A 57,671-nucleotide genomic window follows, 5' to 3' on the forward strand; every position below is an offset into this window, starting at 1 on the left:
CTTGTTGGGCGTCATGGCGGAGCGCTGCGGCAACTGCATCTGGTGGCGGTGGCGGCAGGCATCGTGCGCAACGTCGTCGCCGATGCGAAGCACTACGTGTTGCGGCATGGCCGCCCCGCGTTGCACAGCCCCGCGCCTTCCGCGCGCGAGGATGCCTTCATCCAGCAGGTAATCGGCGATCTGGGCGCGCACAGCCATACGATCGATGCGCTCGTGCGCGATAACGCACGCGTGCTCGACCGCTCGGCGCGGGCAATCCGCGAGGGCGCCGCCGATGCGCCCGAGCTCGTGCTGGAGGGCGCACTCGCGACTGCACGCACTCAGCTGGTGGTCAGCAAGCTCGCGCTTTACGCGGCGGAGCGCATGTTCGAGGCGGGCGGCGCGTCGGCGACGTCGCGCGCGCACAACTACGACCGGCACTGGCGCAATCTGCGCACGATTTTCAACCACAACCCGCTGTTGCATAAGGCTCGCGTGATCGGCGATTACGAGCTGAACGGCGTGACGACGCATCTGACGGAAGGACGTGTGTTCTAGCCAACGCCGAGTGGGGCATATCAATCCGCGATTCTCCTGGTGGCGAGATAGCGCCGCCAGCCTGCCAAGCAGTCTGGTTGCACATTTTTTGAGGAAACCTGCGCAATGAGCCGAGACCTTCTGATCCTGCTGGAACCGGGATTCACCGACCCGCATCATCCCGGCGAACGCTTTATCTGTCCGCATGGCGCGCCGATCGAAGGGCTGCTTGCGAGCGACCCCGCGCGCGTAGGACGGCTCGACGTGCTGCGCGTGCCATTCGAGCGGCCTCGCAAGGCCGTGATCGAAGCGCTCGATGAAGCGCATCAGGGGCTGCCCGCGCTCGTGTTCGGCGACGAACAGCCCGCGCCCGCCGATGCGGACTCGCTCGGGGAGCGGCGCTTCGTCACCGACCCGCGCCGCATCCTCGACCTGCTTGCCGAGCGGCACGGTTTTCCGAAAGTCCACTGATCCAACGCGAGGTCATCGCCGATGAGTCGTCTTCCGGCACGCGCCGCGCGGCGCCGCCTGCATCTGAACGTCAACATTCTGCACTCGGGTTTCGTGCCCTCGGCATGGCGGCTTGACGAGGCCGAGCCACGCGCGTTCGTCGATGCGGATCACTACGTGCGCGTCGCGCGGATCGCCGAGGCGGGCAAGCTCGACGCGGTATTCCTCGCCGACAATGCAGCGATCGTCGACCAGATCGACTTCCGCCCCATCACCGCGCTTGAACCGACGGTGCTGCTCGCCAGCATCGCGGCGGCGACGACGCACATCGGCGTGATCGGCACTGCGTCGACCAGCTACAACGAGCCGTACAACATCGCCCGGCGCTTTGCGACGCTCGATCACGTCAGCAACGGCCGCGCCGGCTGGAACGTCGTGACCACCGCCGACCTGCCATCGGCGCGCAATTTCGGCCGCGACGCGGTACCAAACCATGCGCAACGCTACGAGCGGGCCGCCGAATTCACAGAGGTGGTCAAGGCGCTATGGGATAGCTGGGAGGACGACGCGTTCGTCGGCGACAAAGCCGGCGGCCGTTTCGTCGACGTTGCAAAAGTGCATGCGATCGCGCATCGCGGCCGCTACTTCGACGTACAAGGGCCGCTGAACCTGCCGCGCTCCCCGCAAGGGCATCCTGTGGTGGTGCAGGCGGGGGCGTCGGCAGATGGCCGGGAGCTGGCAGCCCGTCATGCAGAAGCGGTCTTTTCCGCGTCGCAATCATTCGAGGAATCGGCGGCTTACCGGCGCGATCTGAACGAGCGGGCAGCCGCCTATGGCCGCCCGCCCGTCAAGGTGCTCGCCGGTCTGACGACGATCATCGGCGCGACTCACAGCGAAGCATTGCGCCGGCGCGATGAACTCGTCGAGCAGATTCCGTGGCGCTACAGCCTGAACCGCCTCGCGGGTACGCTAGGCATCGACGTAGAGCGTCTGACGCTCGACGCGCCGTTGCCCGACGATCTCGCGCTGCCCGGCGGCGGCAACGGAAACCACACGTTCTTTCACGCGACGCTCGCCGAGGCGCGCCGTCATGGCCACACCGTACGAGAGCTGATCCGTGCGCTGGCGGGCGGCACCGGTCACCGGGTGATCGTCGGCACGCCAGAGCAGATCGCGGACGACATCGAGCTCTGGTTCGACGGCGGCGCGGCCGACGGCTTCAACCTGATGCCCGATGCGCTGCCCGGCGGGTTACGAGATTTCGTCGATGGGGTCGTGCCGATCCTGCAGCAGCGCGGCATCTTTCGTAGCGAATACGAGGGCACGACGCTGCGCGAGCACCTCGGACTGGACCGTCCACCGAACCCGCAACGCTGGCGCGACAGCGCATAGGCTGCGCCACCGTACCGCCAGATCAACGACTCGCACAGATCATGAGCCAACGCAAAGGACATCTGCGCCTCGGCGCGTTTCTCTATCCGACCGGACATCACATCGCCGCGTGGCGTCATCCTGACGCGCGCGCGGATGCCGGCCGCGACCTTCGCCACTACGTGTAGCTTGCCCAGGCAGCGGAAGCCGCGAAGTTCGATCTGATTTTTCTCGCCGACGGCTCGGGCACGCGCGGCGACAATGTCGATTTCCTGAGTCGCACCGCGCATAGCTATGTGGCCCAGTTCGAGCCGATCACGCTGCTCTCGGCACTGGCCGGGTTGACCGAACGTATCGGCCTCGTCGGCACCGCTTCGACGACCTTCAACGAGCCGTATCACATCGCGCGCAAGTTTGCGTCGCTCGATCACATCAGCGCGGGGCGCGCAGGATGGAATCTGGTCACGTCGTCGAGCGCGCACGAGGCGAAGAACTTCGGCTTCGACGAACATCTCGCGCATGCGCGGCGCTACGAGCGCGCCGTCGAATTCGCGGAAGTGGTCGACGGACTGTGGGACAGCTGGGACGACGACGCGTTCGTGCGCGACAAGACAGCGGGACGCTACTTCGATCCCGCGAAACGCCATGTGCTCGATCATCGCGGCGAGTTCTTCAACGTGCGCGGACCGCTGAACGTCGAACGCTCGCCGCAGGGTCGGCCCGTCGTCGTGCAGGCCGGGTCGTCGGAAGCGGGCAAGGCGCTCGCGGCGCGCACCGCGGAAGTCATATTTACCGCGCAACAGACGCTCGAAGACGCGGTCGCGTTCTACGCGGACGTCAAGGGCCGCCTCGCGCAATACGGTCGCGAGCCCGACGACCTGAAGATCATGCCGGGCGTGATGCCAATCGTCGGCGAGACCGAGCGCGAGGCGCGCGAAAAGTTCGATGCGCTGCAGGCACTGATCGACCCCGCGGTCGGTCTTGCGCTGGTGTCCACGCTGAGCGGCGGCTTCGATCTGTCGGGCTATCCGCTCGACGGGCCGATCCCCGAACTACCCGAAACCAACGCGAGCAAGAGCCGCCAGTCGCTGACCCTCGAACTGGCGCGGCGCGAGAACCTGACGATCCGCGAGCTTTATCTGCGCGTGGCTGGCGCACGCGGGCACTGGCAACTGGTCGGCACGCCGCAGCAGATAGCTGATGCGCTCGAGGAACGTTTCGTCAACTACGGCGCAGACGGCTACAACGTGATGCCGGCGTTGCTTCCCAACAGTCTCGACGACTTCATCCGGCTCGTGCTGCCGGAATTGCGGCGCAGAGGCCTGTTTCGCCACGAATACGAAGGCCGCACGTTGCGCGAGCATCTCGGCTTGCGACAGCCGGTGTCGCGCTACCAGCGTGAAGCCGTGACGGATTGAATCAGGATCGGGGCAGGGCACACGAAGCGATTGCGGCCTGCCCCCTCAAAACAACGCGCCGCGCATCGACGGTCGCGATGCGCGGCGCGTTGCGCCGACGCCTCACGGCGTCAGCAGGCTCGAGCAGTTCGATTAGTAGTCGAAGCCGGGACCGCCGGCTCCAGGTCCCGCCGGCGACGCAGCCGGTGCCGCATCTTTCGGCGCTTCGTGCACGGTGGCGTCGGTCGTCAACAGCAGGCTCGCCACGGAGGCGGCATTCTGCAGGGCCGTACGCGTGACTTTCGTCGGATCGACCACGCCGGTTTCGACGAGGTCGCCGTATTCGCCCGTGGCGGCGTTGTAGCCGTAATTGCCGCTGCCTTCGGCCACCCTGGCGACGATCACGCTCGGTTCCTCGCCCGCATTGGCGACGATCTGACGCAACGGTTCTTCGAGCGCGCGACGCACGATGTTGATGCCGGCGTTCTGATCCGCGTTCGCGCCCTGAAGTGCGGCGATCGCCTGCTTCACTCGAATCAGCGCGACACCGCCGCCCGGCACGATGCCTTCTTCGACAGCGGCGCGTGTCGCGTGCAACGCATCATCGACGCGGTCTTTTTTCTCCTTCACCTCGATTTCCGTCGCGCCGCCCACCTTGATGACGGCGACGCCGCCCGCGAGCTTCGCCACGCGTTCCTGCAGCTTTTCACGGTCGTAATCCGAGGTTGCTTCCGCGATCTGCGCGCGAATCTGCTTGACGCGAGCTTCGATGCTGGCCTTCTCTCCGGCGCCGTCGATAACCGTGGTGTTTTCTTTGCCGACCTCGATGCGCGCGGCCTCGCCGAGTTCGGCGAGCGTCGCTTTCTCGAGCGTCAAACCGGTTTCCTCAGCGATGACCTGGCCGCCGGTGAGGATCGCGATGTCTTCGAGCAGCGCCTTGCGCCGATCGCCGAAGCCTGGCGCCTTCACCGCGACCGTCTTCAGAATGCCGCGAATATTGTTCACGACGAGCGTCGCGAGTGCTTCGCCTTCGACGTCTTCCGCGATGATCAGAAGCGGCCGGCCGGACTTTGCGACCTGTTCCAGTATCGGCAGCAGATCGCGAATGTTCGCGATCTTCTTGTCGTGCAGAAGCACGAATGGTTGTTCGAGTGCGGCGAGCTGCCGGTCCTGGTTGTTGATGAAGTAGGGCGACAGATACCCTCGGTCGAACTGCAGGCCTTCCACGACGTCGAGTTCGTCCGCGAGCGACTTGCCGTCTTCGACGGTGATCACGCCTTCCTTGCCGACCCGGTCGATCGCTTCGGCGATGCGCTGGCCGATCGATTCTTCACCGTTCGCCGAGATCGTCGCAACCTGGGCGATCTCCTTGCTGGTGGTCGTGGGCTTGCTGATCTTCTTCAGTTCGTCGACGGCCGCGGCGACGGCCTTGTCGATGCCGCGCTTCAGATCGAGAGGATTGAGGCCCGCCGCGACGTATTTCTGGCCTTCGCGCACGATCGCCTGTGCGAGCACGGTCGCGGTGGTCGTGCCGTCGCCCGCGGCGTCGCTGGTCTTGGACGCGACTTCCTTGACGAGCTGCGCGCCGATGTTTTGCACCTTGTCGGCCAGCTCGATTTCCTTCGCGACGGACACGCCGTCCTTCGTCACGACCGGGCTGCCGAAACTGCGTTCGAGCACGACGTTGCGGCCCTTCGGCCCGAGCGTCACTTTCACCGCATTTGCGAGCAGGTTGACGCCTTCAACCAGTTTGGAACGCGCGTTGTCGCTGAAAGCGACTTCTTTGGCTGCCATGTTTGCTTTCTCCTCAAATTTGAACGACTGCGACGATATCTTCCTCGCGCAGCACCAGCAGTTCGTCGCCGTCGACCTTTACCGCCTGGCCTGAGTACTTGCCGAACAGCACGCGATCGCCGACCTGCAGGTCCGGTTCGACACGCTTGCCATCGTCACCGCGGCGGCCGGGACCGACAGCGAGGATCTCGCCCTGGTCGGGCTTTTCCGCGGCGCTGTCGGGGATCACGATGCCAGACGCGGTGCGGGTCTCCTGACCGAGACGCTTGACGATCACTCGATCATGTAAAGGACGTAGGCTCATCTGTTATTTCCTTCCTGATAGGTAGCTGTTGACAATGCGCTCCACGGCGCCAGATTCAGGACGGTAAGTCGGCGCCAGCGCAAATCCAACCAATGTTTGCGCATATGAAAAGCACTCGAGGAAGGAAATCGATTCGTCCGTACGCAGCGCATCAGGCATAAAGCGCCTGCATACGGCGGACTTTGACCGTCGCTGCTGTCGGTCTGCAAATTGAAATCGAGTTGCCGCCAGGCAGCGTCAGCGCGGCCGCATTACACTGGCGCGACCTGTTCCCGATTGAGGTCGATTCATGTCACGTCAGCTTCGCCTCGGCGCCTTCATGCGCCCCACGACGATCCACACCGGTGCATGGCGCTATCCTGGCGCCTATCCTGATGCCAACTTCAATTTTGGGCATCTGAAGCGTTTTGCGCAGACGCTCGAGCGTGGCCGCTTCGATGCGTTCTTCATGGCCGACCACCTCGCGGTGCTCAACATGCCGCTCGACGCCCTCAGGCACAGCCACACGGTCACCTCGTTCGAGCCGCTCACGCTGCTGCCCGCGCTCGCGGCGGTCACCGAGCGGCTGGGTCTCGTCGCGACCGCGTCCACGACCTTCGACGCGCCGTACCACGTTGCAAGGCGGTTCGCCTCGCTCGACCATATCAGCGGTGGCCGCGCTGGATGGAATCTCGTGACGACATCGAATCCAGACGCGGCGCTCAATTTCGGCCTCGACGAGCACGTCGAACACGACGAGCGCTACCGGCGCGCGCGCGAGTTCTTCGACGTGGTCACAGGTCTGTGGGATAGCTGGGCCGACGACGCTTTTATCCGCGACACGGCGAGCGGAACATTCTTCGACCCGCAAAAGCTGCACGTGCTGAACTACAAAAGCGCGAACTTCTCGGTGCGCGGTCCGTTGAATATTGCCCGGCCGATTCAGGGCTGGCCCGTGATCGTGCAGGCGGGCTCATCGGAGGCGGGACGGCAGATTGCCGCGGAAACGGCCGAAGTCGTGTTCACCGCGCAAACCACGCTGGCCGACGGGAAGCGTTTCTACGCCGACGTAAAAAGCCGCATGGAGAAACTCGGCCGCTCGCGCGATCACATGAAGATTTTGCCGGCGGCTTTCGTCGTGGTGGGCGATACGCTCGAAGAGGCGCGCGAAACGCGTGAGCGGCTCGATACATTCGTCCACTACGAGAGCGGCATCGCTTCGTTGTCGATCGCGTTGGGGCATGATGTATCCGGTCTCGATCCGGACGGCCCGTTGCCGGAAATTCCCGAGACCAACGCAAGCCGTACCGCGCGGCAACGAGTCGTGGAATGGGCGCAGCGCGATGGATTGACAATCCGTCAGCTCGCGCAGCGCATCGGCGGATACTCCGGGCTGGAGATGATCGGCACCGCCCGGATGATCGCAGATCAGATGGAGCAGTGGTTGCTGGAAGAAGGCTCCGACGGATTCAACGTGATGTTCTCGCATCTTCCGGCCGGCCTCGACGACTTCGTCGACAAAGTCATTCCCGAGTTGCAGAAGCGGGGGCTGTTCCGGCGCGAGTACGAAGGCAAGACCCTGCGCGAGAATCTTGGGCTGCCACGACCTGCGAACCGGTTCTTTGCCTCATAAGGCGAATCGCGCGGGGCCGCATCGGCAGGCGGCCCGCGCGAATGTGCGTGCCGCTACCTGGCCGCCAGTGCGGGCTTGCTGCCAAGCAGCGCCCACTGTCCGTTCTCGACGACGAGATTGACGCTTATTACACCGATCACGCGTCGAGTCGCCGGATCGAACGTCGCCTTGCCGAAGACGACGCTCGGCACGTCATGCAACTTCGCGAGCGCATCACGCACGCCATGGCGATCGAGTCCGCCGGTGCGCAACGCGTAAGCGGCAATGATCGTGGCGTCGTAGGCGAACGCATTGAACGCGTCGGGCTCGTGATGATATTTCGCCTGGAAGTCGCGAACAAAGCGCTGGACTTCAGGGCTCCGGTCACCGGGGAAAAAGCTCGTGTTGGTGGTCACGCCGTTTACGGCATCGCCGCCGAGTTCCATGAATTTCGGCGAGTACACCGAACTCGCCGCGACGATCGGCAGCGTGATGCCGCCCGTGCGGGCCTGACGCACGATCTGCGCGCCGTCCGAGTAGTACGAAATCAGCACGAGCGCGTCAGGCTTGGTATCGCGCACGCGCAGCAGCGTCGCGCGAAAGTCCTTATCGGTGGGCTGGTAACCTTCGGTCGCGATTACCTGCGCCCCCCGTGCGGCTGCTGCCTTCACGAACACGTCCTTGCTCGCGCGGCCCCAGTCGGTGTTCTGGAACAGCACGGCGACTCGCCTGAAGCCCTGCTTGACGGCCAGATCCGCGAGCAGCGGTTGCGCATCCGCCTGGCTGACCGACGGACTCCAGATGAAGTCGCCGCCTTTCGTGAAGTCCGGGTGCGAGTTGGTAAAGCCCAACTGGACGAGGCCCGCGCGTTGATAGATCGGCGAGGCCGCCATCGAAGCGGGGCTCGAAAAGTCGCCGAGTTCGATCAGGATGCGCTTGTCGTCGACGAACTTCTGCGCAATCGCGACCGCCTGGCGCGGATCGCTCTGGCTGTCTTCGAACACGTACTGCAGCGGATGGCCGTCAATGCCGCCGTCGTGGTTGATTTCATCGAGCGCGAGGTCGAAGCCGGCTTTCCACTGTGCGCCGTATTGCGCGTTCGGACCCGTCAGCGGTCCGCTGACGCCGAAGAAAACCGGCTCGCCGCTGGCAGGCGCCGCAGAAGAAACGGCGGAAAGCGAGAAAACGATTACCGCGCCGGCGAGCGTGAAAAGTCGCCGGTGCAGCGCGGAGAAACGCGAGGCATACATGACGGATTCTCTCGTAGTGAGTGGGACTGCAAGTCTCTAACGCATCGCATCGTGCGGCAACGAAGCGATTGTCATATTCATTCGCTGGGGACCGCACTACTGCGAAGTCGACGCGGCGGCCCCGGTCAAGCCGGAAACACCGGTTCGCCCAGCGTCAGCATCAAGCGGTTGGCCCAGGCAAAGATCGCAATCGCGTGGCTGAGATCGAGAATCTGCGCATCGTCGAGCCCCGCGCGGCGAAGCGCATCGAGCGATTCCGGCGTGAGCGCCTGCGGCTGCAACGTGAGATCGATCGCGTAGCGCACGATGGCGCGCTCGCGTTCGGTCGTACCCGCCGTTTCAGGCGCGGCGAAGATCTGCTGGATGACGTCCTCGCGCTTCGCGAGTTGCTGGAAACGCTGCGCATGCACCGACGCGCAATACACGCATCCGTTCACACGCGAGACCACCGTGCTCGCGAGCTCGCGCTCCGCTCGCGACAATCCGCCCGGCGCATACATGATGCTGTTGAACGCGCCTGATCGTTGCCGCAGGATTTCCGCTTGGTGGACCAGCAACAGGTAGTAATCGGAAGTCTTCGCTTGCGGGTGGCTCGCTTCGAGTACCGCGGTCTGCTCGGGGGATGCCTGTTCGAGCGCGACTGTATCGAGCCATGCGGACCAGCCGAGGGTCTGCGTCGTAAAGCCGTGATCGGAACTCATGCTCGTGCCTCCAATGCGCGCAACGCGGCGACCACCCGCACCTGGTACGTGACGAACGCGACGAGCTGCGATAGCGCGACGATGGCGCGCGTCGTGAGGCCGGCAGCCTGCAGTGTTGCGAGCGCCGGCTTTCCGGTCGCGGCGGGACGCAGCGTCAAGGCTTCCGTGTGACGCAGGATCGCGACGAGCCGCTGGTCCGTCGTTGCCATCGACGCGGCGGGAACCGCGCGCTGTGCGGCGATTGCATCGAGAAGCGACCTCGTGGTTTCAGTTTGCGCGTCAGCCGCGGCCGCCAGTGTCAGCAGACGCTCGCGATATGCGAGTGCCGTCTGCTCCGAATTCGACAACAGCGCCGCATACCACGCCGCAAAGAGGCGTTCGCGAAGCGTCAGATCGGCGACATCGGTCGAGAAGAGCGCGTCGTGGCTGCCTTGCGTATAACGCGTCGCGTCGCCGCGAAACGCGCGCAGAGCCGCGGTCGCGCCGTCGGGCGCCAATCCCGCGAGTTGCGCGACGAAGTCATCGGCTATGGTGGCGGCCGATAGGGAATCAGCGGATGAAGACATCAGATGTGGGTCCATTAGAGGGCAGCGTTGTCGGCGGCCACCGTGCCGGCAGTGGCATCGGCGTCGTCCCATTCGTCTCCCGCGAGTTCCGCGGTGTCGAAGGCTTGCAGCGCCGCGTAGTGCGTATCGCGGTCGGCGTCGAACAGCATTGCGGCGATCGCGCGCGCGAGCCGCTGCGCGCCGTCGCTGATCGCGGGGATGTCGCCGGCGACCTTGCCGTGCGTCAGACTGGCTGCGTGATTGAAGCAGTGGATGCGCGCGAGCGCCGGGCAGGCCCCGGGAACGCGTTCCTGGAAGGCGAAGTTGCGGTCGAGGTCCGGCGAGCTGGCGAGTTCTTCGTTCGGCAATTCCGCCGCCGGTGTAAAGCGGTCGCGCCAGCGGCGCACGTGCGGCGCAATGGGCGCAAACTCGTCGCGCGTGTCGATTTCCGAGTGAAAGCCGGTCGCGAAGATCAGGTAGTCGAGGGTGTATTGACCTCGGGGCGTGTCGACGACGATCGTGTCGCCTTCGTGGCGCAACCCCGTCAGCGGACTCGCCAGGTGCAGGCGCGCCTGCGCGTGAGCGGCGACCCGCAGCACGCTGTCGCGCGGCGGTGGAGCCTGCGTTTGCGCCGAATAGTGCAGGAAGCGCCACTTCCAGGCGTCGGGCAGATTCGCGAACCCGTGAACGAGACCGGGACTACCGATGCCGGTCAGCTTGTTGATACGGGGCAGCGCGGCGCGCCGCACGAATAGATCGACTCGCCCGGCCCCCGCCTCGAGAGCGCTCGCGGCGTTGTCGAACGCGGATGCGCTCGCGCCGACCACACCGACTCGTTTGCCGCGCAGCGCGGCAAAGTCGATCGGGTCCGACGAGTGCGCGCGCAAGTGCCGCGGAATGTCGCGGGCCACGTCGGGAACGTACGGGCCGCCAAGTCCTTCACGGCCGGTCGCGAGCACGACATGACGAGCAAGCACGGTTTCGCGCCGCGCGTCTTTGCGGTCGTTGACCGCTCCGCGCAACAGCACGAGTTCGATCAGACCGTCGCTGCGCGTCTGCAGTTTCTCTACGCGCGTGTCATTGGAGACCGGCAGATCGAGCACGCGCCGATACCAGCGCAGGTAGTCCATCCATTGCACGCGTGGAATCTTGTAGAGCGCGTGCCATTGTTCGCGGCCGAACTGGGCCTCGTACCACGCGCGAAAGGTCAACGCGGGCAAGCGCAGTGCGGGCCCCGTCAGTTGCTTGGGCGAGCGCAGCGTCTGCATTCGCGCGTAGGTGATCCACGGTCCTTCCTGACCGGCCGGCGCCTGATCGAAGAGCCGCTGATTGTCGATGCCGAGCTGGCGCAATTCGGCGCTCGCGGTCAGCCCGGCCATGCCGGCGCCGATGATGGCCACATCGAGCACACGTTGGCCGGCCGATGTCCGCGCGGGCACCCACGAAGGCGCGGGAAGCTCGAGCCAGGCGAGATCCTCGCGAAGCCGCGCTTCGAGCGCGTTCAGTCCGGCAGCGGCGTGGAAAGGAGTCGTTGCGCTCATGCAGTGGTCCCGATGTCGCGGTGAGTGAAAGTGGGCGATTGGGCGGCGGTTTGCGCTCCATCCGCCTGGTCGTGGGCAACCAGCGCGCCATGCCGTGACGCTGCGTGACGCATGGCTCCGGGCAGCAGCCCGTGCGATACCTCCGCGAGCGCATCGATCATTGCGTTGACGTCGTCGCTGCGGGGACGGCCGGAAAGCGTGACGACACCATACAGAAACGGAATAGGCACATCGAGCGCTTTGACCTCGACGTCCGCGACGCGCATGCCGAACGCGGTCACCGGATCAACGATGGCGACGCCGAGCTGCTGTTGCGCGGCCATCATCGCATTGAGCGACGCATTCGTTTCGAGTGCAACGTGAAGCGCGACGCCGGCCTCGTCGAATGCGCGATCGATGCGGCTGCGCAGCCGATAACGGTTCGCCAGCGTGGCGACCGGCTTGCCCGCGAGCCACGCGAGTCGCAGCACGGCCTCGTGCGCGAGCGGATCGTTTCGGTGCAGCACCGCGACGCAGGGCGCCTCGATGATGTAGTGCACGTCGAGCGCCGCATGATCGAGCGGCAATGTCGCGATGCCGATGTCGGCCGAACGTGACAGCAACGCCTCGACGACCTGCTCGGCGGACGCACTGCGCAATTGCGTGTCGACCCGTGTGCCTGCCTGCGCGAGCTTTGAGATTGCACGTGGCGCCAATGTCGCGGCGAGCGCGGGTGTCGCAACGACGCGCAATGGCATGGTCTCGTCGCGGCCGATCGCCCGCGCGCTGGCCTCGATAGCGGCCAGGCCGATCAGTGAGCGCTCGACTTCGCCATAAAGCCGGAACGCGCGGCTCGTCGGCGTGACGCGAGGTCCTTTACGGTCGAACAACGCGTAGCCGATCTCCTGTTCGAGATCCTGGATTGTTCTCGTGACGCCGGGTTGCGAGCGGCCGAGCATACGAGCGGCCCCGGTCATACTGCCCGTCGACATGACTGCGGAGAACGCTTCGAGTTGATGCAACTCCATGCAATGCCTCATCCATGTGATGGGTGCATTTTATGAGCGCTTGAATGCGCAATTCTTATAATAAATTCCGCTATGTAATTGATGAAAACGACGAATCGCCGACGCCTATGTACTCAATAGCGGTCGGTTGACTACGATCATCGATCGCGGAAAAGTGCCTGAAACAAGGAGTTTTTTGTAATCCGATCCTGTACCGAGGGCGCTTCTAAAGTGCTTCGGCATTCGTCGTCAAAAGCTTTGCCAATGGAATGGAATAAGCTTCGTCGCGTATCTTCGTTGGCCCGCGTCCGCGCGACATGGTTACATGGCCTCACTCAATTCGAATGCGTGAGACCTGTATGGCGATTCTGTGGAACAACAAGCGTGGCGCGATCCGCTCACTGCTTCACCTGGCCGGCGCGCTGGCGCTGGCAACCTGCGGCGTGATGCCCGTGGCGCACGCGGCCGATCCTTACTGGGTCGGCGTGACCGGACCGCTGAGCGGCCAGGATGCGCAGTACGGCGAGCAATGGAAGCGCGGCTTCGATCTCGCGCTCGATCAGATCAACGGCAACGGCGGCATCAACGGCCATCCGCTCAGCTATCAGTTCGAGGACAGCCGCAGCGATCCGCGTCAGGCCGTAGCCATCGCACAGAAGTTCGCCGACGACAAGCGCATCCTGCTGGAACTGGGGGATCTGTCGAGCGGTGCGTCGATGGCCGCGTCGCCGGTGTATCAGCGCGCGGGTCTCGTGCAGTTCGGCTTTACGAATTCGCATCCCGACTTCACGAAAGGCGGCGACTATATGTGGAGTACCGCGATCAGCCAGGCCGAGGAACAGCCGCTGCTCGCGCACTATGTGACCAAAGGACTCGGCTTCAGGAAGATCGCCGTGCTCTATCTGAACACGGACTGGGGTCGCACCAGCAAGGACATCTTCGCAAAGGCCGCGAGCGCGGACGGCGCGCAGGTCGTCGCGGCCGAAGCGTATCAACCGAACGAGAAGGATTTTCGCGCGACGCTCACGCGCGTGCGAAGCGAACAGCCCGACTCAATCGTGCTGATCTCCTACTATTCCGACGGTGCCCAGATCGTTCGCCAGGCGCGAGCGGCCGGTGTGAGCACGCCGATCGCGGCGGTCGGCTCGGTGTATTCACCCAAATTCATCGATCTTGGCGGCCCTGCGGTGAACGGCGTCTACACCGAGTCGAACTTCTTCCCCGGCGATCCGCGTCCTGAAGTACAAAGCTTCGTGCAGCGCTACCGCGCCAGATACGGCGCCGATCCGGACACCTTTGCCGCGCGCGCCTACGACGCGATGATCCTGTCGGGCGAAGTGATTCGCCGCTACGGCGCGGATCGCGCGGCCGTGCGCGACGGCTTTGCGAAGATCAGCGATGTACCGAGCGTGATCTTCGGCAAGTTCAGGTTCGATCCGCAGACGCGCCGCGTGGCAGGCGCGAAGAATCTCGAACTCGTCGTGAAGGACGGCAAATTCGCTCTGTGGGATGGGGCGAGCGCCGTGCATACGCCATGACCGCCTGGTTCGACTACACGGTCAACGGCCTGATCGTCGGCAATATCTATGCGCTGCTCGCGGTCGGCCTCGCGCTGATCTTTGGCGTATCGCATCTGATCAATTTCGCTCACGGCTCGGTGTATATGGTGGGCGGCTTCATCGGCTGGCTATGTCTGACGCGGCTCGGCTTGCCGCTACCCGTGGCGCTGCTCGCGACGGTCGCGGGCTGCGCGCTGCTCGGCATCCTGATCGAACGGCTTGGCCTCAGGCCGCTGCAAGGCGCGGCCCGTATTGCGCCGCTGCTCGCCACCATAGGTATCAGCTTCGTGCTCGACCAGCTCGCGCAGATCGTGTTCGGGCCCGATCCACGTCCTGTGCCGAGTTCGCTGCCCGACTGGACGCTATCGCTTGGCGGGGCCGCCATCGGCTCGCTCGATCTGCTGATTGCGGCAATCGGCATCGGCGCGGCGGGCATGCTTTACCTGTTCCTGCGCTTCACGCGGCTCGGCTGGGCGGTGCGCGCGACCGCGCAGGATCGCGATGCCGCGCAGCAGATGGGTGTCAATGTGAATGCCGTGAATCAGGCCGTGTTTGCGATCGCCTGCGGGCTCGGCGGCCTGAGCGGCTTGCTCGTCGGCATGTACTACAACAGCATCGATCCGGCGATGGGCTTTCAGGCGACGTTGAAGGGCGTCGTCGCCTTGCTGATCGGCGGCCTGGGGAACGTGCCCGGCGCGATTGCCGGCAGCTTGCTGCTCGGTCTGGTCGAGAGCTATGGGGTCGCGTTGTTCGGCACCAGCTATCGCGACCTCTTCGCGTTCGTGCTGCTGCTGGTGTTTCTCGTTTGGCGGCCAAATGGTCTCTTCAGCGCCAGCCGCCGGTTGCCGCCTGAGCCGCTGACCGGCACGTTTCTGTCGAACCGCCGCGCGCTGCACGTTGCTCGTCGCACGATCGTGGCACTGGTGGCGTTCGCCTTCGTGCTGCCGCTCGTCGTGCCGTCGTCGTACGTGCTGCAGACGCTGACCAACGGCTGGATCTATGGGCTGTTGGCGCTCAGTCTGACGCTCGTCGCGGGCACGGTCGGGCAGATTTCATTAGGGCATGCGGCGCTGCTGCTGATCGGCGCTTATGCGTCGGCGCTGCTGTCCGTCAATCTGGGCTGGTCGCCGGCTTTGACGATTCCGCTCGCCGGCCTCATCACCGCGGCGATTGGCACGGTGCTGATTTACCCGTCGTTCAGGCTGCGCGGCCACTATGTGTCGATTGCGACGCTTGGCATTGGTGAAATCATCGGCCTCGTGGTGCTCAACTGGGACAGCCTGACGCGCGGTCCGGTGGGCATCACCGGCATTGCCCCGCTGTCGCTGTTCGGGTGGCAGTTGACGGGCGTGCGCGCCGTCTACTGGTTCACGCTCGCGGTGCTCGTGCTGCTCGCACTGCTGCAGGCGCGGCTCCTGAACTCGCACCTGGGCCGCACGTGGCGCGCGATCCGCGAGGACGACGTGGCGGCGCGCGCGTATGGCATCCGCCCCAATCGCTACAAGGCGATCGCGTTCGCCTGCGGCGGCCTCGCGGCTGGCATCGGCGGCGGGATCGCCGCCCACCTGTACAGCTATATCAACTATCAGACCTTTGACTCTCAAGTGTCGATCCTTGCGCTGACGATGGTCATTCTCGGCGGTCTCGGCAGCGTGATCGGTGCGGTCGCCGGTGCGGTGGCGCTGATCAGCCTGCCGGAACTGTTCCGTTTTGCCGCCGACTACCGGATGCTGATTTACGGCATGATTTTGTTGCTGCTCGTGCGCTTCCGGCCGCAAGGGCTGTTCGGTTCGGTATGACGGAGGCGACCATGACATCTTCTTTGCCACGCGGCACGGATATCCTGTTCGACGTGCGGCGCGTTACGCGCCGTTTCGGCGGTCTCGTGGCTGTCGACGAGGTGAGCCTGTCGGTTGCGCGCGGCGAATGCGTGAGCGTGATCGGTCCGAACGGCGCCGGCAAATCCACGCTGTTCAATCTGCTGTCCGGTATCGACGCGCCGGACGCCGGCGAGGTGAGATTCGCCGGCGAAGACGTGACCGGCATGGCGCCCGAGCAGCTTGCCGCGCGCGGCGTCGCCCGCACGTTCCAGCATGGACGGGTATTCGGCAATCTGAGCGTGCTCGATAACGTGCTGATCGGCGCGCACGCAAGGCTTGCGATGACGCGCTGCGGCTGGCCGGTGGTGGGGGCATTTGCGGAAGCGTTGCGCGCGCTGATCGGGCCTGCATCGGTACGTCGCGAAAACGCCGCGCTGCGTGAAGAAGTGACGACGCTGTTGGCCCGCTTCGGTACGCGCCTGTCGCCGCGACTCGATCAGCCGGCGCACAGCCTGTCCTATGCGAACCGCCGGCGTGTCGAGATAGCGCGTGCGCTAGCGCTGCGGCCGCGCATCCTTCTGCTCGACGAACCGACCGCCGGCATGAACGAGTCCGAAACCGCCGAAATGCTCGAACTGATACTCGAACTCAAGCGCGACGGGCTCACCATCCTGCTTATCGAACACAAGCTGGACCTGGTGATGCAGCTTTCCGATCGCGTGCTCGTGCTCGAAGACGGCCGCAAGATCGCTTCCGGCCTGCCGGCCGAGGTGCGCGAGGACCCCGCCGTGATCGAGGCCTACCTTGGACACCGTCAGGTCGGCGCGGCTGCCGGCCGCAACGAAACGGCGGCAGCATGAAGACATCAAATCTGCATCTGCTTGCGCCGAACCCATTAGCCTCCACACAAGCCGCCATGACCGAGCCGCTGCTGAAACTCGAACAGATCGACACGTTCTACGGACAGATCCAGGTGCACTTCGGCGTGAATCTCAGCATCGGGCGCGGCGAGATCGTCAGCCTGCTGGGCGGCAATGCGAGCGGCAAATCGACGGCGATGAAGGTGATTCTTGGACTGCACAAACCGCGAGCCGGCACCATCAGCTTCGACGGTAAGCCGTTGAACGGTCTGCCGACTTCGCAGATCGTGCGGCGAGGCATCGCTTCGGTGCCGGAGGCCCGGCGGCTTTTCGGCGACATGACCGTGCGCGAAAACTTGCTGATGGGCGCGTTCACGCGCAACGACCGCGCGGGCATCGGCGAGGACTACGAACGCATGCTCGAACTTTTTCCGCGCGTGAAAGAGCGGCTGACCCAACGGGCCGGCACGCTTTCCGGCGGTGAACAGCAGATGCTGGCGATGGCGCGCGCGTTGATGAGCCGCCCCGCGCTGGTCTGCATGGACGAGCCGACGATGGGCCTGTCGCCGTTATACGTCGACAAGGTGCTCGACCTGATCCAGACCATCAACCGGCAGGGCATCACGTTCTTCATGGTCGAGCAGAACGCGAGCCTCGCGCTGCAGATCGCGCATCGTGGCTACGTGCTGCAGACGGGGCGCATGGTGTTGTCCGGCACCGCGAGCGAATTGCTCGGCGACCAGCGCATTCGCGACGCTTATCTCGGCGGATCGCTGGCGGCGCAGACGGCGTCGTGAGCGGCGCCGGATCGCCTGGTGTTTCGCTCGCCGCGCGACGCTATCGATCGCGTCGGATCGACGGGTTTGCTACCAGTTCGATGATGGCGCCATGGGCGAGCGTACGCTCGAGGCGCCGCGCGGCGCCATCGACGTACGTCTCCAGGGCGACCGCGAAAACCCCTTCGCCGCGCGAGGCGAGGTGGTGCCGAAGGTCAGCGGCAAGACCTTCGGCTGGCGGACGGGTTTCGCGGGCCGGGCTTGCAAGCGTGAGCGTCGTCGCGCCAAGCGACAGGATCGCCAATGCGACGTCGTAACCAGGCAGCGGCGCGCGCTGCACGTCGGGTTCTCCGAGCAGCGCGCGATATCGTGCGAGGCTCGCATCCAGGTCGTGCACCGCGAGCGTAATGTTCGCGACGCCGTGCGCCCCGTTCGCATGATGGCGAACGTCGCCTTCGGCCACGCGCAGGTGGCGCGGCGTCACGTCGCCGCACAGGAACGGCAGATCCGCGCTCGACGGCTTGCCGATCTGCCATTCGAGGCGCTCGCCATCGGGACGCAGACGTCCGCCGGCTAGGGGGCCGTCGTAAGCGAGACCTCGTTCGCGTGCCGCGGCGATGGTGCTGGCAACCGATTGCGGCAGCAGCGCGTAGTCGACGAAACCATCTCCTATGCGACGGCTAGCGTCCCACCAGCGATGCTCCGGTGCGTCGCGCAGAAAGGCGATGAGTTCGACGTAGCTGCCATCGGCGAAACCGATCAGCGCGTTATGTGTGGCGCCGTCGGCGTGCGTGCCGCCGCGTTGCACGGTGAAGCCAAGCGTAGTGAAATCGGCGATGGTCTGCTCGAGATCCTGCACGCGGATCACGATGTGGTCGATTGAAAGAGACATGACGAGCGAGGTCCACAGTAGGGTGGTCCGAGTATGCGAAGCCTGCCGCCAAAACGCTAGTAATGGATTGTCGATTGCATAGCGCCGCAACTGGATTAGGCTCCGTCGCGCAAGATGCGATCGGACTGCTCGATGAGGAATCCGTCTTTCTTCGGTGGCGTGCTTTGCATATGCCGAACGATTGGTTCTTTTACTGCGACTGCGGCTTTATCGTAAGCGCTGCACGAGCGGCAAGCCGCTCGGTACTTTGACGCGGCCAACGTGACTCGGCCGAAGCACCAGGATATGAATTACATGGCACGGCTGAATCGACGCGACTTTCTGATTTCCTCAGGCGCTGCTCTCGCGGCCGCCGGCATGCCGGCACGCGTGTTCGCACAAGGCAGCGCAGCATCGGTGCCGAAGCGGGGCGGCACGCTGAATATGCTGATCAATCCGGAACCGCCAGTGCTGGTGTCGATCTTTCAGACCACCGGGCCCGCTCTGGTCGCGAGCTCCAAGGTGCTCGAAGGCTTGCTCGCATACGACTTCGATCTGCGTCCACGGCCGCAATTGGCAACCGCGTGGGCAGTCAGTCCTGACGGCTTGAAGTACAGCTTCACACTACGCGAGAACGTCAAATGGCATGACGGGCAGCCATTCACGTCGACGGACGTAGCGTTCTCGATCGAATTGTTGAAGACGGTGCATCCGCGCGGACGCAGCACTTTCGCCAATGTCACGCGCGTATCGACGCCGGACGCCCGGACCGCGGTGATCGAATTGTCGAAGCCGGCGCCCTATCTGTTGAAGGCACTGTCGGCCGGTGAATCCCCAATCGTTCCAAAGCATCTGTATGCGTCGGGCGATCCGCTGTCCAACCCGCACAATAACGCGCCAATCGGCACCGGGCCGTTTCGCTTCAAGTCGTGGACGCGCGGTGCCAGCATCGTCTATGAACGCAATCCGGACTACTGGGATGCCGGCAAACCGTACATCGACAGTCTCGTACTGAAGGTGATTCCCGACGCCGCCGCGCGATCCGCCGCGTTCGAGACAGGCGCGCTCGATCTGGGCGGCGAAAATCCAGTACCGCTCACCGATTTGCCGCGCCTCACTCAATTGCCGCAGCTGGTTGTCGAAACGCGCGGCTATCGGTTCCTCGAACCGCTGTCCGAGATCGACTTCAATCTGCAACATCCGATCCTCGGCGACCTGCGGGTGCGCCAGGCGATCGCGCATGCGATCAATCCGCAAGTGGTGCTGCGCACGGTCGCGTATGGCTACGCCGACTTGTCGCCGACACCGATCACGCCGGGCTCGCCCTATCACGACGGCAAACTCGCACCGTACCCGTTCGATACTGCCGCCGCCGAAAAGCTGCTCGACGCGGCCGGCTATCCGCGCAAGGCGGGCGGGGTGCGCTTCGGTCTCACGCATGATTTCCTGCCGTACGGCGACATGTACCGCCGCCAGGCCGATTACGTGAAATCGGCACTCTCTCGCGTTGGCATCGACGTGACAGTGCGCTCTCAGGACCTGCCCGCTTTTCTGAAGCGCGTGTATGCCGACCGCCAGTTCGATTTCACCAGCATCGGCGTCAATACGCTATTCGATCCGAGCGTCGGCGTGCAGCGGCTCTACTGGTCGCAGAACATTCGGCCGGGCGTGCCGTTCTCGAACGCGCCGCACTACAGCAATGCCGAGGTCGACCACCTGCTCGAGAGCGCCGCGATCGAAACCGACGAAAACAAACGCGTCGCGCTTTATCAACAATTCCAGCAGATCGTCTATCGCGAGCTGCCGATTCTCAACCTCGTCGCACCTCGCATGGTCACGCTCGCGAACCGGCGCGTTCACAACCATACCGTGTCCGCGCAAGGCCTCGAAGGCAATCTGGCCGACGTCTATCTGAGCGCATGACAGGAGCGACACGATGAGCAGGGGTTTGCGTTTTGCCGCGATCGCGCGGCGTACCGCGTGGCAGGCGCTACCGACGGTGATCGGTATCGTGATCCTGAACTTTTTCCTGCTGAAGCTGATGCCGGGCGACGCCGCGGATGTGCTGGCCGGCGAAGCCGGCTCGGCGACGGTGGAAACGATGCAGGTATTGCGCGCGAAGTTCGGCCTCGATCAACCGGTGCTGCACCAGTTGTGGTCGTACCTCGCTCATCTGTCGCACTTCAGTCTGGGCTATTCGCCGCGCTACGACATGCCGGTGATGCAACTGATCCTCTCGCGCCTGCCTAATACGCTGCTGCTGATGGGCGTCGCGCTATCGGTCGCGATCGTCGTGGGCGTAGTGCTCGGCGTGGTGATGGCGCATTGGGCCGGCAGATGGCCCGATCGCGTGCTGTCCGTCGTGGCTATGCTGTTCTACTCGACACCCGGCTTCTGGATCGGTCTGCTCGCGATCGTGCTGTTCTCGGTGCATCTGGGCTGGTTGCCGAGCGGCGGCAATATCACGCTCGGCGCGCAGCTTCACGGCGCCGCCTACGTGATCGATGCGCTGAAGCACGTGCTGCTGCCTGCCGCGACGCTGGCGACGTTCTTCATCGCGATCTACGCACGGCTTACGCGCGCGGCGATGCTCGAAGTGCAGCGCCAGGACTTCGTGCGTACCGCGCAGGCCAAGGGCTTGCATCCGTGGCGTGTGACGGTGCGGCATGTCCTGCGCAACGCGCTGATGCCGCTCACAACGATGGTCGGCATTCACTTTGGCACCTTGCTGGGTGGCGCCGCGGTGACCGAAACGGTGTTCAGTTGGCCAGGACTGGGCCGCCTCGCGCTCGATGCGGTGATGGCGCGTGATTTCAGCGTGCTGCTCGGCGTGCTGCTGCTGTCGTCGATGCTCGTGATCCTGGCGAATGTGCTGGTCGATCTTTTGCAGGCGTGGCTCGATCCGCGCGTCGCGTGATCGCACGCACCGGCGATTTCTCCCCCAAGGCATACATGGCTTCCGACTCTTCCAATCTGGTTTCCACGCCGCCCGAACCGCGTGCTTCCACATGGCGGCGTCAGCTTGGCGGCGCGCTATTCGGTTTCCGGCGCGACGGCGCGGCGACTGCCACGAACCACGCTCCGCACGGTGCGGCGGGGCTCGGCGTGTGGCGCGCGCTGCTGCGCAATCGCTCGGCGCTCGGGGGTTTCGCGCTGCTCGCGGCGTTCATCGCGCTTGCGCTGGGCGCGGGACATCTGTTTCCGGGCGATCCGCTCGATATGGTGGCGGCGCCGTTCGTATGGCCGGGCACCGATCCGCAATACTGGCTCGGCACGGATTCGCTCGGACGCGACGTGGCCGCCGGCATTGCGCACGGCGCGCGCGTGTCGCTGCTGATCGGCGCGAGCGCGGCCAGCATCGGGCTCGTGATCGGTACGCTGGTTGGCGCGACGGGAGGTTTCTTCGGCGGGGTGATCGACGATGTGCTGGTGCGCATTACCGAACTCTTTCAAACCGTGCCGTCTTTTCTGCTGGTCATCGTGATCGTCGCGATTGGTCATCCGAGCGTGACGATCATCGCGCTGGCGATCGGCATTGCGTCATGGCCCACCGTTGCGCGGATCGTGCGGGCCGAATTTCGCAGCCTGCGCCGTTCGGACTTCGTGCTTGCCGCGCGCAGCCAGGGCTTCAGCAACGCACGCATCATTTTTGGCGAGATTCTGCCGAACGCGTTGCCACCGGTGATCGTGACCGCGTCCGTGATGGTGGCGAGTGCGATCCTGATCGAGTCGTCGCTGTCGTTTCTCGGCATGGGAGACCCGAACGTGGTCAGCTGGGGCGGCATGATCGGCGCGGGCCGTGACTCGTTGCGTACCGCCTGGTATCTGACGGCCGTGCCAGGTGCCGCGATTGTTCTGGCGGTGCTCGCGCTGAACCTGCTCGGCGACGGTCTGAACGACGCGCTCAATCCGCGCCTGCGGGAACGAGCTTGAAGAGCCCGCGGCTCACGCGGCTCACAATGTAATCGAGGACGCTCTGTGGCAAACCTGCTTGAAGTACGCGATCTGCGCGTCAGTTTCGGCACGCACGAAGCGGTGCGCGGCCTGAGTTTCGACATCGCGCAAGGGGAGACGCTGGCGCTCGTCGGCGAATCCGGTTGCGGCAAATCGGCAACGGCGCTGTCGCTGATGCGTCTCGTGCCCGCGCCGGGACGCGTGACGGGTAGCTTGCGCTTCGATGGCCATGAGCTGCTCGACCTGTCGCCGCGCGAAATCCGCCAGGTCCGCGGCCAGCAGATTTCGATGATTTTCCAGGAGCCGATGACGTCGCTCAATCCGGTGCTGTCGATTGGCGCTCAGATCGTCGAGACCTTGCGTCAGCATGAAGATCTGTCGAAGGCGGCCGCGTTAAAGCGCGCCGTCGAATTGCTCGAACTCGTGCAGATCCCCGAGCCGCAACGCCGGGTGTTCGACTATCCCCACGAGTTGTCCGGCGGGCAGCGGCAGCGGGTGATGATCGCGATGGCGGTGGCATGCCGCCCGCGTCTGCTGATCGCGGATGAGCCGACCACGGCGCTCGACGTCACGATTCAGGCGCACATTCTCGAGCTGCTCGACGGTTTGCGGCGGGAGCTGTCGATGTCCTTGTTGCTGATCACCCACGACCTCGGCGTCGTCGCGAAGCATGCGGATCGCGTGGCCGTGATGCTGGCGGGCGAAAAAGTCGAAGAAGCGCCGGTCGCCCGGCTCTTCACGCAGCCGCAGCATCCTTACACGCGGGGTCTGCTGGGCGCGTCGCTGAATCTCGCGGACGATCTGCACTATCGCGGCTGGAAGCTGCCGGAAATCCGTCATGGCATCGCCGAAGACGGCGGGCCTTCCTTTACCGTGCTGCCGCGCTCGCCGCGCGCCGGGCTCCATGTGGCGGATGTCAAAGCGGACGCGCACAGCAATGCGTCATTGGAAGGCAACGCAGTGAGCGCCACGCCGTTGCTCGAATTGCAGGATCTGCGCGTCGACTATCCGCAGCGGCGCGGCCAACCCGCACTGCACGCGGTCGATGGCGTGTCGCTGACGATCGCGCGCGGCGAGACGGTCGGCCTGGTGGGCGAATCCGGCTGCGGGAAATCGACGCTGTCCAAAGCGATCCTGCGGCTCGTGCCGGCTACCGCGGGAGCAATCCGCCTGCGAGGCACCGATCTCGCGCCGCTGGGTGAACGCGAATTGCGGCCGTTGAGGCGCCATGTGCAAATGGTGTTTCAGGACCCGTATTCGTCGATCAATCCGCGCCGCACCGTGGCCGAGATTCTCGACACCGTGCTCGTGGTGAATCGGATCGGTAACGCCCAGCAGCGCCGCACACGCATCGCCGCGATGCTGGACCGCGTCGGCTTGCCCAGTTCGGCGCTCGGCCGCTATCCGCACGAATTCTCCGGCGGGCAGCGGCAGCGCATCGGCATTGCGCGGGCACTGGTCCTCGAACCGGATCTGCTGATCTGCGATGAACCGGTTTCCGCACTCGACGTGTCGATTCAGGCGCAGATTCTCAATCTGCTGGTCGATCTGAAGCGCGACCTCGGGCTCGCGTACCTGTTCATCTCGCATGACCTGTCCGTGGTGCGCTACATCGCCGACCGGGTGCATGTGATGCAGGCAGGTCGGATCGTCGAAAGCGGAGACCACCGCGATATCTGGCGTGCGCCGCAGCATCCCTACACCCGTACGTTGCTCGACGCGATTCCGGGCAAGACCTTCGACGACGCGCGGGCGGCTTGACCTCACCCGTCGCGCGATGGCGACGGCCTACGCCCCATATCCGGGCGGCACGACAAAACCGCCATACGCTTGTTCAAGCAAATGCGCGAACGCGATCGGCGTACGGTCTTCGAGCCACGGGCCAACGGCTTGCGCACTGACGGGCAAGCCGTCGTCATCGAGACCGAGCGGAAAGCTGGTGGCCGGCAACCCCGGCAGCACGGGCAGACCCGCCCAATGAAAGAAATCGAGGAAGCGCACGTCCCGCACGCCGTCGTCGAAGGCGACCGGATAGGTGCGCTCGTCTTTCGGCTCCTGATGGTTGTGACGGAACGCGGCGACCGGAGCGACCGGCGTGACGATCACGTCGAATGCTTTGAAAAGCCGCTCCCACTGGTGACGCAATGCATGGCGTTGCTCGTCGGCTTTGAGCCAGTCGCGGTGCGCGAGGTATGGCGCCCTCAGCCACGCGGCGTCGGCGCTCTCGTTAGCGGGGGCAAGCGCCGCGAGGCGTTGTCGAGCCGCTTCGCTCGGCACAGGCGGTTCGGCGAGCGACGAGCCGAGCAGCGTCCGGTACAGCGCATGCGCACGCACCAGATCGGGTAGGAGCCCCTGCGGCAGATCGGCGGGGCGGCTTACATACACGCCCTGCGTGCGCAACCGCTCGACCACGCGCTCGATCACGAGGCGCTCGGACAGGCTGCGTTGCGTGCCTGGCCATGTGTCGAGCACGAGCACCCGGAACTCGGCGAGCCGTGCGTGGCGCGCAGGTGGCAACGTGGCGCGCCATGCCTTGGACGTCAGCGGATCGCGGTTGAGCAGCAGATCCAGTGCGAGTTCGAGATCAGCCGCGCTGCGCGCGAGCGGGCCCGCCACGCTGAGATCGCGTGCGGACGCACGTCCTCTCGGCACACCGCTGCCGGCGAGCGACACGAGGCCGTAGCTCGGCTTATGGCCAAAAACGCCGGTGAAGTGCGCGGGAATGCGAATCGAGCCGCCGATATCCGAGCCCAGTTCGAGGGCGACATAGCCGGCCGCGAGCGCCGCCGCCGAGCCGCCCGACGATCCCCCGGGCGTCCTTTCCAGATCCCACGGATTGCGCGTCAGCCCGTAGACTTCGTTATAGCTTTGCAGATCTGCGAGACCGAGCGGCACGTTGGTCTTGCCAATGATCACCGCGCCCGCTTCACGCAACGCGGCGACGGCGAGCGAATCGCGTTCGGCGCGATTATCCGCGTAGGACGGGTTGCCGACACTAGTAACTAGCCCGGCAACATCGAACGATTCCTTCACTGTAATCGGCACGCCGAGCAGCGGCCGTCGCTCGCCACGCGTAAGCGCCGCGTCGGCTTCGCGGGCGGCGTTGCGCGCTGCGTCGAAGTCACGCGCGACCACGGCGTTCAATACGTCATCGAAGCGCGCGATGCGAGCGAGGCTGTGTTCCAGCAGGTCGACCGCGGAAACGCGGCCCTCGGCCAGCGCGTCGGCTTGTTGCTTCGCGCTCGCAAAGGTCAGCGCATTCAGTAGCGCGGATTTCGGGTCGTCCAGTTCTGGTGTGCTCATTGTTCGAGGCCCTCGTCGGTTTGTCAGGTTTTCGGTTCGATCCAGGTGTCGGAGAAATCGCCGGCGGTCAGGTCAATACTATTGTTCAGGTTGTGCACGCGCGCGTGATACACCTGCAATGCCGAGGGCACCGTAACGAGCGGCAACACCGGCAGGTCGCGGCCGACGATCTGCTGGACTTCCTTGAACGCGGCCGCGCGCCTTGTCTCGTCGGTTTCGGTCGCGGCCGCGCGAAACAACTCGTCCACTTGCGGGTTCTGATAATGCGACGCGTTGATCCAGATCAGCGGATGCCGGACGCCGTCCGACCAGTAGATGCGCTGCACGCCGACGGTCGGGTCATACAACCGGCCGAGACCATTCAGGTTCAAATCGAATTCGCGTGCCGTGTACGCGCGGCGCAAATAGGTTGGCAGGTCGCCGTCGAGAATCGTCGCCTTGATGCCGATGCGCGCCAATGCGGCGCGCAGATACTCCGCCGCGCGCCGAAAATCCGCGCCGCTGATGTAGTTGATCTTCAGCGCGAAGCGTTGACCGTCCGCCTGCTTTGGATAACCCGCTGCGTCGAGCTGACGGTTCGCGGCGTCGATGTCGAACGGATAGTGGAACGTGCTGTCGTCGTAGTAGGCCGCCAAGACGGCTGGCACCGGCGAGTCGACCACACTCGCGCGCCGGTAGAACACGTTGTCCTTGATGAAGTTCCGATCGATCGCATGCGCGATTGCCTTGCGAACCGGAAGCTGCGCAAGCACCGGATTTTCCAGGTTGAATTCGAGGAAGGCCGCGTTGTTCAGGTACGCGTCGTAGCTGTCGTCGATTTTCAGATACGGCACTTTCGCGAGCCGCCCGAGATCGGCCAGACCTACATTGGCCGCGGCGTCGACTTCGCCCGTTTCGAGCGCGGCCGAGATGGATGCCTGGTCGGGCACGATCCGATAGACCACACGGTCGAGATGCGGCGCCCCCGCGCGCCAGTAGTTCGCATTTCTGCGCAGGCTGATGTGACTGCCGCGCACCCACTCATCGAACACGAATGGACCGGTGCCGATCGGCGCGCTCAGATTGGGGCTCGTGAGCGGATCGCCGTCGCCATAGCGATGCTGCGGCACGATCGGCAACTCCGCCGACGACAAAGCCTTGATCAGATACGGCGTTGGTTTGCCGAGTACGATCACGGCCGTCAACGGATCGGGCGTGTCGACGCGTTCGACGTTCGCGAGCGTGATGCGCCCGCGCGGACCGAGACGTTTTTGCGTGAGGATCGAGTAACGCACGTCGGCCGATGTGAAGTTCTCGCCGTCGTGCCACTTCACGCCGGGCCGCAGCCTGAACGTATAGTGCAGACCGTCGGCACTCGTGCTCCACGCGATGGCAAGCAACGGCTGCGGCCTGAACTGCGCGTCATAGCGCAAGAGTCCCTCGGTGATTTTGGCGCTGATGTTGCGGATCACCGTGTTGGTGTCGAGCAGCGACACCAACGACGGCGGTTCCTGTTGCACTGCGTAGGTCAGCGTTCCGCCCTGTACGGGCGCGGCGTTGGCTCCGGCAAGCGCGCTCGACGAAGCAGCGGCGCTGGCCGCATGTGCGAGGCGCACCGAGGAGTCCAGCGCGCCGGCGGACAGAAGCGCCAGTGAGCTCTGGATGAAATGCCGGCGATCTAAGCGCATGGCTAACCCTGTTGAAGCGGCGTCTGGACGGCTTCAACCTCGCCGTGACGCGCGAGGCGACCAAAAAATGGATGCCCCGGATCGTTGAAACCCGGCGTGGACGGATGTCCGCTCGTCACGAGCGAATCGACGAAGGCTTCGTCTTCAGCGTTCAGGCGGTAGGCGAGCGCGGGCAGATAGTCCTGCCACTGCGCCTCGGTGCGAGGCCCGGCGATCGTCGAACTGATGTAGCGGCTATTGAGCACCCACGCGAGCGCGAATTGACCGGCAGAAAGACCGCGGGCCTGCGCATGCTCACGCACGCGCCGCGCCAGTTCGAGCGATTCGGGACGCCACTCGGTCTGCTGCAAGCGCCGGTCGCTACGCCCCGCGCGGGTGTCGGCGCCGGGCGTCGCGCCCGGTTCGTATTTGCCCGTCAGCACGCCGCGCGCGAGCGGGCTATACGAAATGACGCCGAGCCCGTAACGATGCGCCGCCGTCAATTGCTCGGCTTCGGCCTGGCGGTTCGCGATGTTGTAGAGCGGCTGGCTTGCGATAGGCGCGTCGAGTCCGAGCGCCTGGGCGGTATGGCTGAACTCGGCGATCTTCCACGCGCGATGATTGGACAGTCCGTAGTAGCGCAGCTTGCCAGCGCGGATCAGCTCGTTGAGCGCGCGCACGGTTTCTTCGACCGGCGTCTGATGATCTTCGCGATGGATGTACAGCAGGTCGATGTAGTCGGTGCCGAGCCGCTGCAGGCTCGCATCGACGGCGCGCGCGATATGTTTGCGCGACGCACCTCGCGCATTGACGTCGCGCTCATCGAGCGGATTGGCGAATTTGGTCGCCAGCACCCAGCGCTCGCGCTGTGCGGAAATCGCGCGGCCGACCACGCGTTCCGACTCGCCTTTGGCGTAGACGTCGGCGGTGTCGATCGAATTGACACCCTGTTCCAGCGCCTGTTCGATGATACGTGCAGCGGTGGCCTCGTCCGTGGGGCCGCCGAACATCATCGTGCCCAGAGTCAGTGCCGAGACCTTGATACCGCTGCGACCGAGTTGTCTGTATTCCATGAGAGTCGAATTCCGTGAGAGAGTTTGAGGCGAAAGCGTTTTAGCGTTGCAGCCAGACGTCGGCGAAACTCGCCGACACGCCGTCCGGGCCCGTCGTATGGTTATGGACCGCGCGCGAGTACACGGTCAGGTATTGCGGCGACACCAGGTTGATGTCCGGAAGATCGTGTTCGAGAATGCGCTGAATCTGCGAGAAGAGCTGCTTGCGTCTGCCTTCATCGGTTTCTTCGGCGACCTGCGTGAACAGCAGGTCGATCTGCGGGTTGCTATAGTGCGATCCGTTCGTGAACGGCACGCCGCGCCGGAAGTTGTTGCTCGTATAGAGCCGCGCTACGCCGACCACCGGATCGAACAGGTTGCTCATGCCGTTGATCGAAAAGTCGAAGTCGCGATCGGTATAGATACGTTTCAGATACGCGGGCAAATCCTGGCTGCGCACGGTGACCGCAATGCCGACCCGCGCCAGTGCGGATTTCACATAAGCGGCGGTGCGCGTGGGCAGATCGCCGATCGGCAGCGGGTCGACGGTCAGCGCGAAACGCGTACCGTCCGCCTTGCGCGGATAGCCGGCTTCGTCGAGCAGCGCGTTGGCGCGCTCCACGTTGAACGGATACGGCGTAGGTGCCGGGTCGTAGTAGGGGCTCGTCGGAATGATCGGACTGGCGAGCGGCGTCGCATAGCCGTAGAAGATTACCTTGCGGATCACGTCGCGATCGAGCGCCGACGCAATCGCCTGACGCACTTCGAGTTTCTTCAGTACAGGGTTGTCGAGATTGAACTCGATGCGCGTCACACCAGCCTGGAACTCATAGCCGCGCTGGTCGAGCGCGAGCTTCGGATTGCTTTTCAGCCGCTCGATATCTGAGAGCGGCACGGGCGTGTCGCCGCTCAGGTCGACGGAGCCGTCTTCGAACGCGACAGTGCGCGCGGCCGGATCGGTGATGACCTTGACGACGATCTTGTCGAGCAGGGGCTTGCCCTTGTCCCAGTAGTCGTCGTTGCGTGCATATTCGACGTAGCTGCCGCGCACCCACTTGACGAAGCGGAAGGGGCCCGTGCCGATCGGCGCGTTATTGGCTGGGTTGGTCAGCGGGTCGGTGCCTTCGTAAATGTGTTTAGGCACGATCGGCGTTTCCGACGACGAGAACGCCTTGATCAGATACGGCGCGGACTTCGACAGCGTGACGACGACTGTATAAGGGTCCGGCGTCGTCACAGCGGTGACATTCGCGAAGGTGGTTTTGGCGCGCGGGTGGACTTGCCTGAGCGTCTGGATCGAATACGCGACATCGGCGGACGTGAAGGGCTGACCGTCATGCCATTTCACGTCGTGACGCAAATGAAAAACGTATTTGCGGCTGTCGTCGCTGACTTCCCACGACGTCGCGAGCGAAGCTTTCGGCTGCAACCTGAAGTCGTATTCGAGCAGACCTTCGACGACTTTTGGACTGACCTTCAGCACATTGGTCGCGGTCGTCGCGAGATCGACGAGAGCGGTGGGCTCCGGCGTGACGACGAAATTGAGTGTGCCGCCGCGCGTTTGGGCGTGAGCGTGAGAAACAGAGAACGCGACGACGAGCGCGGCCGCGAATCCGAGCGCGCCATTGACAAGGCGCGCGCCGCGCCGGCGCGGCGCCGCCTGCGATGTGACGTATGCCATCGTATGGTTGTGCGAGAAGAGAGAAGGGAAGAAAGCGGGAACCCGCTCAGACCGTGGCGTGAGCAGTCGTGTCACGGCGCGCGAGTGCGCCACGCAGAGGCGCGGGATCGACCCACGCGTCGAAATCGAAGTCCGTTGGAATGAATCCCCACTTGAACAGGAAATGCTTGAAGTCGGCGAGCGCCGCCAACGCTTGCGGATCGAGTCCGATGCTCAATTGCCGATGTAGCCCGCCCGGATAGGCTCGCTCGACCCAGTGCTCCGCGCTGCGCGTTTCGCGCGCCACGTAGCGCGCAATGTCGCCGGCATGGCGTTGCGCCCAGTCACCCGCGTCCAGCGTGCGGGCCAGCACCCGCTCGACCAGATCGGGGCGCTCGCGCAGCAGTTGCGCGTCGACGGTCAACGGCCGCGGCGTACCATTGTTCGCGTGCAGCAGCCGATTCGGCTGGGCGCTGATATCGATCAGGATCTTCGCGTTCAGCAGGTTTGCGATATCGAGCCCGGTCGCGCCTTTGACGAACACGACGTCGGCCTCGCCGCGCAGCAGTGCTTCGGCTTCGCGGGCGAATTCGTGAGAGCGCTGCGCGTCCAGCCAGTCGGCGAGCGGGGCATCGGCAGCGGGCTTGGCGTCTTCGAGGCCGCGCGGCGTATGCGGGAGGTCGACCAGATCGACGTCTTCGAGTTGCACGCCAAGCGCGCCGAGCAATGACGTGAAGCCACGCAGGGCAGTCGCGCGATGGAAGTCGACCACGCTTGCGCGTGTATTGAGCGGAAAGCCGAAGCGGCGTCCTGCAAGCGCTTGCGCGCTGGCATCGAGTTGCCGGTCGAGCGTGATCAGCGCCTGGAATTCATCCACCCAGCTCACGCCGATCAGTCGCGTATCGCTGCCTTGTGAGCGCGCCCATAGCGCGGGAATATTGCCACCCTGCCGAAACGACCATGGCTGCGTGTGCGTGAAGTGCGAGCGCCGCACGGTGGCGTCGTCGGCGTCCTGGAGCGCTTTGACGTCGATGCCGTCGGCGGCGAATTCCTGTTCGAGCCAGCCTTTCTGTATGGTTATGCCGAACGGCGTCGGGGCAGGGCAGCGGGTGTACCAGAGTCGGCTCATTCAATCACCTTTGCATTCGGAGATGGCGGGGCAGTCAGAGGCGCAGGCCCGCTTCACGTAGCAGCGGGAGCACGCGCGCGCCAAAGAAGTCGAGGTCCGGCTGGAAGTCGAAGAAGCTCAACTGCACGCCGTCGATACCCGCGCGATGCAGGCGCACGATGTATTCGGCAATCTGCTGCGGCGAGCCGACGATCGAGATGTTGCCGCCGACTGCTCTCGCGGCCGCCTGGTTTCGCTGCTCGGCATTGCCTCGCCATGCGTGGGCGTCACTATCGAAGCGATGGAAGCTCCCTTCGTCGCCATGCGCGACGATCGCGTCGCGATAAGCGAGTGCTTCGGCTTCGGTGTCGCGGCAAATCACCATCGGATTGATCAGAGTGCGGACTTTGCGTCCGTACTTCGCGGCCGTCGCCTTCACGCGCGCCGTGTGGGCCGGCAACGCCGTCAGCGCCGCTTCGATTTCAGAGCCAGCGGGGCTGGTGATGAACACGACGTCCGAGTAACGCGCGGCGAAGTCGATCCCTGCATCCGATCCCGTCGCATTCACGAGCAGCGGGCGCCCGTATTGCGGCTTTGGCGTGACGAACGCCTTGTCGAGCTTCCAGCTCGACAGCTCGGGAACGAAGCTGAAGTTCTCCGGTTGTGACCAGAGCTGTTGCACCGCGTCGAGAAACTCGCCCGCCAGTTCATAGCGTCGGTCATGTTCGATGCGCTGCCAGCCGAACATTTCGTGCTCGACCGCGCGATGGCCGGTCACGACATTGATGCCCCAGCGCCCCTTTGAAATGTGATCGAGCGTCGCGGAGAACTTCGCGAAGTGCAACGGATGCCACGGGCCATAAAGCACATGGCTGGTAGCAACAAGAATGATGCGTTCGGTGCGCGCGGTCATCGCCGCGAGCGACATGAACGAGTCGAGGGCCTGACCGTTGAACACGCCACCATAGCCGCCCTTCGGCAGCCACTGGGACAGCGCGAACACCAGATCGAAGCCGAGGCTCTCAGCTTTTTGCACGAGCGCCAGGTTGTAGTCGAAGTTCCAGTCGGTCGTGCGAGGCAACGTCGAGGCGCTCCAGCCACCTGCCTGAATCGGCAGGAATAGGCCGAGCAGCAACGGCTGCTCGAGCGCCCGGGCAACCGGACTATCGTTGAATTCGACAGGCGAGCGCACCGGTACGAAGGGCGTAGCGTCGCGCTTGCTGTCCAATGACTGCGCCGGCGCTTGCGGTTGAGCGGCGAAAATGGATTGGGTCACAGTTATTGTCCGTGCCGTTTGACGTAAAAGGCGCTTGTTCTTTCAAGCGCTCGGCTATCTTGCATAGTGGTTGGCGCCTGGCGCGCGAATCACACCTGAAAGCAAGGCATGAGGGATCCCGATAACACAGTAGATCACGCAAGGTTTGCAACGCAAAACAATGAATTCTTCTTTTCATTTGAGGCATTGCACTGCTCTGTGGACGTCAGTCAGCGCTGCTCGTTCCAGAGGATGTGGAAAGCGCCGCGGCGACTTCCTCGGAATGCGCCTTTGCCCAGGCAGCCGCTTCTTTGGAACCGTCGATATCCTCGCGGAGGACCAGAATGCCCTCGCGGTTCGGCCCCGACGGTTGTGCGGCGATCTAGTCGTTATGTCCGCCTGGCGCCTGCTGGACGATGCAGCCCACGTTGCCGGAGTTGCCGAATGCTCGCGTCGCGAGCGCGCACGTGGGTTTCAGGTCTGACCGGTGGGTGAAGGACGCACGCCGTTAAGATAGAAGTTGCCAACAGCGGCGTATTTCCAGCGCACCGGATCATGCACGGTGTGAACTCGCGCGTTGCGCCAGTGCCGGTCGAGATTGAGCGACGGATGCGTCGAGCGGGTTCCGGCCAATTCGAACAGCTTGCTGCTCGCTTCGATTGCGATTTCGGTAGTCAATGCCTTGGCTTGCGCTACGGCGATGGACGCGGCCGCAATCGAGTCTGGCCCAATATCGGCGAGACAGCGATCGATCTCGCGACCGGCGCGTTCCATCATCGCTTCGGCCGCGTGCAGACGCGTCGTCAATTCGCCAAGCTGATGGATCACATAGGGATCGGCGCTGAGGGGCGAGATGGCGCTCGACGACGAAGCCGCGTCGCGTTCCCGAATAAAGGCGATCGTCGCATCGATTGCGGCGCGCGCAATGCCCGCGTCGATGCCGACATGGCTGATCTGTGTGACCGCGTTTTGCGGCCAGTGCGCGTAGCTTTGGTGAATCGGTAGCACGTTGAGCGCGGGCACCCAAACATCGTCGAAAATCACAGTTCCGCTTGCCGTGGTTTTCTGCCCGAAGCTTTGCCAGTCGTCGATGATCTTCATGCTTGGGTGACCGGCCGGCACCACCGCCACCGTGCGGCGTCCTTCCTGGTCCTGACCGATGGTCGACACATAGTCGGCGAAAAGCGCGCCGGTCGAATAGAGTTTGGTGCCGGACAGCCGGAAGCCGTCTTGATCCGGTGTGATGGTCATCGCGGAGCCGCCTGGTTGCCGTCCGCCGACGTCGACATTCGCATTGCCAAAGCGAGCACCGCCCAGAATCTCGCCGAGAAAGAACGACCGCTGTCGCGCGTTGCCGGTTTTCCAGATCCAGAACACCGCGCTGTTATGGTTCTGCTGGATCTGCGCGATCGACGGGTCGGCTTGCGCGAGGATCGCGAATACGCGCGCAACCGTCGCGTATGAAACTTGTGCTCCACCGTATTCGCGCGGCACCGTCATGGCCCACAGTCCCGCACCGGAGCAGGCATCGAGCTCGGCGAAAGGCAGGACGCGTTCGCTATCGCGACGCGCCGCGTCGAGCGCGAAGCGCTGGGCGAGCGTTCGCGCGGTGTGCAGCGCTTCATCGTCGGATTTGAGAACGTGCGCCGGTGAATAGGCGCGTGCGGTAGCTCGGGCGCTCTCCTGGAACACGACGTCTGAAGCGTGGGCGGTCATCGACGACTCCTGGGCAGTGCATTCGGGAACGGGGCTAAGGCTTAACGCGGGATCGCCTTTAAACGAGTGATGCGGTGTCGGCTTCTTCCGAGGTCACGACGACGGCTCAGTGCCTGTGGCGAAAGAAAATCGGTTTTTACAGACATAACGATGCTTTGACATACAACGTTCGCTTTAGAGCAGAACCTCTCTAAGGCAGCGCTGAGCAAAAAAATGTACCGGTAAATGAATCCATTGGACAACAAACAATAATTTCTATTCTTATATGCGCCTTGATCGGGAGACAGCGAAACCGATACATGGATGTAAGCAAAGCAGAATCGCTTCGTTGGTGTATCCACGGTAGCTGGCTATGCTTTTCGGCGAATCCTACTCGCAGTTTCAACGATCGATCGGACCATTCATTCATGACGACGCTAAACGAGTACCTTCAGCACAAACGCATTGCGTGGCTCGCGAAACGCGAAGCGGCGCGCAACGACCCGGATATCAAGGCTAACCAGCTGAAAGCCAATGTGCGTGCCTTGGGACGCAGTGGCGTACGCGAAATCCGCATTCGTGACTTTCAGGTCATCAGCGACAGCCCCGCTGATTTCGCCGGCTACAACCTCGGACCAGCATCGCCTGAATTACAGCTCGGTGTGCTGGGAAGTTGCCTCACGCATATCACGCTGATTCAGGCTGCCGAGCGGCAGTTGCGGATCGATTCAATCGATGTGGAAGTGACCGGTGAACAGCATCCGCTCGCACAGCAACCGGGTTTCGAGCATGTGCCGATCTTTCCGCACAACCTGCGCTATACGCTCGATATCGTGTCGCCGGAGTCACCCGAAGCGATTCGCGCGCTGCATGAAGCGGTGGAGGCGGTTTGCCCGATCTACAACCTGCTGAAAAACCCGCAGTCGATCGTCGGTGAATTGCGGCACGTCAGCGCGGCGTAGCTAGCGTTCCATGCGCGTGGCGTTCTGCGCGTTGCACGGCGCCACGTCACCAATACCCCGACGCACGTCGCGCGACAAGCGCCGCGACCAAGGAGAGAAATGATGAGTGCAGCCCGCATTACGGAGGAAGCCGAATTCCAGATCAGCCCGCTGTCGGCGCATATCGGCGCCGAAGTCAGCGGAGTCGATCTGACCCGACCGCTTGATCAGAAACAGGTTCGGGCGATCCGCGCCGTATTGCTGAAGTGGCGCGTCCTGTTCTTTCGCGAGCAGTTTCTAAGCCATGAGCAGCACGTTGCGTTTTCCGCGCAATTCGGCGAACTGACGGTCGGGCACCCGGTATTCGGCCACGTCGAAGGGCACCCACAGGTCTACTCGATCTCGAAGTTTCGCAAGGCGACGCGCTTCGAAGGGCAACCACTGCTGCGGCCATGGACAGGCTGGCACACCGACGTGACGGCCGCCGTCAATCCTCCGTTTGCGTCGATTTTGCGCGGTGTCACGATTCCGCCGTACGGTGGCGACACGCAATGGACGAACCTCGTCATAGCCTATGAAAAGCTGTCCGAACCGCTGCGCAAGTTCGTCGACGGTCTGCGCGGCGTGCATCGCTTTGCGCCGCCGCAAGGCGTGAAAGGCACTGACGCGTTTGCGTCGGCGGTCGAGCAGCATACCCTCGTCAGCGAGCATCCGATTGTGCGCGTGCATCCCGAGACCGGCGAGCGCGCGCTATACGTGAGCCCCGGCTTTCTTAAGCAGATCGCCGGCGTCACGCCGCGCGAAAGCCAGGTGCTGCTCGAACTGCTGTGGGAGCACGTCACGCGACCGGAATTCACCGTGCGCTTCAAATGGGAAGCCGGCAGCGTGGCGTTCTGGGACAACCGCACGACTGCACATCTCGCGCCGACCGACATCTTCGATCTCGACTTCGACCGTCAGTTGTATCGCACGACGCTCGTTGGTGACGTGCCGGTCGGGCCAGACGGAAGGCCGTCGGTGTCGCTCGAAGGTTCGCCGATGGGAGCGGCCGCAGCCATTGCGCTGAACTGAGCCGCAGGTCGCTCGTGGGGCGGTCGAGTTCGTTGAAGCGCGCGCCGCGAAGCCCGGTGACGGCGACGCGCCCCGCAAGCGGCGCGCTCAGAGCGCGAAACGGCCTTCCGCGACGAATGTCGGTAGCGGATTGCGCGGGCTCGGCGTCTCGCGCTTTTGCAGGGCTTCAGGCAACGAAGCCTTGTCGCCAGCGCGGCCGATGGCGACGGCCGCCTCGATCGCATAGTCCTCGGGGATCGCGAGTTCCGCGCGGATATGCTCGCGTTCAATGCCGGCAAGGCCGTGTGCCTTCCACCCCGAGAGGCTTGCCTGCAGCGCGAAATAACCCCACGCGGCGCCTGTATCGAACGAATGCGACGCGAGCGGAACTTCCGTTGCGGCCCCCGGTGGCGCGAACGTGCGCTTCGACAGCACGATCAGGATCGCGGCGGCATGTTGTGCCCAGCCGCGGTTGAACTCGTTCAGGAAGCCCAGAAAGCGCGTCCAGTGCTCCGTGTCGCGGCGCGCATAGACGAACCGCCACGGCTGCGAGTTATACGAGGAGGGCGCCCAGCGGGCCGCTTCGAGAAAGGTTAGCAACGTCGATTCTGGAATGGTGTCGTTCGTGAACGCGCGCGGCGACCAGCGTTCGAGAAATTGCCTGTCGATCGGATACTCGGCGGTACGGGAGTTCGAGGTGGTCATGTTTGTGCCATTGAGGGGAGAGAGGGGCGATGCTTACGCGTGTACGCCCGCCGGAGTCAGGACGGCGACTGGCGCCACGCCGCTGTCCGCGCGTGCAGTGCACATGAACAACCGAGCGAAGCGTGTTCGCTCAGCGCATGCATCTTGAGCCGCAACGGCATCCTGCCGGACGATGCGCGTCTCAATGCGCATTCGGCGGCTCGCCGGCGTGCCCTGGTCAGGAAGCGGCCACCGCGAGTTCCCTGCGTTCCCGCGCTGTCTGCGTATAGCGATTGACCGGACGCGCCAGCCCCAGATGCTCGCGCAGCGTGCTGCCCGTGTACTCGGTGCGAAAAAGTCCACGGCGCTGCAATTCCGGCACGACCGTATCGGCGAATTCGCTGAGTCCGCCCGGCAGCCACGGCGACATGATGTTGAAGCCGTCCGCACCTTCCTCTTCGAACCATTGCTGCAACTGGTCGGCGATGCTCTGCGGCGTGCCGATCACCTGCTGGTGTCCGCGCGCGCCCGCGATGCGTAGATACAGATCGCGGATCGTCAGGTTGTCGCGCCGTGCGAGGTCGAGCAGCAGCCTTTGCCGGCTCTTGCCGCCATTGGTTTCGGGTAGCTCCGGCACAGGTCCGTCGACGGGATATTGCGACAGGTCGATGCCGCCGGACATGTTCGATAGCAACGCGAGACCGACCGCCGGATCGATGAGCTCCTGCAACGCGTCGAACTTGTCGCGCGCTTCCTGCTGCGTCTTGCCGATCACCGGGAAGATGCCCGGCATGATCTTCAGGTGTTCGGGCGCGCGTCCGTAACGCGCGAGCCGTCCTTTGACGTCGCGGTAGAACTGCTGCGCTTCGTCGAGCGTCTGATGCGCGACGAAAATCACCTCGGCCGTTTGCGCAGCCAGCTCGCGCCCGGCTTCCGACGCGCCCGCCTGCACGACGACTGGCCAACCCTGCGGCGAACGCGCGACGTTCAGCGGTCCGCGCACGCTGAAATGCTTGCCGCGATGGTCAAGCACATGCAGTTTGTCGGCATCAAAATAGATGCCGCTCGCCTTGTCGCGCACGAACGCGTCGTCTTCCCAACTGTCCCACAAACCCGCGACCACGTCGTAGAACTCTTTCGCGCGCTCGTAGCGCACCGCGTGATCGAGGTGTTTGTCACGGCTGAAATTGTGCGCTTCCGTTTCCGTGCTGGAGGTGACGAGGTTCCAGCCCGATCGGCCACCGCTCAGATGATCGAGCGACGCGAATTTGCGCGCGACGTTGTACGGCTCGTTAAAGCTGGTCGACACGGTCGCGATCAGCCCGATGCGCTCCGTCACGACCGACAGCGCGGCCAGCAGCGTCAACGGCTCGAAGTGATCGGCGCGCGCGGTGCGCGACAGCGAGGGCAGATGCGTATCGCGCACGCTGACGCTGTCCGCGAAAAAGATCGCGTCGAATTTGGCCTGCTCGGCGATGCGCGCGAGCTGCGCGTAGTGGGCGAAGTCCAGGCCCCCCGCCGCATGCGTGTCGGGGTGACGCCACGCGGCGATATGATGGCCCGTCTCCATCAGGAATGCACCGAGGCTCATCTGTCGTTTATGTTGTGATGCTGCGCTCACTGCTCGCTCCTTGTGACCGACGTTGAGGAAAGATCGTGTTGATCGGCGCAGATGTCAGCGTGCGTTTTCGGCGCGCTCCGAGAAATCCGCGAGGATCCGTTCGCGCAACTGCACGAAACGCGGGTCGCTGCGGTCACGCGGCCGCGGCAAGCCAACCTGCGTAATACGATTGATACGGCCGGGGCGCGGCGCCATCGTCACCACGCGATCGCCAAGATGGATCGCTTCGTCGACGTCATGCGTGACGAGGATCATCGTGATGCGCTCGCTGTTCCAGATCCGCTGCAACTCGTTTTGCAAACGTGTGCGCGTGAGGGCGTCGAGCGCCCCGAATGGTTCGTCGAGCAACAGCACGCGCGGGCGATTTACGAGCCCGCGCGCAATCGCCACGCGCTGCGCCATGCCGCCGGAAAGCTGATGCGGATACGCATGCTCGAAGCCTTGCAGTCCGACGAGTGCGACGTGCTCGGACACCGCGTCGCGCTTCTGCTGCGGCGAAAGCGGCGCGTTGCGCAGCGCGGCGAGAATATTCTGCGAGGCTGTGAGCCACGGAAACAGCCGGTGATCCTGAAACACGATGCCGCGTTCGAGCGACGTATCGTGCACCCGCTCGCCGTCCACGCTGATCTCGCCGCGATAGTCGGTGTCGAGTCCGGCGACTAGCCGCAGCAGCGTCGACTTGCCGCAGCCGCTGGCGCCGAGCACGCTAATGAATTCGCCGGCCGCGATGTCGAGTGAGATGTCATCGAGCACGAGCAGGTCGTCGTCCGCATCGGGTTGGCGCGCATAGCGCTTGCTGACGCCGCGGATGCGGATGCCTTCGGAAATCGTGGTGGTCATGAGTTCGCTTCCTGTTGTTGAGCCGCTTCAAGCTACGGCGCGTTCGCGCGGCGCACCGCTGCGGCGCGCGATCACTCGTCGCTCGACGCCGCGCGCCAGTGCGTTGAGCGCCCAACCCGTCAGTCCCACGACGATGATGCCGAATAGCACGAGGTCCATCCGGAACTGCTCGCTGCCGTCGATCAGCATATTGCCGATGCCGCTGCCTGCAACGAGCAGATACTCGGCGCCGAGCGTCGCGAGCCACGAATAGATGAGCCCCAGATAGAGACCGGTGAAAATCGACGGTAACGCGGCGGGCAGAATCACGTAGCGGATCAGCTGGATGCGCGAGTAGCGCAACGCGCGCGCGACCTCGATATAGCGGCGCGGCACCGCATGGATGGCGTCGCAGGTATGGGCGGCGACCGGCAGCAATGCCGCGAGCGACAGGAACACGACCTTCGCCATGTCGCCGAGGCCGAACCAGACGGAGATCAGGGGGATCCACGCGAACAGCGAGATCTGCTTGAACGTATCGAACGTCGGCCCGATCAGCCGCGTCGCAAGGCGCGAGAGCCCGAGCGCCGAGCCGAGCAGCAGGCCGCCCGCCGTGCCGATGACGAATCCGCTCGCCTCGCGCGCCAGCGAAGCCGACAGCGCGCGCAGCAATGCACCGCTTTCGACTTGCTGCCACGCGGTGTGTGCGACATCGGCGGGGCTCACGAGCAGGCCGCTCTTGACGATATGCAACGCCGACACGAGCCACCAGGATGCGAACACCGCGAGCGGCAGCACCAGTCCGCGCCAGTTGAATGTGCCCAGGCGCTTCCGAAGCGCTGACACGCGAGTTTGCCTCGCCGGCGCTTCGCAACCGCATGGCGGTGGAGCACTTCGCCGCGGCTCAAGGAAGCGGCGCAGCGCGTCGGAAGCAGAAGTGAGTGACATGACAAGTCCCCGAACTACAGCGCTTACTCGCGAAACGCCGAAGGTTGGCCGCGCCGCAGCCGCGCTTCGAGCGCATCGAGCAGACGGTTGATCGCAAAGCCGATCGCGCCGACGATCACGACGGACGCCATCACCAGATCGAGTTGAAAGAGCTGTCGTCCATTGACGATCAGATAGCCGAGCCCTTCTGACGACGCTACCAGTTCGACGACGACCAGCGCTAGCCATGCTTTCGTGAACGCGAGCCGCACGCCGGTGGCGAGCGTCGGTACGGCGGCGGGTAGCACGACGTATGCGATGCGCTGCCAGCGGCCATAGCCGAATCCGCGCGCGACTTCATCGAGCGCGGCGGGCGTCTGGCGAAAGCCCTGCATGGCACTCAGCGTGACGGGCACGAGCGCGGCGTGCGCGATCAGGATGTATTTGAGCGGCTCACCGACGCCCACGAGCAGCAGCAGTAATGGCAGCCAGCCGAGCACGGGAATCTGCACGAGCGCATTGAAGCCCGGCAACGCATACGATTCGAGCGTTCGCGACATACCGAGCGCCGCACCGATCAGGAAACCGGCCAGCGTGCCCGCGCCGAAGCCCAGCAGCACGCGCTGCAGGCTCACGACCGTGTGGTGCGCGAGGTCGCCGCTGCGCGCGAGTTCGTACAACGTGTCGAAGACCATCTGCGGCGGCGGCAGAATTTGCGGCGCGATCCAGCCGCGTTCGCAGCCAACGGTCCACAGCGCGAACAGCGCGGCGGGCAGTAGCCACGGTGCGAGATGCCAGCCTACGGCGCGTGCGCGTCGCTGCAGGTTTGCGCGTGCCTTCGGGTTGCTGTCGTTCGCTTTGGCCGCGGGGCGCGCGGTTGCGTGCGCCGCGGCGTGGGACCATTCGCCAAGCACCTTGCTCATTGTCGACTCCGGTCATCCGAGGGGTTTGCCTTGCGCGTCGTAACGCGTCCAGTAGTGGTCGAGCGACTGGCTGTGCAACGCGTTGTCGAGATAGCGCGGCTCGAACCAACCGTCGACGTCGACGGGCTGCCGGATCAGCTTGAGCCTCAGCGCATCGCCCGCCACGGCCTTGTAGCGCGCGACGATGAAAGGATCGATCAGCGGCGAGTTGCGCGACTTCAGCGGCTGGTTCGCGAGCTCCGACTGCCACGACGCGTAGCTGACGCCGCTCTTCGCCCATAGTTTGAACAGCGCGTCGCGGTTCGCTTCATCGGACGACCATTGCGCGCCTTTGACAAACACGTTGACGACCCGTTGCACGATATCGGGATGGGCGCGATCGAAATCGTCGATCACTAGCAGGTGCGATTGCCGGGTGAACTGTGGACCGGCCGTCTGCGATTCGAAGACGATCCTGGCGAGACCTTGGTCGCGCAGTTTGTAGAGGTGATAGTCGCTGACCGACGCGTCGATGCCCTTGGAGGACAGCGCCGCGAGCGCGCTGGCCGAATCGAGATTGATCACGCGCAGATCGCGCTCGTCGAGCTGGTTTGCGGCGAGCAGGTTGTCCGCGACGATCTGCAGGTTGGTGCCCCGAAAGATCGACACGCGCCGACCCTTCAGATCCTTGATTGTCTGCACGGGCGAGTCGGGCGGCACGGCGATCTTGACGCCGACCCGCACACCCGATTCGAGCAGGATGCGCGTCTTCAATCCGTTCGCGCGGCCGAGCACGGACGGCAGATCGCCCTGAAACGCGAAGTCGAGCGACTTGTCGGCAATGGCCTCGTTGACAGCGGGGCCCGCGCCCTTGAAGAAGAGCCATTCGACCTTGATGCCGTCGGCGGCGAACTCCTTTTCGAGCAGTTGAAGCTGCTGCACGGTGGCGGCGGGCGAGCCGCCGAAGGTTGGGGGGTCGCCGGCACCTTGCTGCGCGACGCCGATGCGGATCACCGTTGGCTTGTCCGCGTGGGCGGCCGATGCCGTGAGTGCCAAAGCTGCGGCGAGTAATGTGCACTTCAGCAGTGAGAGGATTTGCAGAAGGTTCCGAGAGCTCTGGTTAGCCATTGGTCGGGGCGACGTGTAGCGCGGCGTGGTCGTGGAATGCTCATTCTTGTCGACGCTGTTGCTCGGGACAAGAAAGCAATGCAGCTATGTATATGCGCTGCCATGCTTTTCGGACCGGAGAGAGAACCGTTGCCCAAAGGAGCCGTTGGGACAGGTAAATACGTGTCGCAGCGCGGGTGCATCACTTTGAACGAAGTCGGCATCGCGTATAGCATGGCATCCACTAGACGGGAGGACGCGGGGCGCTAGCAACGAAGCATTTCGCTGATTCTTAGCAGTGAGCGTGCAATGGCGCTTGGCGCTCGCCACGCGGCCACGCCACGAGTCATTTCAACCCTGCCACTGCGCGCCGACGCGCCAACACCCTCACCGCAAGCAGACACCCGCCCATCACGGTCAACGACAACACCGTCGTCATCGTGCCGAGCGCATATATGACCGGCGTCGTCACCGACGTGGTGAGCCCCTGAAGCTCGAGCGGCAGCGTGTTCTGATCGCCGATCGCCTGCGAGGTGCGAGCGATCTCGTCCCATGACAGCGTGAAGCCGAACATCGCGACGCCGACCACCGACGGTCCGATGATCGGCAGCACGACATGCAGGAAACTCTGCCACGGCGTCGCGCCCAGATCGCGCGACGCCTCTTCATAGGCCGGATTGAAGCGGTTGAACACCGCGAACATCACCAACAAACCGAACGGCAGCGTCCACGTCAAATGCGCTCCGAGCGCGGAAGTGAACAGGCCCATCGACGTCGTATAGCTATCGGAAAACGATTGATACCCCCATGCCGACGCGAGGTACTTCACCCCATTATCGAGCAGCCGGAACGTCAAACCGATCCCAAGCGACACAATAATGGACGGCATGATCAGACTCGCGACCGACACGTAGAACACCGCCGTGTCGCCGCGAAACTTTCGACGAAAGGCGAGGCCCGCCGCCACTGAAAACAGCACCGTCAGCACCGTGACCGCCAGCGCGAGCCGCACGGATCGTCCGAACGCGCCCCAAATATCAACATCGCCGACGCCGTCGCGCAACGCGGCGAACCAATGCAGCGAGACACCGCGCATCGGAAACGTCAGGCCGCCCTCGGGGCCCTGAAAGGACAGAATGAATATCGTAATCACCGGCCCATACAAGAACAGCACGAACAGGCCGAACAGCAGCGCAAGCCAGTAGAAACTGGCTGGACGGCGTTCCCGATGCTTGACGCGAATGGCCTGCATTTTCACAGCTCCTTGCGGATATCGACGACCCGCGTCAAACCCCACACGATCATCAGTACGACGGCGAGCAGAATGATCGCATTGGCTGCCGCTGCGGGAAATTGCAGGTAGCCGGTCTGCACCTGAATGACTTTGCCCACCGATGCAATCTGTTGCCCGCCCATCACGCCGACGGTCAGAAAATCGCCCATCACGATCGTGATCACGAAGATCGAGCCGATTACGATGCCCGTCTTCGACAACGGCAGGACCACGTCGCGTACCACCTGCCAGCTGCTCGCACCGGCATCGCGCGCGGCTTCGAGCAGCGACCGCTCGATGCGCATCATCGCGTTGAAGATCGGCACGATCATGAAGAACGTGTAGAGATGGACGAACGCGAGCACCACCGAGAAGTTAGAGTACAGCAGCCATTCGAGCGGCTGGTCGATCAGATGCGCGCCGAGTAGCACCTGATTGACGAGGCCATTGCGGCCGAGCAGCGGCATCCACGAAATCATCCGGATCACGTTGGAGGTCCAGAACGGAATCGTGCAGACGAGGAACAGCACCGTCTGCATGCTCGTCGTGCGTACGTGAAACGCGAGAAAGTAGGCGATCGAAAAGCCCAGCAGCAAGGTCATTGCCCACACGATCGCGCAGAACCTGAGCGTCGACCAGTACGTCTTGAAGGTCACGCAAACGTCCGTCATCGACGAACAGCCGTTGAAGATCGCGGTGTAGTTCTTCAGCGTGAACGCGGGAATGATCTGGTATTCGTTGAAGTCCCAGAAACTGACGATCAGCGTGATGACCAGCGGCACGACGAAAAACAGCAGGAAGGTCAGCGACAGCGGCGTCGCCTGCAACCATGCCGGTGCGCGGCGATGTTTGACGGGCGTGTCCTGCGCGTGCGAGGGAAGGTCGATGGTTGCCATGGGCGGGTATCTATCGAATGACTGCGCGGCGCATCGCTGCGCGAGAACGAGAAATGACTACGCTGCTCAAAGGAGCCGTGCTTGCCGGCGCGTCACACCCCGGCAAGCACATCGAGCCGCGGCGTCGATCAGGCCGCGATGAACTCGTTCCACTTCTGAACCATGTAGATGTTCTCGTCCATCACCGCGTTCCAGCACGCAATCGCACTCATGCGCTGGGTGTATGAACCGCCGTCCCGCACGGCGCCGGCCTTTTCGAGCAGTTGGCCGTCCGGCGCCTTGATGTCCTGCGCGGCCGCTTTGCCTTCGATCCAGTAGTCCCATTCGTACTGCTGCATGTGCGTCTTCGCGGTCTCGATCACGCCGGGGTAGTAGCCCTGGCGCATCAGGTAGGCGCCGGCCCAGCCGTCCTGGAACCAGTTGACGAATTCGTACGCGGCGTCGAGCTTCTTGCCTTGCAGCGAGCGCGGAAAGCCGAAGCCCGAGGCCCACGAGCGATAGCCTTCCTTGAGCGGCTGAAATTTACACGCGATGCCCATCGTGCGCACCTTCGTCACCGCCGGCGACCACATCGACTGGATCACCACTTCGCCCGACGCCATCAGGTTCACGCTTTCGTTGAAGTCCTTCCAGAACGCGCGGAATTGGCCAGCATGCTTGGCGTCGATCAGGATCTTGATGGTCTGGTCGATCTCGGCCTTGGTCATATTGCCTTTGTCGCCGTATTTCATGTGACCCATCGCTTCGATCGCCATCGCCGAATCCATGATGCCGATCGCGGGAATGTTCAGCAGCGCCGCCTTGCCTTTGAACTGCGGGTTGAGCAGTTCTGCCCAACTGTCGATCGGGCGCTTGATCAGGTCAGGACGAATGCCGAGCGTGTCCGCGTTATAGGTGGTGGGGATCAGCGTCATCCATTCGGTCGGCGTCGCTGAGAACTCGGTCGAGCGCGGGCCGGTCAGGAACATCACCTTCTTTGGCGCGGTGCCCTGGTCGCCGATCTTCTTGCCGTTGACTTCACCGCGCGTCAACACGGGCGTGATCTTGTCGGCGAGCTTGATGCGTTTGGCGTCCATGCCCGCGAGCGTGCCGGCAGGAATCAGCTTCTTGAGCGCGAAGTATTCGGTGTCGACAATATCGAACGAGTTGGGTTGCGTGATGATGCGCTTGGCGACGTCGTCGGTGGTCACTGGCACGTATTGAATCTCGATGCCGGTGTCTTCCTTGAATTTCTTCGCGATGTCGGCACTCTGATTGACCGCGGTGCCGAGGTAGCGCAACGTGATCTTTTCCTGCGCATGCACGTACGGAAAGCCGGCAATGCCGGCCGCCGCCACCGCGCCCTTGATGAACGTGCGGCGCGACAGGCCTTTTTCCTTCACGTCGGCTGCGGCCACTGCCGGGCTCTCGTTCGTTTCACTCATTGCTTTCTCCTCAGTTGACGTTCAATTCGCGCTTATTCGACGTTCGGTTCACTGCATTGCGATCCGCTGCGATGCAAGTACTCAGGCTGCCAGCGGATGCGCGTCCCGCTCGTTCCACCAGATCACCACGCGCGCGTCGGGACCGAGCCGTGTCGCGTCGTAGTCGCCGTCGCTCACGAGCGAGATCAATTCGGGCGAGCCGTCGAGCGGGTCGAGCGTCATGCGCAGATGCGTGCCCTGGTATTCGGTTTCACGGACCCTGCAGGGTACGCCGCCAATGCGTGTCAGGCCGCTCTCGCCGCCGGCGTTCTGCACTGGCGTGACGCCGTGCGGCACCACGCGCAGATGGTCGGCGCGCACGGTAAACAGGTGGCCATTCGTATTGAAGACGTTATGGCCGCCGAGGAAGCGGGCCACGAATTCGGTACGCGGACGGTTGAATACTTCGTGCGGTGTGCCGCTCTGCTCGATACGGCCATGGCTCATCACCACGACGAGATCGGCCAGCGCCATCGCTTCTTCCTGCGAGTGCGTGACATGCACGAAGGTAATGTCGAGATCCTTCTGCCAACGCTTGAGCTCGGCGCGCATCTGCACGCGCAGAAACGGGTCGAGCGCGGAGAGCGGTTCGTCGAGTAGCAGGCAGCCCGGTTGATTCAGTAACGCGCGCGCGAGTGCCACGCGTTGCTGCTGGCCGCCGGATAACTGGGCTGGTTTGCGCTCGGCATACGCGGACATCGCGACCAGTTCGAGCAGTTCGGCGGCGCGCTTGCGCCGCACGTCCTTCGCGACGCCGCGCACCTTCAGGCTGAATGCGACGTTGTCGAGCGCGCTCAGATGCGGGAACAGCGCGTAGTTCTGAAACACCATTGCGGTGCCGCGCGCGGCGGGTTCGGCGCGCGTGACGTTGCGGCCCGCGATCAGAATGTCACCTTCAGTGACGGATTCATGACCGGCGATCATGCGCAAGGTCGAGGTCTTGCCGCATCCGGACGGGCCGAGCAGGCAACAGTACTGGCCGCCGGCGATGCGCAGGTCGATCGCGTCGACGGCCAGCGAATCGCCATATTGCTTTGACACGTGGACCAGTTCGATATCGGCGGCTTTGGTTTCGAGCACCGTTGAAGCAGGCTGAATCATGAAGGATGTGTCCTCGTGAACGGCGAACAGTGGGGTGGGGCACGCGTCAAATCAATGCGCCGCCCATGCGAAGCCATGCAAACGCAAGACGTGTGCCATCCTTCGAATTGTGACGCTCGCGATTGCCGACGTACCGTTGTGCTTAACGTCTACGAGTTGGCTCACATATTGCAAACGATCCGCAGCGTCGATCGTTTGCGATCAGAAAGGATGGGATTGCGCGATCACGGTGCGTCTTCGATCCGTCTCGGGGCATGAACTGACCAATCGGGTTCATCCATTACGTGTCGTGGCGCTTTTCGACATCGACGATTTCTTGCTCATGAACGACACACGGAACATGCCCGTAGCAGAGAACCGCGCGCGTCAATCGCTTGCCACGCATGGCCGCTTTGCCTACCGCCCTATCACCGACAGTGACGCGTTCCGCTGGCCTGGCGACACCGGACTCGCGGTCTATCTTGGCTTCAACATCGAGCACTTTGCGTTCGGCGAAGGCCTCGGTGCGGCACTCGGTCCGCTCTCGCCGCAACCGGATGTGCTGAACCATAGCTGGCGCGAGTACGGCAATCGCGTCGGCGCGTGGCGCTGCATTGAACTGTTCGATCAGCTCGCGCTGCCCGCGGGCACGCTCATCAATACCGCGCTCTACGACCACTGTCCTGAACTGATCGAGGCTTGCGTCGCGCGTGGCGATGAACTGATCGGCCACGGCCACACGAACGCGCACCGGCAGAGCGACCTCGACGAAAGCGGTGAACGCGAGCTGCTTTTGCATTGCTACGAACGGATCGCGGAAGAATCCGGTACGCCGCCGCAAGGCTGGCTGTCGCCGTGGATTTCGGAGTCGCATCTGACGCCCGATCTGCTGGCCGAGACCGGCTATCGCTACACGTTGAACTGGTGTCACGACGACCGCCCCGTACGAATGGCCACGCGTGGCGCGCCGCTGTGGTCGATTCCGTATCCGCAGGAACTCAACGATCTGCCGATGATGGTGGGCCGTCACATGGACGGCCGCGCGTTCGCCGACATGATCGTCGATCAGTTCGACGAGATGCTCGAACAGGCGAATCGCGGCGCGCAAGCGCAAGCGCTGGTGATGGGCATCGCGCTGCATCCGTATCTGGTCGGACAGCCATACCGGTTGCGGCATCTGCGCCGCGCGCTCGAACATATCGCCACGGCGCGCGCACGAGGCGATGTGTGGATCACCACTCCTGGCGAGATCGCGAGTCATATGGACGGTCTGGAGCGGGCCGGCATCGTGCGCCCGGCCGTCGCATGAGCGCGAAAGCCGGCGCGGCCACCGCGAAGAAAAACGCCGGTGACGACACGGATATCAACGCACGCATCTATCAGTCGATCTTCGACGGCGTGATGAATCATCGTTTGATTCCCGGCACGAAGTTACCGGAGCCCGAACTGTGCCAACTGTTCGGCGTGGGCCGCGCGGTCGTACGTCGTGTGCTGGAAAAGCTCGCCTATGACGGCATCGTCGTATTGCGGCCGAACAAGGGCGCGGTAATCGCCGAGCCCTCGCCCGAGGAAACGCGCGAGATATTCGAGGCGCGGCGCTCAGTCGAACGGACGCTGGTAGAGCTTGCCGTGCAGCGCGCGAGTGCGACGGACATCAAGGCGCTGCGGCAACAACTCGCGAGCGAGCATGACGCCATGCACCGCTACGACCAGCCTTCGTGGGCGACGCTCGCCAGCGGCTTTCATATGCGCATCGCCGCGCTGGCCGGCAATTCGATCCTGCAGAATTATCTGAAGGAACTGGTATCGCGCTGTTCGCTGATCGTCGGGGTGTACGAGCCGCCGGGGCATGCGCCGTGCGAGCACGCCGAGCATGCTGCGATTGTCGACTGCATCGAGGCGCGCGACTCGGCGGGCGCAATGGGGCATATGGAAGCGCATCTGCGCGATCTCGAAGAACGCATTGAAACCTCGCGAATGCGCGGCGAGAAAAGCCTCGGCCAATTGCTCGGCATCATTGAGCACGCGACTACGAACCAGGCGGCCCGACATGGAAATTGATTTCGAAGCGATCACCGAATACCAGCGCTACAAGCTGATGGCGAGCCTGATCGTGCCGCGTCCGATCGCGCTCGTCACCACGCTCGGCGCCGACGGTACGATCAACGCCGCGCCGTTTTCGATGTTCAATATGCTCGGCGAAGAACCGCCGATCGTGATGATCAGCATTAACCGCGCGGCGGACGGCACGCTGAAGGACACGGCGGTCAACATCGTGCGGACCGGCGAGTTCGTCGTGCATCTCGCCGACGAGACGATCGCCGAAGAAATGCATCGCTGCGGTGAAAGGCTGCCGCCCAACATCAGCGAACTTGTCGAGGTCGGCTTGACGCCGGTGCCGAGCTCGTGCGTTGCGCCGCCGCGCATCGCCGAAGCGCCGGTTGCGTTCGAGTGCACGATATGGGAGACGCTGGAGACCACCACCCGGCAGATCTTTATTGGCCGCGTACATCGGCTGCATGCGCGCGACGGGTTGATCGACACCGAAACGTGGCGCGTGCGTTTGCAGCACTACTTTCCGGTGGGCCGTTTCGGCGCGAGCGACTATGTGACGACGCGTGACCGTTTTACGTTGGGTTGACGCTGACGTTGACGCGTATGGACCACAAGCGTTAGCCCGTTCAGCGATCAACGCGCGTATAGACGCGCTTGCGTTAGCTGGCGAATCACTGCGTCTGGACCTTGTGCGTAGGCCGCCACGTAGGCGAACCTGAACGGCCCGCGTGAACCAGCACGCGGGAAAGAACCCACGCGCCGATCCATCACACGGTGAGCGCGCGGCCATCGCTGCGCGGATCGTGCGCGCCTGACACCGCGCCGTGCGCATCGATGCGTATCACACCAGGGTGACCCGCCAGCGGACTCTGCGTCGGGATCGCGCTCACCTCGTGGCCGCGCGCGGCGAGCGCCGCGAACACGTCGGCGCCTGCGTCTTCTTCGAGCTTCAACGCATCGCGCGTGTCGGAGAACGTCTTGCCGAGCAGAAAACGCGGACGGGCGAGTGCGGTGAGCGGGTCCATCCCGTAGTCGATCAGCCGCGTGAGAATGGCGGCGAGCGTTTGCGGCTGACCGTCGGCGCCTTGTGTGCCGAACAGCAGGTACGGGCGGCCGTCTTTCAGGTACATGCCGGGGTTGAGCGTATGAAAAGGGCGCTTGCCCGGCTGCACCGCGTTGTGATGCGCGGGGTGCGTGCTGAACGACGCGCCGCGGTTGTGCCACAGAATGCCGGTATCGCCCGCGACTACGCCGCTGCCCCAGTCGAAGTAGACCGTTTGCAGCACGCTGACGCTGCGGCCCTGGCTATCCGTCGCGCCGATGAACACCGTGTCGCCCGGATGGAACACGTGTGGCCACTCGCGCGCTCGATGTGGGTCGATCGAACGAGCATGGGCGTCGAGCGTCGCGGGCGACAGCATCTGCTCGACGGGCACGGTGTTGAACTCGGGATCCGATACGAAGCGGTCACGGTCGACGAACGCGCACTTCACCGCTTCCACCAGCAGGTGATAGTAATCGGCACTCCCTTCGCGAATCGCGCCGATGTCGAAGCGATCCAGCGTGCCCATGATTTGCAGCGTCGTCACGCCTTGCGTAGGCGGACGCAGGCTCACCAGTTCGCCGCCGCGATACGCGACCCGCAGCGGTGCTTCGTCGCGCGCGCGCGTTCTCGCGAGATCGCTCGAAGTGAGCGGCGAACCGGCCTGCTGCAAACCGCGCGCGATGCGCTCCGCCAGTTCGCCTTCATAAAACTCGCGTGCGCCGAAACGGGCAATCCGCTCGATGCTCTTTGCCAACGCCGGTTGTGTGAAACGCTCGTGGACAGCGGGAATCCTGCCGTGCGGAGCGAAGGTTGCCGCAAAGCCCGGCAACGTATTCAGTTCGCCGACACGCAGGCTTTGCCAGAAATGCTGCGACGGCGTGACGGGAAAGCCGTCGCCGGCATAGTTGAGCGCGCGGTCGAACAGCGACGACCACGACTGTGTGCCGCCCCATGCGCCTTTGCTGATCTCGTATGCGTGCTGCCATGCATCGACGGTCGCTGCGGTGGTGAGCGCGGATGCCGCGCCGCGCAACGGGATCGCGCCGTCGAACGCGGGCAGTTGCGCCGGGGCCTGGCCGATGCCCGACAGCGTGCGCAAGGTTCCCTCGCGGTCGCCGATTACCCAGAACGCGTCGCCGCCGAGTCCTGTGAAATGCGGATACGTCACGCACAGCGCGGCACCGATCGCGATAGCCGCTTCGATCGCATTGCCGCCGGCGCGCAACACGTCGCGTCCGGCCTCGCTCGCCAACGCGTGGGGGCTGGTGACCATGCCGCCGGTCGGGCCGGCGAGTCGCGTGTCGCGCATCGATCGCTGCTCCGTTACAGGAGACGAGCCGCGCGTGAGCTCGTCGGAGTACGGATTATATGTTCACGGAGCGCATCGAAAAAAATCGATGCCGATCTGCAACGCTCTCGATAGAGAGGAGCACGCAGCACATGTCGTTTCAGTGCGAAGTGCTGCCGGATCGGGCACGCATAGGGACGCTCGGCTGCGAACAGCGACTCGATACCGTGGGTTAGTCATACGACGCCCACCTCATGAAAGACAGTGCGCGGTACTATCTTCGTCGGCCCGTCACGTATACGCCTGTCCCATGGAACTGAAGCAGATCCAGTACTTCATCGCGCTTTTCGAAGAAGGCACCGTCACGCGCGCCGCCAGGCGGCTCAACATCGCGCAACCGGCGCTCAGCATGCAGATCGCCAAGCTCGAAACGGAGATTCGGCAGAAGCTCTTCGAGCGGGGGCCGCACGGCATGGCGCCGACCGAAGCCGCACGGTTGATGTACCGCCTTTACACGCCGATCATGCGCGACATCGATCACGCACGCGAACACCTGAGCCGTCGCGATGTCATCGTGACGGGCCGCGTGTCGCTGGGAATGGTGTCGTCGGAGGCGCAGAGCGTATTGCCCGAATCGCTCGCCCGATTCGATGCGCTTTTCCCGCAAGTCGAAGTCTCCGTCGCCGATGGCTTCAGCGCGCAACTGATCGACGCTGTCGAATCGGGCCGGCTCGATGCCGCCATCATCAACAAGCCGCGCGGACGGCTGACGCTCCACGTAGAACCGTTGCTGGTGGAGGAAATGGTGCTGGTGACGAGCGTGGAGCACGGCCCAAAGCTGCCCGACGAGATCGATCTCACGCAGCAGTCGGACATCGAATTCGTGTTGCCCACGCGCCGCAACGGCCTGCGCGGCGCGCTCGATGCCGCGCTGATGGCGGCTGACGTCGTCATCAAGCCGAAGTTCGAGATCGATCTGCTCAGCACCATCGTGCAGTTCGTCGAGCAGAGCGGTGTCGCGACCATCCTGCCGCGCGTCGTCGTGCAGGCGAAAGTGGAGGAAGGGCGCTTGCGCGCACGCACGATAGCGTCGCCGCCGATCGTGCGCCACATCATTCAGGTCACGCATCCGAAGCGGCCGATCGGACCGGCCGCCCAGGCGCTCATCACGATCATCACTGATGAGATAAAGCGCGTGACGACGGGCGTTGTGGGAAAACAGGCGCCTTAGCGGCCGCGTTCCAACGGTTCGCGCGCACGGCTCGGAACGTCGCTGCGCGTGCCGAACAGCGTGTCGCAGATCGGGAACGTGAGGTTGAAGTTCTGTGTCGCCATCACTTCGGGATCGTGGTGTGTGGCGTGCAGGCGCCGCACTGTGTTGACGAGTGGAACGCGGTCGAGCAACGGGCTGTCGGTGACGTGTGAAAGCGTATGCAGGCCCTCGTACATCAGAAAGTACGCCGCCATCGTGAGCAGCGCAATGTAGCCTGCATTGCGGGAGAATACGAACCCAATCACGAGCGCGAACGGCACGGCCGCCAGCACGAACGCAACCGGCGCAAAAGGCGGAAACAGCAGCGCGCGCCAGTGACGGTGGCCCTTGTATTCAAGCGTCACATGCGTGAAGAACCGGTGATGGACGGCGCAATGGCGCTTATAGATCATGCTGAAATACTTCGTCGGACGATGCAGCACGTAGCGGTGCGCCGCCCATTCCGCCCAGTTGCCGAACAGAAAGAGCGGAATGACCGCCAGCCATTCGGCAAGCGTCGGTGCATGAAGCTGCATCAGGCAATACACGATCACGCCGCCGGTGAAGAGCAATGTGAAGCCGAGGTGCATTTCGCCGCGATACCACCATGGCGTGGCATTGACATACTCGTCACGGAACTTGTAGGAACGCGCACGAACGTCTTCTTCGTATTTCATCGATGTCTCCGGCTATAGTGAAAGGCGTGCGCCGGTTGGCGTCCGCCGTTACGTCCAATGACTCAGGGTCGACTGCGCGCGCAACCGCCTTCGAGCTTGCCGAGCGTCTCGGGCACCACGAACGCGCCCACGAGAAAGATCACGCTGATCGCACCGACGAAGATCGCGAGCGTCGACGGCAACTGACCCGCGTCCTTCGCGACGAGGGAAACGAAGGTCGGCATCATTCCGCCGATCGCGAAGCCGATGTTCCACGACAGACCCGTGCCGGTCGCGCGGATCGCGGTCGGGAAGCGTTCGTTCAGGAAGATCAGCACGGGCGCATAGCCGGCGCTGCCGAGCGCGGAAAGCAACACCGCGTAGACGCCGACCATCGTGATGCTTTGCGCCGTGGGCAGCAGCAGGAACAGCGCTGGCATCGCGATGAGCCGGATGATGCCGATCCAGATAAACGCGCCCTTGCGTCCGATGAACGTACTGACGTGCCCTGCCGCGACCGAAGCGATCACCACGGCCACGCTGCAGATCATCAGGATCGCGGCGGCGGCGCCGTTCGGCGCATGACTCACGACTTTCAGGAAGGTAGGCAGATAGCCTGACGTGAGGTAGTAGCCGCTGCCGCCGCCGATAGTCAGCAGCAGATTGACGAACAGCACGCCGCGATATTCCCGCGAGAACAGCGTGCGGATCGGCGAGCGCGCCTGATCGGCGTTGACGATCTTCTTCTGTTCAGCGGCTTTCGCAGCTTTTTCCGCGGCGAGCTTCTTCCAGAGCGGCGATTCTTCCAGACCGTTGAACACGAAGAGACCGAGCACCGAACTCAGGATGCCTGTGAAGAACATGCAACGCCAGCCCCAGGCGTCGAACGCATCGCCGGGAAAGACCGCGGACATCGCCAGATACGTGAGCGATGCGAGCAACGCGCCGAGCCCGGCCCCACCCCCACCGATGAGACCGGACACCGCGCCGCGATACTTCGGCGCGACGGATTCGGTGCCGATCGTATGCGTCGACGCCACCACGCCGCCGACGAACACGCCCTGCACGAGACGCAGCAGCAGAAACAGGACCGGAGCCACGAGCCCGACCTGGGCGACCGTCGGCAGCGCGCCGAAGGCCGCCGTCGAAAGCCCGACGCCGACGACCGCGACGATCATCGCACCCTTGCGGCCATGACGGTCGGCATAGGAGCCGAACAGCGCGGAACCGAGCGGGCGCATCAGCAGCGTCACCGCGAAGGACGCGTACACCGCCGCGAGCGAGAGCATCGCATGTTCGGACGGAAAGAATAGACGCCCGACAACCGGCGCCACATACAGCAATACGAACAGGTCGAACAGGTCGAGGGCCCAGCCGAAGCATGAAGCCATCACAGCGCCCATCACCTGGCGCTGATTGACCGAAAGCACGGTGGCCCCGTCTTGCGCTGCTACAGACATTTGCATCTCCTTTGTGTCACAGGCGCGCTTTGTTGGATGCGCGCTCTTGTCGAGGTTGAAAAACCGTCAGTGCGCGGAGGCGAACGGCGATGCCACGCTCGCCCGTCGCTGGGCGACCATCGCATCGGCGATCTTCTCGGCGATCATGATGGTCGGTATGTTCGTATTCGCCGATGGCAGTCGCGGCATCAGCGATGCATCCACGACGCGCAGCCCGCGCGTGCCTCGCACGCGGCCTTCGGTATCGGTGACCGCGTCGAGGTCCAGCGCGCCGCCCATGCGGCACGTGCCGCTCGCGTGCCACACGCCGAACACGTTCGCGCGGATGAAATCGGCGAGCGCGCGCTCGTCGTGGATCAGCGAAGGCATCTGCAGGCCGCGCGTGAAGAAGCGTTCGATCAGCAGACGCCGCAGCGGCGCGGGCGTATCGAGCAGCACGCCGAGGATCGAAGTCAGAAGCGCATTACCTTCGCCGACCTTGCTCAGCGCTTTCACGCGCGGTGAGAACGCGGCCGGGAAGAAGTCACGTGAATCGCGGCCAAGACCGGATGCGTCGACAACGCGCGCCAGCATCCGCACGCCGGCGGCGAGCCGCTGCAAATCGCGTTCGTCGTCGAGCAGATTCAGATCGACGCGCGGCGCAACGGCCGCATCGGGCGATGCCAGTTGCACGCGGCCTCGCGAATACGGCCGATTGCACCAGAGGAAAAAGAGGCCGAGCCGGTTGCCGAGCGCATGCCACGCGGCGCGCGTCGCGCTCGACAGATACAGGTCCGACTCGTCGCAGCCCGCGACGCCCGAACTCATGCGCGCGGCCATCATGCTCGCGCGGCGGCGCGCGAGCGGCATGCGAAAGCGCGGCTCGAGAAAATGACAGAAGGTGAGCGACGGATGATCCTGCAGATTGCGTCCGACGCCTGGCACGTCGGCCACACACGGAATACCCATCGCCACGAGTTGGCGAGCATCGCCGATACCGGCGCGCATCAGCATCGCGGGCGACTGCAACGCGCCCGCGCTCAGCACCACCTCGCCCGCATCGAAACCCACGCGCTCGCCGTTCGCCGCGATCGCGACGACACCGTGGGCCGTCGCGCCTGCCATCACGATGCGTTCGACGCGCAGATTCGAATAGATGCTGAGGTTCGGACGCTTGCGCGTGGCTTCGTCGAGATAGGCGATGGCCGTCGACACGCGCTTGTTGTCGATGTTCGAGAATGCGCCCGGAAAGAAGCCGTCGCCGAATTCGCCATTCTGGTCCTGAAGTTCCGGCAAGCCGTTCGCGCGCAAACCCTTCGCGAATGCATGGCAGAACGCCGGCCAGTCCTTGGGCATGATCCGGCGGATCGGCACCGGTCCGTCGCTGCCGTGCAATTCGCCGCCGGGAAAGTTCACGTCGCGTTCGAGCTTGCGAAAGTACGGCAGCACGTCGCGCCATGACCAGCCTTCGGCGCCGTTCGCGGCCCATTCGTCGTAGTCGCGCGGCAGGCCGCGATTGGCCGACTGCACGTTGATGCTCGAGCCGCCGCCCATCACGCGGCCCTGCTCGTAGACGCGCGGCGCGGCGTGCTGCGTGGCCTTCGCTTTCAGATCGGGCCAGATGTACGCGTCGCCGCAGAAGACAGGCATCGGATAGCTGTCGAGAATCGCCGCGGGCACCGCGCCCGGCGGCGTATCGGCGCCCGCCTCGATCAGCGCGACGCGCACCGACGGCGCCGCCGACAGTCGATGCGCGAGCACGCATCCGGCCGAGCCGCCGCCTACGATCACGTAGTCGAAGCGATTCATCGCGTTGTCTCCTCTTGTCTCGTCCGCCGCGCGGCGTGTCAGGTATCAGCTGCCGCGAAACACCGGCTTGCGCTTGCCATGAAACGCTTCGACGCCTTCGCGGAAATCGTCCGACGAGCGCAGACGGCTATAGCAATGGCCTTCGAGTTCGATCGCGATCGACAAGGGCGCGTCTTCCGAATCGTTCAAGAGCTTCTTCGCGGTGCGTTGCGCGAGCGGCGAGAATGCGCGCAGTTCGTCGACGAGCGCGTCCGTCGCCGCTTCGAGTTCGGCGTCCGCGACGAATTCGACCGCGATGCCCCACTCGTACGCCTGCTCGCCAGGAATGCGGCGCGAGCGCATCACGATGTCCTTCGTTCGGCCGATGCCGACCATCGACTGCAGACGCGCCGAGCCGCCCGAGCCGGGAATCTGGCCGAGCTTCTGCTCCGGCAGCGCATAGAAGGTCGTATCGGTGACGATCCGGAAATCGCACGCCAGCGACAATTCGAAGCCCACGCCGAAGCAGAAGCCGCGATTGGCCGCAATCACCGGCTTCGAGCAGCGCGCGGGCGCCGCGATATTCCACGCGAGCTTCGACACGTGTTCCGGCGATGCTTCCAGAAAGCCCTTGATGTCGCCGCCGCTCGAAAAATGCTCGCCCTTCGCGCGCACGACGATCACGCGCACGCGGTCGTCCTCGTCGAGGGCTTCGAAGACGGCTCGCAACTGATCGCGTGCGTGCATCGAAATGACGTTGAACGGCGGGCGATGCAGGATGATGTCCGCGCGCTCGCGCTGCGCGTCGATTTCGACCGAGAAGCCGTCGAGGTCTTGCAGCAGTGTCTGGCCGCGATGGTTGAGATCACTCATTGTGTTACTCCTTGGTGGTTTCTGTAGGTTGCGCGGCCTGGGCGTTCGAATCGGGCATGTACTCGCCCGCTTGCAGCTTGCGGCGCAGAATCTTGCCGACCGGCGACTTCGGAATGTCGTCGACGAACACGTAATCGCGCGGACGCTTGAAGTTGACGAGGTCCGACTGACGGCACCATGCATCGAGCGAGTCGGCATCGACGTACTCGCGGCGCTTGATGAATGCGACCACACGTTGCCCCCAGCGCTCGTCCTTGACGCCCGCGACCGCGACTTCATCGACGGCGGGATGCAGCGACAGCACCGATTCGATGTCCACCGGTGAGATGTTTTCTCCGCCGCTGATGATCATGTCGTCGACGCGGCCCGTCACGTACAGATCGCCGTCGCGGTCGAGATAGCCCGTGTCCCCGGTGAAGTACCAGCCCTCGCGCAGGCACTTCGCATTCGCGTCCGGACGATTCCAGTAGCCTTCGAAGGCTTCGTCGCCGAGCAGGTCCACGATGA

49 protein-coding genes and 1 pseudogene (2 of these 50 cut by a window edge) are annotated in these 57,671 nt (G+C 63.9%); 19 read left to right on the plus strand and 31 right to left on the minus strand.

Annotated elements, in window-relative coordinates; translation table 11 throughout:
• The 4 genes and pseudogenes from VSR82_RS25960 to VSR82_RS25975 all read left to right on the plus strand — a co-directional run.
• Positions 1-537 carry the end of an acyl-CoA dehydrogenase family protein gene (locus VSR82_RS25960; RefSeq protein WP_410848441.1) on the plus strand. Its footprint begins 687 nt before the window's first position, so only the last 537 of its 1,224 coding nucleotides appear in the window; its start codon lies off the left edge, out of view; the stop codon is at positions 535-537.
• Positions 538-642: 105 nt separating this feature from the next.
• Complete coding sequence (locus tag VSR82_RS25965) at positions 643-987, plus strand: DUF3088 domain-containing protein (protein ID WP_018436380.1); 345 nt, start codon at positions 643-645, stop codon at positions 985-987.
• Between the two features lie 21 nt (positions 988-1,008).
• Entirely contained in the window at positions 1,009-2,358 is a 1,350-nt protein-coding gene (locus VSR82_RS25970; RefSeq protein ID WP_429463530.1) for an LLM class flavin-dependent oxidoreductase, read from the plus strand.
• Positions 2,359-2,399: 41 nt separating this feature from the next.
• Positions 2,400-3,755: pseudogene (locus VSR82_RS25975) on the plus strand (LLM class flavin-dependent oxidoreductase).
• A 132-nt stretch (positions 3,756-3,887) separates the two neighbouring features.
• Here VSR82_RS25975 and groL read toward each other — a convergent pair.
• Positions 3,888-5,528 (minus strand): chaperonin GroEL, encoded by a 1,641-nt coding sequence (gene groL, locus VSR82_RS25980; RefSeq protein WP_368581548.1) that lies wholly within the window; start codon positions 5,526-5,528, stop codon positions 3,888-3,890.
• 13 nt (positions 5,529-5,541) lie between these two features.
• Positions 5,542-5,832, minus strand: coding sequence for a co-chaperone GroES (locus tag VSR82_RS25985; RefSeq protein WP_368581549.1), 291 nt, complete (start codon positions 5,830-5,832; stop codon positions 5,542-5,544).
• A gap of 289 nt (positions 5,833-6,121) precedes the next feature.
• Here VSR82_RS25985 and VSR82_RS25990 point away from each other — a divergent pair, with 289 nt between their 5' ends.
• Positions 6,122-7,444, plus strand: coding sequence for an LLM class flavin-dependent oxidoreductase (locus VSR82_RS25990; RefSeq protein ID WP_410848444.1), 1,323 nt, complete (start codon positions 6,122-6,124; stop codon positions 7,442-7,444).
• 53 nt (positions 7,445-7,497) lie between these two features.
• Here the strand turns inward: VSR82_RS25990 and VSR82_RS25995 are convergent, their stop codons facing one another.
• The 5 genes from VSR82_RS25995 to VSR82_RS26015 form a co-directional block, all read right to left on the minus strand.
• Positions 7,498-8,673 carry an ABC transporter substrate-binding protein gene (locus VSR82_RS25995; protein ID WP_498858214.1) on the minus strand — a complete coding sequence of 392 codons (1,176 nt, stop codon included), beginning with the start codon at positions 8,671-8,673 and terminating at the stop codon, positions 7,498-7,500.
• A gap of 125 nt (positions 8,674-8,798) precedes the next feature.
• Positions 8,799-9,374, minus strand: a complete 576-nt coding sequence (locus VSR82_RS26000; protein WP_498858215.1) for a peroxidase-related enzyme — start codon at positions 9,372-9,374, stop codon at positions 8,799-8,801.
• Positions 9,371-9,940, minus strand: a complete 570-nt coding sequence (locus tag VSR82_RS26005; RefSeq protein WP_429463535.1) for a CMD domain-containing protein — start codon at positions 9,938-9,940, stop codon at positions 9,371-9,373. Before VSR82_RS26005 ends, VSR82_RS26000 begins: the two co-directional genes overlap by 4 nt.
• A gap of 14 nt (positions 9,941-9,954) precedes the next feature.
• Positions 9,955-11,460, minus strand: a complete 1,506-nt coding sequence (locus VSR82_RS26010) for an NAD(P)-binding domain-containing protein (protein ID WP_429463537.1) — start codon at positions 11,458-11,460, stop codon at positions 9,955-9,957.
• Complete coding sequence (locus VSR82_RS26015) at positions 11,457-12,467, minus strand: LysR family transcriptional regulator (protein ID WP_410848449.1); 1,011 nt, start codon at positions 12,465-12,467, stop codon at positions 11,457-11,459. The genes VSR82_RS26010 and VSR82_RS26015 overlap by 4 nt, the downstream gene beginning before the upstream one ends.
• A 338-nt stretch (positions 12,468-12,805) precedes the next feature.
• On the opposite strand from VSR82_RS26015, the gene VSR82_RS26020 reads away from it, so the two are divergent.
• The 4 genes from VSR82_RS26020 to VSR82_RS26035 are packed head-to-tail and all read left to right on the plus strand — an operon-like array spanning position 12,806 to position 17,482.
• Positions 12,806-13,984, plus strand: coding sequence for an ABC transporter substrate-binding protein (locus VSR82_RS26020; protein ID WP_368581557.1), 1,179 nt, complete (start codon positions 12,806-12,808; stop codon positions 13,982-13,984).
• Positions 13,981-15,804, plus strand: a complete 1,824-nt coding sequence (locus VSR82_RS26025; protein ID WP_429463543.1) for an ABC transporter permease — start codon at positions 13,981-13,983, stop codon at positions 15,802-15,804. Before VSR82_RS26020 ends, VSR82_RS26025 begins: the two co-directional genes overlap by 4 nt.
• An 11-nt stretch (positions 15,805-15,815) precedes the next feature.
• A complete protein-coding gene (locus tag VSR82_RS26030; protein WP_429463545.1) occupies positions 15,816-16,685 on the plus strand; it encodes an ABC transporter ATP-binding protein in 870 nt (289 codons plus the stop codon).
• Complete coding sequence (locus VSR82_RS26035) at positions 16,682-17,482, plus strand: ABC transporter ATP-binding protein (protein WP_368717440.1); 801 nt, start codon at positions 16,682-16,684, stop codon at positions 17,480-17,482. The genes VSR82_RS26030 and VSR82_RS26035 overlap by 4 nt, the downstream gene beginning before the upstream one ends.
• 40 nt (positions 17,483-17,522) lie before the next feature.
• Here VSR82_RS26035 and VSR82_RS26040 read toward each other — a convergent pair whose 3' ends face one another.
• On the minus strand, positions 17,523-18,353 hold the full coding sequence (locus VSR82_RS26040) for a VOC family protein (protein ID WP_429463549.1): 831 nt from the start codon (positions 18,351-18,353) through the stop codon (positions 17,523-17,525).
• 294 nt (positions 18,354-18,647) lie between these two features.
• Between VSR82_RS26040 and VSR82_RS26045 the strand changes: the two genes are divergently transcribed.
• Genes VSR82_RS26045 through VSR82_RS26060 form a run of 4 tightly spaced genes read left to right on the plus strand, consistent with a single transcriptional unit; the run spans position 18,648 to position 24,047 of the window.
• The gene (locus VSR82_RS26045) at positions 18,648-20,255 is read left to right on the plus strand and encodes an ABC transporter substrate-binding protein (RefSeq protein ID WP_410848454.1); all 1,608 of its coding nucleotides are present in this window, start codon (positions 18,648-18,650) and stop codon (positions 20,253-20,255) included.
• Between the two features lie 13 nt (positions 20,256-20,268).
• Positions 20,269-21,249, plus strand: coding sequence for an ABC transporter permease (locus VSR82_RS26050; RefSeq protein ID WP_018436397.1), 981 nt, complete (start codon positions 20,269-20,271; stop codon positions 21,247-21,249).
• Between the two features lie 35 nt (positions 21,250-21,284).
• Positions 21,285-22,265: an ABC transporter permease gene (locus tag VSR82_RS26055; RefSeq protein ID WP_429463552.1), complete on the plus strand. Its 981-nt coding sequence runs from the start codon at positions 21,285-21,287 to the stop codon at positions 22,263-22,265.
• 45 nt (positions 22,266-22,310) lie between these two features.
• Positions 22,311-24,047 carry an ABC transporter ATP-binding protein gene (locus VSR82_RS26060; RefSeq protein WP_429463554.1) on the plus strand — a complete coding sequence of 579 codons (1,737 nt, stop codon included), beginning with the start codon at positions 22,311-22,313 and terminating at the stop codon, positions 24,045-24,047.
• Between the two features lie 27 nt (positions 24,048-24,074).
• On the opposite strand, the gene VSR82_RS26065 is transcribed toward VSR82_RS26060, so the two are convergent.
• From VSR82_RS26065 to VSR82_RS26095, 7 genes are all read right to left on the minus strand, one after another.
• Positions 24,075-25,589, minus strand: coding sequence for an amidase (locus VSR82_RS26065; protein WP_368581565.1), 1,515 nt, complete (start codon positions 25,587-25,589; stop codon positions 24,075-24,077).
• Positions 25,590-25,612: 23 nt separating this feature from the next.
• The gene (locus VSR82_RS26070; RefSeq protein WP_429463556.1) at positions 25,613-27,256 is read right to left on the minus strand and encodes an ABC transporter substrate-binding protein; all 1,644 of its coding nucleotides are present in this window, start codon (positions 27,254-27,256) and stop codon (positions 25,613-25,615) included.
• Between the two features lie 2 nt (positions 27,257-27,258).
• The gene (locus tag VSR82_RS26075; RefSeq protein ID WP_429463558.1) at positions 27,259-28,308 is read right to left on the minus strand and encodes an aldo/keto reductase; all 1,050 of its coding nucleotides are present in this window, start codon (positions 28,306-28,308) and stop codon (positions 27,259-27,261) included.
• Positions 28,309-28,348: 40 nt separating this feature from the next.
• Positions 28,349-29,968 (minus strand): ABC transporter substrate-binding protein, encoded by a 1,620-nt coding sequence (locus tag VSR82_RS26080; RefSeq protein ID WP_429463560.1) that lies wholly within the window; start codon positions 29,966-29,968, stop codon positions 28,349-28,351.
• A 46-nt stretch (positions 29,969-30,014) separates the two neighbouring features.
• Positions 30,015-31,076, minus strand: coding sequence for an ABC transporter substrate-binding protein (locus VSR82_RS26085; protein ID WP_429463562.1), 1,062 nt, complete (start codon positions 31,074-31,076; stop codon positions 30,015-30,017).
• A gap of 34 nt (positions 31,077-31,110) precedes the next feature.
• Entirely contained in the window at positions 31,111-32,319 is a 1,209-nt protein-coding gene (locus VSR82_RS26090) for an LLM class flavin-dependent oxidoreductase (RefSeq protein ID WP_410848507.1), read from the minus strand.
• A 465-nt stretch (positions 32,320-32,784) separates the two neighbouring features.
• Positions 32,785-34,026 (minus strand): SfnB family sulfur acquisition oxidoreductase, encoded by a 1,242-nt coding sequence (locus VSR82_RS26095; RefSeq protein WP_429463564.1) that lies wholly within the window; start codon positions 34,024-34,026, stop codon positions 32,785-32,787.
• Positions 34,027-34,433: 407 nt separating this feature from the next.
• Between VSR82_RS26095 and VSR82_RS26100 the strand changes: the two genes are divergently transcribed.
• Positions 34,434-34,967 (plus strand): OsmC family protein, encoded by a 534-nt coding sequence (locus tag VSR82_RS26100; RefSeq protein WP_429463566.1) that lies wholly within the window; start codon positions 34,434-34,436, stop codon positions 34,965-34,967.
• Between the two features lie 102 nt (positions 34,968-35,069).
• Positions 35,070-36,017 (plus strand): TauD/TfdA dioxygenase family protein, encoded by a 948-nt coding sequence (locus VSR82_RS26105; RefSeq protein WP_429463568.1) that lies wholly within the window; start codon positions 35,070-35,072, stop codon positions 36,015-36,017.
• Positions 36,018-36,104: 87 nt separating this feature from the next.
• On the opposite strand, the gene VSR82_RS26110 is transcribed toward VSR82_RS26105, so the two are convergent.
• The 10 genes from VSR82_RS26110 to VSR82_RS26155 all read right to left on the minus strand — a co-directional run bounded on the left by VSR82_RS26110 (position 36,105) and on the right by VSR82_RS26155 (position 46,789).
• The gene (locus tag VSR82_RS26110) at positions 36,105-36,701 is read right to left on the minus strand and encodes a nitroreductase family protein (protein WP_429463570.1); all 597 of its coding nucleotides are present in this window, start codon (positions 36,699-36,701) and stop codon (positions 36,105-36,107) included.
• Positions 36,702-36,918: 217 nt separating this feature from the next.
• Complete coding sequence (locus tag VSR82_RS26115; RefSeq protein ID WP_410848466.1) at positions 36,919-38,301, minus strand: LLM class flavin-dependent oxidoreductase; 1,383 nt, start codon at positions 38,299-38,301, stop codon at positions 36,919-36,921.
• Between the two features lie 54 nt (positions 38,302-38,355).
• Positions 38,356-39,141, minus strand: a complete 786-nt coding sequence (locus VSR82_RS26120) for an ABC transporter ATP-binding protein (protein ID WP_429463574.1) — start codon at positions 39,139-39,141, stop codon at positions 38,356-38,358.
• Between the two features lie 27 nt (positions 39,142-39,168).
• Positions 39,169-40,068, minus strand: coding sequence for an ABC transporter permease (locus tag VSR82_RS26125; protein WP_410848468.1), 900 nt, complete (start codon positions 40,066-40,068; stop codon positions 39,169-39,171).
• A gap of 23 nt (positions 40,069-40,091) precedes the next feature.
• The gene (locus tag VSR82_RS26130; protein ID WP_429463577.1) at positions 40,092-40,970 is read right to left on the minus strand and encodes an ABC transporter permease; all 879 of its coding nucleotides are present in this window, start codon (positions 40,968-40,970) and stop codon (positions 40,092-40,094) included.
• 12 nt (positions 40,971-40,982) lie between these two features.
• A complete protein-coding gene (locus VSR82_RS26135) occupies positions 40,983-42,077 on the minus strand; it encodes an ABC transporter substrate-binding protein (protein WP_410842382.1) in 1,095 nt (364 codons plus the stop codon).
• Between the two features lie 325 nt (positions 42,078-42,402).
• Positions 42,403-43,308, minus strand: a complete 906-nt coding sequence (locus tag VSR82_RS26140) for an ABC transporter permease (RefSeq protein ID WP_410842383.1) — start codon at positions 43,306-43,308, stop codon at positions 42,403-42,405.
• A 2-nt stretch (positions 43,309-43,310) separates the two neighbouring features.
• Positions 43,311-44,225, minus strand: coding sequence for an ABC transporter permease (locus tag VSR82_RS26145; protein WP_429463581.1), 915 nt, complete (start codon positions 44,223-44,225; stop codon positions 43,311-43,313).
• Positions 44,226-44,353: 128 nt separating this feature from the next.
• The gene (locus VSR82_RS26150; protein ID WP_429463583.1) at positions 44,354-45,649 is read right to left on the minus strand and encodes an ABC transporter substrate-binding protein; all 1,296 of its coding nucleotides are present in this window, start codon (positions 45,647-45,649) and stop codon (positions 44,354-44,356) included.
• A gap of 81 nt (positions 45,650-45,730) precedes the next feature.
• On the minus strand, positions 45,731-46,789 hold the full coding sequence (locus tag VSR82_RS26155; RefSeq protein WP_498858216.1) for an ABC transporter ATP-binding protein: 1,059 nt from the start codon (positions 46,787-46,789) through the stop codon (positions 45,731-45,733).
• 322 nt (positions 46,790-47,111) lie between these two features.
• Between VSR82_RS26155 and VSR82_RS26160 the strand changes: the two genes are divergently transcribed.
• The 3 genes from VSR82_RS26160 to VSR82_RS26170 are packed head-to-tail and all read left to right on the plus strand — an operon-like array spanning position 47,112 to position 49,409.
• Complete coding sequence (locus VSR82_RS26160) at positions 47,112-48,077, plus strand: polysaccharide deacetylase family protein (RefSeq protein ID WP_410848474.1); 966 nt, start codon at positions 47,112-47,114, stop codon at positions 48,075-48,077.
• On the plus strand, positions 48,074-48,829 hold the full coding sequence (locus tag VSR82_RS26165) for a GntR family transcriptional regulator (protein WP_429463587.1): 756 nt from the start codon (positions 48,074-48,076) through the stop codon (positions 48,827-48,829). Before VSR82_RS26160 ends, VSR82_RS26165 begins: the two co-directional genes overlap by 4 nt.
• The gene (locus VSR82_RS26170; RefSeq protein ID WP_429463589.1) at positions 48,819-49,409 is read left to right on the plus strand and encodes a flavin reductase family protein; all 591 of its coding nucleotides are present in this window, start codon (positions 48,819-48,821) and stop codon (positions 49,407-49,409) included. The genes VSR82_RS26165 and VSR82_RS26170 overlap by 11 nt, the downstream gene beginning before the upstream one ends.
• 181 nt (positions 49,410-49,590) lie before the next feature.
• Here VSR82_RS26170 and VSR82_RS26175 read toward each other — a convergent pair whose 3' ends face one another.
• On the minus strand, positions 49,591-51,177 hold the full coding sequence (locus VSR82_RS26175; protein ID WP_498858217.1) for a gamma-glutamyltransferase family protein: 1,587 nt from the start codon (positions 51,175-51,177) through the stop codon (positions 49,591-49,593).
• A 289-nt stretch (positions 51,178-51,466) separates the two neighbouring features.
• Here VSR82_RS26175 and VSR82_RS26180 point away from each other — a divergent pair, with 289 nt between their 5' ends.
• On the plus strand, positions 51,467-52,387 hold the full coding sequence (locus VSR82_RS26180; RefSeq protein ID WP_368581584.1) for a LysR family transcriptional regulator: 921 nt from the start codon (positions 51,467-51,469) through the stop codon (positions 52,385-52,387).
• Here the strand turns inward: VSR82_RS26180 and VSR82_RS26185 are convergent.
• The 5 genes from VSR82_RS26185 to VSR82_RS26205 form a co-directional block, all read right to left on the minus strand.
• Positions 52,384-53,085, minus strand: coding sequence for a sterol desaturase family protein (locus tag VSR82_RS26185; protein ID WP_176368557.1), 702 nt, complete (start codon positions 53,083-53,085; stop codon positions 52,384-52,386). The two genes, VSR82_RS26180 and VSR82_RS26185, sit on opposite strands and share 4 nt — an antisense overlap.
• A gap of 62 nt (positions 53,086-53,147) precedes the next feature.
• Positions 53,148-54,524 carry an MFS transporter gene (locus VSR82_RS26190; protein WP_429463592.1) on the minus strand — a complete coding sequence of 459 codons (1,377 nt, stop codon included), beginning with the start codon at positions 54,522-54,524 and terminating at the stop codon, positions 53,148-53,150.
• Between the two features lie 66 nt (positions 54,525-54,590).
• Complete coding sequence (locus tag VSR82_RS26195) at positions 54,591-56,312, minus strand: GMC family oxidoreductase (protein ID WP_429463594.1); 1,722 nt, start codon at positions 56,310-56,312, stop codon at positions 54,591-54,593.
• A 45-nt stretch (positions 56,313-56,357) separates the two neighbouring features.
• Positions 56,358-57,164, minus strand: a complete 807-nt coding sequence (locus tag VSR82_RS26200; protein WP_176122116.1) for an enoyl-CoA hydratase/isomerase family protein — start codon at positions 57,162-57,164, stop codon at positions 56,358-56,360.
• Between the two features lie 4 nt (positions 57,165-57,168).
• Positions 57,169-57,671 carry the 3' end of an AMP-binding protein gene (locus tag VSR82_RS26205; protein ID WP_498858218.1) on the minus strand. Its footprint extends 1,072 nt past the window's final position, so the window shows 503 of its 1,575 coding nt (coding positions 1,073-1,575); its start codon lies off the right edge, out of view; the stop codon is at positions 57,169-57,171.

The sequence above is a fragment of the Burkholderia sp. JPY481 genome, from assembly GCF_038900515.1.
Lineage (GTDB): Bacteria > Pseudomonadota > Gammaproteobacteria > Burkholderiales > Burkholderiaceae > Paraburkholderia > Paraburkholderia youngii.

Bases quoted from the DNA above. Each gene is read 5' to 3' on its own strand.
- VSR82_RS25965 (WP_018436380.1), top strand. From the start codon at position 643: ATGAGCCGAGACCTTCTGATCCTGCTGGAACCGGGATTCACCGACCCG.
- VSR82_RS25970 (WP_429463530.1), top strand. From the start codon at position 1,009: ATGAGTCGTCTTCCGGCACGCGCCGCGCGGCGCCGCCTGCATCTGAAC.
- groL (WP_368581548.1), bottom strand. From the start codon at position 5,528: ATGGCAGCCAAAGAAGTCGCTTTCAGCGACAACGCGCGTTCCAAACTG.
- VSR82_RS25985 (WP_368581549.1), bottom strand. From the start codon at position 5,832: ATGAGCCTACGTCCTTTACATGATCGAGTGATCGTCAAGCGTCTCGGT.
- VSR82_RS25990 (WP_410848444.1), top strand. From the start codon at position 6,122: ATGTCACGTCAGCTTCGCCTCGGCGCCTTCATGCGCCCCACGACGATC.
- VSR82_RS25995 (WP_498858214.1), bottom strand. From the start codon at position 8,673: ATGTATGCCTCGCGTTTCTCCGCGCTGCACCGGCGACTTTTCACGCTC.
- VSR82_RS26000 (WP_498858215.1), bottom strand. From the start codon at position 9,374: ATGAGTTCCGATCACGGCTTTACGACGCAGACCCTCGGCTGGTCCGCA.
- VSR82_RS26005 (WP_429463535.1), bottom strand. From the start codon at position 9,940: ATGTCTTCATCCGCTGATTCCCTATCGGCCGCCACCATAGCCGATGAC.
- VSR82_RS26010 (WP_429463537.1), bottom strand. From the start codon at position 11,460: ATGAGCGCAACGACTCCTTTCCACGCCGCTGCCGGACTGAACGCGCTC.
- VSR82_RS26015 (WP_410848449.1), bottom strand. From the start codon at position 12,467: ATGGAGTTGCATCAACTCGAAGCGTTCTCCGCAGTCATGTCGACGGGC.
- VSR82_RS26020 (WP_368581557.1), top strand. From the start codon at position 12,806: ATGGCGATTCTGTGGAACAACAAGCGTGGCGCGATCCGCTCACTGCTT.
- VSR82_RS26025 (WP_429463543.1), top strand. From the start codon at position 13,981: ATGACCGCCTGGTTCGACTACACGGTCAACGGCCTGATCGTCGGCAAT.
- VSR82_RS26030 (WP_429463545.1), top strand. From the start codon at position 15,816: ATGACATCTTCTTTGCCACGCGGCACGGATATCCTGTTCGACGTGCGG.
- VSR82_RS26035 (WP_368717440.1), top strand. From the start codon at position 16,682: ATGAAGACATCAAATCTGCATCTGCTTGCGCCGAACCCATTAGCCTCC.
- VSR82_RS26040 (WP_429463549.1), bottom strand. From the start codon at position 18,353: ATGTCTCTTTCAATCGACCACATCGTGATCCGCGTGCAGGATCTCGAG.
- VSR82_RS26045 (WP_410848454.1), top strand. From the start codon at position 18,648: ATGGCACGGCTGAATCGACGCGACTTTCTGATTTCCTCAGGCGCTGCT.
- VSR82_RS26050 (WP_018436397.1), top strand. From the start codon at position 20,269: ATGAGCAGGGGTTTGCGTTTTGCCGCGATCGCGCGGCGTACCGCGTGG.
- VSR82_RS26055 (WP_429463552.1), top strand. From the start codon at position 21,285: ATGGCTTCCGACTCTTCCAATCTGGTTTCCACGCCGCCCGAACCGCGT.
- VSR82_RS26065 (WP_368581565.1), bottom strand. From the start codon at position 25,589: ATGAGCACACCAGAACTGGACGACCCGAAATCCGCGCTACTGAATGCG.
- VSR82_RS26070 (WP_429463556.1), bottom strand. From the start codon at position 27,256: ATGCGCTTAGATCGCCGGCATTTCATCCAGAGCTCACTGGCGCTTCTG.
- VSR82_RS26075 (WP_429463558.1), bottom strand. From the start codon at position 28,308: ATGGAATACAGACAACTCGGTCGCAGCGGTATCAAGGTCTCGGCACTG.
- VSR82_RS26080 (WP_429463560.1), bottom strand. From the start codon at position 29,968: ATGGCATACGTCACATCGCAGGCGGCGCCGCGCCGGCGCGGCGCGCGC.
- VSR82_RS26085 (WP_429463562.1), bottom strand. From the start codon at position 31,076: ATGAGCCGACTCTGGTACACCCGCTGCCCTGCCCCGACGCCGTTCGGC.
- VSR82_RS26095 (WP_429463564.1), bottom strand. From the start codon at position 34,026: ATGACCGCCCACGCTTCAGACGTCGTGTTCCAGGAGAGCGCCCGAGCT.
- VSR82_RS26100 (WP_429463566.1), top strand. From the start codon at position 34,434: ATGACGACGCTAAACGAGTACCTTCAGCACAAACGCATTGCGTGGCTC.
- VSR82_RS26105 (WP_429463568.1), top strand. From the start codon at position 35,070: ATGAGTGCAGCCCGCATTACGGAGGAAGCCGAATTCCAGATCAGCCCG.
- VSR82_RS26110 (WP_429463570.1), bottom strand. From the start codon at position 36,701: ATGACCACCTCGAACTCCCGTACCGCCGAGTATCCGATCGACAGGCAA.
- VSR82_RS26120 (WP_429463574.1), bottom strand. From the start codon at position 39,141: ATGACCACCACGATTTCCGAAGGCATCCGCATCCGCGGCGTCAGCAAG.
- VSR82_RS26125 (WP_410848468.1), bottom strand. From the start codon at position 40,068: ATGTCACTCACTTCTGCTTCCGACGCGCTGCGCCGCTTCCTTGAGCCG.
- VSR82_RS26130 (WP_429463577.1), bottom strand. From the start codon at position 40,970: ATGAGCAAGGTGCTTGGCGAATGGTCCCACGCCGCGGCGCACGCAACC.
- VSR82_RS26135 (WP_410842382.1), bottom strand. From the start codon at position 42,077: ATGGCTAACCAGAGCTCTCGGAACCTTCTGCAAATCCTCTCACTGCTG.
- VSR82_RS26140 (WP_410842383.1), bottom strand. From the start codon at position 43,308: ATGCAGGCCATTCGCGTCAAGCATCGGGAACGCCGTCCAGCCAGTTTC.
- VSR82_RS26145 (WP_429463581.1), bottom strand. From the start codon at position 44,225: ATGGCAACCATCGACCTTCCCTCGCACGCGCAGGACACGCCCGTCAAA.
- VSR82_RS26150 (WP_429463583.1), bottom strand. From the start codon at position 45,649: ATGAGTGAAACGAACGAGAGCCCGGCAGTGGCCGCAGCCGACGTGAAG.
- VSR82_RS26155 (WP_498858216.1), bottom strand. From the start codon at position 46,789: ATGATTCAGCCTGCTTCAACGGTGCTCGAAACCAAAGCCGCCGATATC.
- VSR82_RS26160 (WP_410848474.1), top strand. From the start codon at position 47,112: ATGAACGACACACGGAACATGCCCGTAGCAGAGAACCGCGCGCGTCAA.
- VSR82_RS26165 (WP_429463587.1), top strand. From the start codon at position 48,074: ATGAGCGCGAAAGCCGGCGCGGCCACCGCGAAGAAAAACGCCGGTGAC.
- VSR82_RS26170 (WP_429463589.1), top strand. From the start codon at position 48,819: ATGGAAATTGATTTCGAAGCGATCACCGAATACCAGCGCTACAAGCTG.
- VSR82_RS26175 (WP_498858217.1), bottom strand. From the start codon at position 51,177: ATGCGCGACACGCGACTCGCCGGCCCGACCGGCGGCATGGTCACCAGC.
- VSR82_RS26180 (WP_368581584.1), top strand. From the start codon at position 51,467: ATGGAACTGAAGCAGATCCAGTACTTCATCGCGCTTTTCGAAGAAGGC.
- VSR82_RS26185 (WP_176368557.1), bottom strand. From the start codon at position 53,085: ATGAAATACGAAGAAGACGTTCGTGCGCGTTCCTACAAGTTCCGTGAC.
- VSR82_RS26190 (WP_429463592.1), bottom strand. From the start codon at position 54,524: ATGTCTGTAGCAGCGCAAGACGGGGCCACCGTGCTTTCGGTCAATCAG.
- VSR82_RS26195 (WP_429463594.1), bottom strand. From the start codon at position 56,312: ATGAATCGCTTCGACTACGTGATCGTAGGCGGCGGCTCGGCCGGATGC.
- VSR82_RS26200 (WP_176122116.1), bottom strand. From the start codon at position 57,164: ATGAGTGATCTCAACCATCGCGGCCAGACACTGCTGCAAGACCTCGAC.